This window comes from Bradyrhizobium manausense (assembly GCF_018129685.1).
Classification (GTDB): domain Bacteria; phylum Pseudomonadota; class Alphaproteobacteria; order Rhizobiales; family Xanthobacteraceae; genus Bradyrhizobium; species Bradyrhizobium manausense_D.
In genome coordinates this window covers 1,230,350-1,287,306 of the sequence record NZ_JAFCLG010000001.1, presented here as the reverse complement: position 1 = coordinate 1,287,306, position 56,957 = coordinate 1,230,350, and the positions used below count along the sequence as shown (strand labels likewise).

Genomic DNA, 56,957 nt, shown 5'->3' with positions numbered 1-56,957 from the left:
CCGCCGAGGTGCACGCGGTCGAGATGCTGACGCTCGTCGGGATTCCCGAGCCGAAACGGCGGGTGCGCGAATATCCGCATCAGCTTTCCGGCGGCATGCGCCAGCGCGTGATGATCGCCATTGCACTCGCCTGCAACCCCAAGCTCCTGATCGCCGACGAGCCGACCACCGCGCTCGACGTCACGATCCAGGCGCAGATCCTGAAGCTGATGCTCGACCTGAAGCGGCGCGTCGGCGCCGCGATCATCCTGATCACGCATGATCTCGGCGTCGTCGCCGAGATCGCCGAACGGGTCATGGTGATGTATGCCGGCCGCAAGGTCGAGGAGGCGCCGGTGACCGAGCTGTTCCGCTCGCCGCGCCACCCCTATACGCAAGGCCTGCTCGGCGCGGTGCCGCGGCTCGGCTCCTCGCTGACTGGCGCCGCGCGGCGGCTCGTCGAGATTCCAGGGCAGGTGCCTGATCTGCGCAAGCCGATCGCCGGTTGCGTCTTCGCCGGCCGCTGCGCGATCGCGACCGACCTTTGCCGGCAGTACGCGCCGGGCCTCGAGGAAAAAGGGCCGCGCCACATCGCAGCCTGTCACCACGCCGCCAAGGGGGCGGTCGCGGCATGAGTATCCCGCTGCTCCAGGTCAACGATCTCAAGAAGCACTTTCCGGTCAAGAAAGGCGTGTTCGGACGGCAAACCGAATTCGTCTACGCCGTCGACGGCGTGTCGTTCGAGATTGCGCGCGGCGAGACGCTGTCGCTGGTCGGCGAGTCCGGTTGTGGCAAGTCGACGGTTGGCCGCGCCATCCTGCGGCTGTTCGATGTGACGTCCGGCCAGGTGATCCTCGACGGCCAGCGCATCGACGACGCCGCGCCCGCCACGATGCGCCAGATGCGCCGCCGCGTGCAGGTCGTGTTCCAGGATCCGTTTTCGAGCCTCAATCCACGCATGAGCGTACGCGACATCCTGGCCGAGCCGATCCGCAATTTCGGTCTCGCCAAGTCTGCGATCGATCTGGAAACGCGCGTGACGGCGTTGATGGACACGGTGCGGCTGCCGCGCGAGGCGCTCAATCGCAAGCCCCACGAGTTTTCCGGCGGCCAACGCCAGCGCATCGGCATCGCCCGGGCGCTCGCGGCCGAGCCCGAGTTGATCGTCTGCGACGAGGCGGTGTCGGCGCTCGACGTCTCGGTCAAGGCACAGATCGTCAACCTGTTGCAGGATCTCCAGCACGAGTTCGGTCTTGCGCTGCTGTTCATCAGTCATGATCTCGCGATCGTCGAGCACATGACCCATCGCGTCGCGGTAATGTATCTCGGCAAGATCGTCGAGGTGGCGCCGCGCCGGCAGATCTTTGCGGCGCCCCGACATCCTTACACCAAGGCGTTGCTCTCGGCGGTGCCGCTGCCGGAGCCTGGCGCCAAGCGCAGTCCGATCATCCTCAGCGGCGACGTGCCGAGCCCGATCAATCCCCCGAGCGGCTGTCGCTTCCACACACGCTGTCCGTATGTGTTCGACCGTTGCCGGACGGAAGAGCCGCAGCTTCGCTCAGCCGAAGACGAGCAATGGGTGGCCTGCCACCTCGATGCGCTGCCGGCGGGATAGAGAACTGCGTCAGCCGATGCCGCATCGTGTCGGCCGTGCAAGTGGTGTCATCGCCAGGAACTCCGTCATTGCGGGCTGCGACGTGGAGAGAACGCCACCCGTGCGAATTCGAAATCGCCGCGCGTAAGGCGAAAGAATCTCCGCACAAGGCCCTGCTAGAGGTCTGCTGCGCTCATCGAAGGATCATAGAATGACAAAAGCAGACCTCCAAAGCCCGACCGATCTCGGCACCAATGCGATCAGGGATATTCCCGCCTCGCTGCGTGCGCTGCTGGCCGACGTCTTCGCGCTCTATCTGAAGACCAAGAATTTCCATTGGCACATGTCGGGCCCTCACTTTCGCGACTATCATCTGTTGCTGGACGAGCAGTCCGATCAGATATTTGCCATGACCGATGACATTGCCGAACGTGCGCGCAAGATCGGTGGCACGACGCTGCGCTCAATCGGTCAGATCGCGCGCGAGCAGCGCATTCTCGACAACGATGCCGACTATGTCGATCCCATGGACATGCTGGCGGAGTTGCGCAGCGACAACCAGCAGCTGACGCGGGAGATGCGGCGGGTTCACGAGCTCTGCGATGAGTATGGCGACGTCGCGACAGCAAGCCTGATCGAGAACTGGATCGACGAGACGGAACGCCGGGTCTGGTTCCTGTACGAATCCGGTCGCACCGGTCCGCATGCGTGACACTGAACTCGTGAGCAAAAGAAAGGGCCGTCCCGTGGGGGCGGGACGGCCCAGGAGGCTCGGTGGCCCGGGAGGAGTGGGCGCGAGCCGGCGCAAGCGGGAGCGGGCTTACGCCAAAACCGTTGTCATGCGGCCGTGTCCGCAAAGCGGTCGCCATCCCAGGATGGACGGCGGCGAGGGGGCGCTTCAACATCCGATCGCTCGTTCCTGGCACCTGCGCGCCATCGCGCCGGAGTCTGGCCGCTGATGCGCTTGAACACGGTCGAGAAATGCGCCTGGGTGCTGAACCCGACGGCAAGCGCGATCTCGGCCAGCGGCCGCGAGGTCGTGGTCAGCAACGATTTGGCCTGCTCGATACGATGATTGAGGAGGTACTCACGCGGACGGTATCCGGTCGCTGCGCGAAACTGAGCGGCGAAATGCATCCTTGAAAGGCCCGCGACGCCGGCGAGCTCGGACAGGCTGATGCCGCGTTCGAAATGAGCGGCGATATGTTGCTCGACGCGGCGCAGGCGCCATTTTGGCAAGGCATTAACCTTGGCGCGCGGCAATTCCGGCCGGGCCAGATGCATCGCAAGGATCTGGCCGATGCAATGCGTAAATTGGTGATCCACGGCGTCGCCCTGCTCGGCGAGCGCCTTGACCAGTCCTGCGGCGAGCGGATCGCGTAGCAGAATCAGGTCGTCGAGGCCTTCGGCTGCGGTCCCGGACCATCGCGTCGGGAAATGCTCGGCGGAGATGTGAAGGTGCAGAAAGGCGCAGGGAGCCTGGAATTGCGCGCTCAGCTGTCGCGACGGCGCGCTGACATAAAGCGTGCCCGACGGCATGGTGCCGTCGAAAATGACGCGACGGTCCCTGCTCAGGATAGCACGCGTTGGCTTCAGCGCAATGCCGACGAAATACCGATCGGGCGGCGTCGTCGCTGCGTGCCAGGAGGCCTCCCGCGAGTCTTCCCAGCGCGAGATCGTGATCTCGTCTGCCACTGCGTGTGAGCTGCAAGCGATCTTGCGCCACTCGCTTTCCCGGGCGATCGCCTGGGTCGTGCCGGGCGCCTCGTGATCCCTTGGCGCGGCCGCAAGATTGATCCGGGCGTGGGTCCTCTGCAGTTCGGCTAGCATCGCTTGATCCTTCTGAGCTTCACGGTCGCTCGGTATGACCGGTGGACTCGCATCCTCGATACGCTGACAGGATAGGCGCGAGCAGGCTCGGACGCCCGTTAGGGGTGATGAGGATCTGTTAGATTGTGTGGGGATGGATCGGGTGCGGCGACGGGTCGCGGGAACTTCGACTTTAGTCTGTTTCACGGACTTGTCGGTCACTCGAAGACAGCGTCGAAGATTTCGACGTCGATGAGCACGGGCTTGGCCACGACGGTACCGTCCGGCTGTAGCGCCAAAGTGCGCCGAAGTGTTGGAACGACGATGCCGGCAAATGTTTCGTGGGCCCAGGAATAGTGCGCGACGCGCGCACCCAGGAGATCATGATCGGTCCGCCGCTGCAGGGCGCTCTCGTCGAAATAAAAGATCTGCTCCGACGCGAGGCTGATGACGCTGGGCGGGAATTGCGCGCGAAGGCGTCGCCAGATTTCGTTGTTCTCCTGCCACGGGGGCAGCTCCTCGACCACGACGTCGGGGCGCGCAAGAAGAAACGGGGTCGTAAGATAATTCCAGATCTGGGCGCCGCAGAAGCAGACGAGGTGCAACTCATCCGCCAGCGCGTGCGTGCCGTTGGTGGGGAAAGCAAGGCTCGGGTTGCGCCAGGTTCGCAGCACCTGGCCATCCAGGCTCTCGATCGTGATCGCATCAGGCTGAAACGCGCCGGATTGTTCGCCGCCGGTGATTCCGGTGAAGCGGACCGATTGTGTACGCGTCGATCCCTCGGCGGTGACATCCTTGAATTCGCGGGCATGTCCAGCGTCGGAAAACAGGCTGCCGCCAACGGATAGATGCAAAGTGAACCGGCTCAAGCTGTTCCAGCGGGCGAGGCCCCCGCAGGCGTCGATCGCATCGTCAAGAAGTGCCATGTCTCGCTGCATCCACCAAGAATTGTGATCACCATGGCGGGACGCGGGCGGCTTGGCGTGTTAGAAGTTGTTAGGAGTTGCAAGAGCCTGATCTGGCGGTATCCCATTGAAGATACTTCTAATTCAGAGCGCTCAGGAACTCCTTGGCGTTGACCAGGTCACGGCTCGACAGGCCTTCCTGATATTGCGCCACGAGCGGCGTAAGCAGGGCCTTCGCGTCGCCTCGTCGGCCGGCCCGTTGCCACAGGCGGGCGAGGCTTGTGGCTCCCCGCAGCTCCCAGCCGCGCGCGCCTTGGCGGCGCGATTGGGCTAGCGATTGCTGGAGAAGCATCTCTGCCTCGGCTGCCCTGGCGGATTGCGCCAGGATGTCCGCCTTGACCCGAAGCATTTCCGGCATATCGAAGGATTCGCCGTGGTCGCCGATCTGGGCGATCGCCTCGTCGATCGTGCGCAAAGCTTCATCAGCTTCATTCCGGGCTGCCAGCCCCTCCGCGAGTGCCGTTGCAAACACCGTCGTCATGATCCGGTGCCGCGTGGCGTACAAGGTCGCCTGGCTGCGGCGAAGATGCTCGATGCCGCCGGCGACATCTCCACGGCGGAGCAGCAGTTCGCCCTTCTGGCCGATGCCGACGGCGTGGTAGGGGCCGAGGAAGTGCCGTGCGGAATGGTCGATCAGCCGCTCGATCAGGCTCTCGGCGCTGGCCCAGTCGCCGACCCACAGAAACACGTAGATGGTCCAGATCAGGGAAATCCCAAGCGTCAGCGGTTGCTCGAGTTGTTCGGCCTGACGCACCGTGTATCTGGCCGCCTCGATGGCACGATCGGGCCGGCCGCTGAGCCAGAGCCCGCGCGCCAGAGCGACCAGCGCGACAATGCGGTCGTCATAGCCGAGATGGCCGATATTCAGCCGCTGCGAGCCTGGATTGTCCACCATTGCGCTCTCGCAGAGCTGGACGGCCTTGTCCTGGTTGCCGATCAGATGATGCGCCACCCCAAGCATCCACTCGACGTTCAGCGTGCTGGTCGGGTCGTTCAGTTTCCTGGCGACGGCCTGGCCCTGTTCGCCGGTGCCGAGCGCGCCGTGATAATCTCCGACCCGGGTCAGGTAGATGTGCAGCCCGCGCAACAACCAGAGCTGCCAGTGCAGATCGTCGAGTTGCTCAGCCAGTTGCAGGCTTCGCCTGAATGCGGACCGGACTCCTTCCGTATTCCCCTGGGTGAACATCACGGACACGCCGAGAGCTGCCTGCAACGCCATTTCCTTGCGACCGTCGATGCGATCGGCAGAGGCAAGCGCCTGTTGGGTCCAGCTATGGCACTCCGTCAGCAAAGTCAGCTCGAGGAAAAACTGCGCGGCCGACGCCGCCAGGTCCACGGCGACCGCACGGTCGCCACCTTCCGAGAAGCTCCACGTCAGCGCGGCCCGCACATTCGGCAGATGGTCGGCATAGGGCAGGAAGCCGCCGGCGCTCTGCATGCCCGTCGATTTCATGGAGATGTCGTGCAGGAAATCGCGGAAATATTCGGCATGGGCACGCGCGACACGCGCCACTTCGCCACTCTCAGCGAGCTTGTCTCCGATGAACGCGCGGGTCGTGTCGAGCAGACGGTATCGCAGCCGACGTTCGGCAGGCGACGTCGCGATCAGGGATTTCGACAGCAGATTCGAGATGGCTTCGACCGCCTCGGCCTCGTCGATGCCCTGACTTGCGGCGACCGCGAGGGCTGCTTCCAGCGTAAACGGCCCTACGAAAATCGACAGAGCGCGCAAGGTCGCACTCTCGGCCTGGGGCAAGAGGTCGTAGCTCCAGCTCAGCGCCGCGCTCAGCGTCTGGTGCCTGGGGATGGCCGTGCGGCGTCCTCGCCACAGCAGCGAGAAACGGCTGTCCAGCAGCGATGCGGTGCCGGCGATCCCGTAGGCATTAACCCGTCCGGCAGCAAGCTCGATCGCGAGTGCAATGCCATCCAGGCGCCGGCAGATATCGGCGACGAGAGGTGCATCCTCTTCACTGAGTTCGAATTCGCTCAGGCTTTCGGCTATCCGCTCGACGAAAAGCTGGCTTGCCGGATAGGCGAGGACGTCGGCCATGCTGAGTCCGTCGCGTTGTGGCGGACAGTCCAGGGGAAACAGCCGGTACACCCGCTCACCTTCCGCGCGGAAGGATTCACGGCTGGTGGCAAGAAGTTGCAGCTCGGGAGCTTCCCGCACCATGCGCTCTGCCAGCGGTGCAAGCGCGTCGATGATATGCTCGCAACTGTCGAGGACAAGCAGCGTCCGGCGGCCGCGCAGTGATTGCAGTAGACCGGGGATCGGGTCCCCCGAATTGACCGTCAGGCCAAGAGCTGCTGCAATCGTGCCGGGAACGAGCTGCGGGTCCGTCAACGCGCCAAAATCGACGAAGCAGGCCTGGTCCACGTAGCCGGCAGGCTGGCCATGCGCTACGGCGAGCGCAACCGAGGTCTTGCCGATGCCGCCGGGGCCGACGATTGTCACGAACCGATGAAGAGACAGCTCCGCTGCGATCTTCTCCACGGCATCGTCCCGGCCAATCATCTTCGCGAGCGGGACGGGCAGGGAGCTGGGCGAAGCGACAGTCGTGCCCGGCCGGCTCCGCGCAATCGGAGCTCGGATCAGCGGCGCCGTGAAGCAATAGCCGCGGCCAGGCACATTGACGACGTAGCGCGAGCCTTCGCCGGCATCGCCCAGAGCCTTGCGCAAGGTCGTGATGTGGAAGCGCAGGCTGCCTTCATCGACATTCACGTCGGCCCAGATCCGCTTGACCAACTCCCGCTTGTCAACGACCTCGCCTGCGCGCTCGGCGAGAAAGATCAGGATGTCGAGTGCACGGCCGCCGAGATGAACCGGGACACCATCCTTCTCAAGAAGCCGTGATCGGGGAAATAGCCGGAAGGCCCCGAAGGCAATGGCCGAGTCCTGGTCGTTAGTGTCCGGCACGCGCCATGATTCCAGCGAAAGGAAAGTGCTTCTGTTTGATCTATCAGATCGAGATCGCGAGTAAACCGGCCGAAAGCGGCGAAATCGAGCAACAGGCATGCGATCGGATCGACGGAGCAAGGCCGAAACGCAGCGAATTTTGTTTAAACGCGAATAGCTTATGTGGAAAGCGTGAAAGTTTGGCAACGGGCTTCATCGCGGACGCGGCGGAACACGCCGGTGAAGATTGCCCGCCAATCGATCATAACAGAATCTTGCAACGTCTAACGAGCATCAGCCGCGGGTCTGCATCAGTATAGCCTTCGAGTTAGGCCTGATCCAACGGGGGAGGCACTGATGCCCGATATCGGCTCTCGGCCGACCGACAGCGACACTCGATCGCAGTTGGTCGCCAGTCTTGACGATCTCTCGCGTGACTGGGAGCTCGTGCTGCGTGAGTCTCACCACCGCATGAAGAACACGCTGACGCTGCTGGGTGCGTCAGTCCGCCGCGACTTCATGCGCGCCAGAGGGAGGGACATGTCGGGTGCGGTGGACCGGCTGGAGCGGCGGATCGTCGCTTTCGGCAGGCTGTATCAGCTCCTATCCGACAATGACGACCTCACGGAGATCCCCATGGAGGCCTTCTTCGAAAAGCTGTGTGGTGCGCTTTTCGAAGCGATGCTGGAACCGGCCGGCATCCGTTGCGAGGCTTCGATCGAAAGCGGCACGCTGCCGGCTTGGCAGTGCCACCGGCTCGCGCTGATGCTGACCGAACTGGTCACGAATGCGGCAAAACATGCCTTTCCGAACAAGAACGGCGCGCTGATCCGCATCGAGGTTGTGAATCACGAGGGCAGCTGGCTCTGTACGGTGTCTGACAATGGTGTCGGCGCAGTCGGTCCGCTTCAGGGCGCCGGCAGCAGGATACTGGAAGGCTTGGCGCGCAGCATCGGTGCCCGGATGCACGGCGAAGCCGGGCAGGGCGGCACACGCGTGACCATCGCGATGCCGCTCGGATCAGCTTGATCAGTATCTGCTCATCATTGGCGCTCTCAACGACTAACGCAGCCTAACAATCCATACCGAGCCAATCGCAGCTGCCTGAGCCATTCTCCTTGCGCGACGAACCGACCTGTCGATGTCGAATCCAGTCAAACGTCACCAATCAAAGGAGAGGAGATCGAAATGACGACGCAAGCACGAGCCGACATGTTGAATCCCGACCGCCGCCAATTGCTGAACCACGCTGCGATGGGCGCCGTCGCCGCCGGTGTGGTAAGTCTGTTGCCTCCGCAACAGGCAAACGCTGCCGCCAGCGATGTGATCCGTCCGTTCCACATCAGTGTGCCCGAGGAAGATTTGCTCGACTTGCGCCGTCGGTTAACGGCAACACGGTGGCCGGATCGCGAGATCGTCGCCGATCAGTCGCAGGGCGTGCAGCTCACGACGATCCAGCAGCTCGTTCGCTACTGGCAGGCTGACTACGATTGGCGCAAGTTGGAGGCGCGACTGAATGCGCTGCCGCAATTCGTCACCAAGATCGACGGCGTCGACATTCATTTCATGCACGTGCGTTCCAGGCATGACAATGCGCTACCGATGATCGTCACGCATGGCTGGCCCGGTTCGATCATCGAGCAGATGAAGATCGTCGGTCCGCTGACCGATCCCACCGCGCACGGCGCAACAGCAGCTGAGGCGTTTGACCTCGTGATCCCGTCGCTCCCGGGCTACGGCTTCTCCGGCAAACCCACGGCGCTTGGCTGGGATCCGCAGCGTGTTGCACGGGCGTGGGTCGTGCTCATGAAGCGGCTAGGTTACAACCGTTACGTCGCCCAGGGCGGCGATTGGGGCAACGCGATCACCGAGCAGATGGCGCTGCTGGCACCGCCGGAACTGCTTGGCATTCATACCAACATGCCCGCGACTGTCCCCGACGACATCGCCAAGGCGCTCCAGCCCGGCGGCTCTAAGCCATCCGGCCTGTCTGCAGACGAAGATCATGCCTACGATCAGCTCGACGATTTCTACAAGCATGGCCTCGGCTATGCGATCGAAATGTCGAACCGGCCGCAGACGCTCTATGGTCTCGTGGACTCGCCGGCAGGTCTGGCGTCCTGGATGCTCGACCACGACGCGCGCAGCGCCGCGATGATTGCGCGCGTCTTCGACGGTAAGACCGAGGGTCTGTCGCGGGATGACGTCATCGATAACATCACCCTCTACTGGCTCACCAACACGGCCGTCTCTTCGGCTCGTCTGTACTGGGAGAACAAGCTGGCGTTCTTCGAGCCCAAGCACGTGAAAATCCCGGTCGCCGTCAGCGTCTTCCCGGACGAGATCTATGCCGCGCCGCGCAGCTGGGCCGAAAAGGCCTATCCAAAGCTGATTCACTACAACCGCCTCGACGAGGGCGGGCACTTCGCGGCCTGGGAGCAGCCCGCGCTGTTCTGCGCGGAAATGCGCACAGCGTTCCGCCCATTGCGCCAGTCGATTTGAGGCAAGTGGGATACGTGCGTTCCGCCCTTCAAAAGACACTTCAGCAGCGAAATCTTTAATCGTAAAGGCTACGCCAGCGGGGTCGCATTTATTGCGGAACTCCGCTGGCCGATCCTCAGCCAGCAAGGAGACGTGAGATGATCCGCAAGGCAAAAGCAGTATGGCAGGGAACCGGGCGCGATGGCACGGGCCATCTGTCGAGCGAATCCGGTGTGCTCGCCGAGACGCCTTATTCGTTCAAGACCCGTTTCGAGAACGAGAAGGGCACTAATCCCGAGGAATTGATCGCGGCCGCACATGCCGGCTGTTTCACCATGGCGCTGGCATTCGGCCTCCAGCTTGCCGGATTCACCCCGACCGAGCTGTCGACCGAGGCCGCGGTCTCGCTCGAACCGGAAGGCAAGGGATTCAAGATCAGCAAGTCCGCGCTGACCTTGCGTGCCAGGGTGCCCAATCTCGACGACGCCGGCTTCGCCCGTATCGCCGGCGAGGCCGAGAAGAACTGCCCGGTGTCCAAGGTTCTCAACGCCGAAATCAGCCTCGACGCCAAGCTGGTCTAGTCGGCCCCGTTCGAATAAGTTGGTCATCCGGTCCTTCGCCAAAGGTTGGGACCTGATGAAGATCGTTGGCACGACAGGAGTTGACAGATGACGACAGAGCGCGCGGTTTTGGCTGGTGGCTGCTTCTGGGGCATGCAGGATCTCATCCGCAAGCAGCCAGGTGTGATCTCGACGCGCGTCGGCTACACCGGCGGTCGGGTGAAGAATGCCACATATCGCAATCACGAGGGTCATGCCGAAGCGATCGAGATCATCTTTGACCCGGCGAAGACCAGCTTTCGCACCATGCTGGAGTTCTTCTTCCAGATTCACGATCCGACGACCCTCAATCGTCAGGGCAATGATCTGGGAACGAGTTATCGCTCTGCGATTTTTTACACGTCAGACGAGCAGAAGCGTACAGCTGAAGACACTATTGCGGATGTCGAAGCCTCAGGTCTGTGGCCTGGCAGAGTGGTGACGGAGCTTGCTCCCGCCGGCGAATTCTGGGAGGCCGAGCCGGAGCATCAGGACTACCTCGAACGTTACCCTGACGGCTACACGTGTCATTTCATTCGGCCAAACTGGAAGCTGCCGCGGCGGGCGTCCGCTGTGGGAGGCTAAAGCTCGCCGAAAGCTCCCGGAGTTACGACCGTAGTTGCGCGATCAGATCGCGCGCGATCCGCATGTCGGCGATATCGGATCCTTCGGTCAGCGCGCTGTACGCATTCTCCAGGATAGTGAGTGCCTCGGCGCCCTGACCTTGCCTGACCTTGAGCCGCGCGACGCTGATCGCGCAGCGCAACTGCCAGAAGTCCGCGCCCTGTTGCGTTGCCAGCTCCATGGCTTCGCGAAAGCAGGTATCGGCGGCTTCCGATTGCGGTGATTCCCTCAGCATCAGCTCGCCCTTGATGCGGAGCAGCTCCGGCAGATACCAGCGTTCCTGCCTGTCGTTACAACGCGCCAACGCGCTCTCGACGGTGTCGAAGCCGTGATGGACCTGGTTGGCCTGTCCGAAACAGGCCGCGAGCTCGCCAAGGAGGGGAAGAAAGCGCGGCAGAAAGCGCGCATCGCCAGCGCGATTAAGCTCGTCGCGCAGCAGCGGCAAACCCGTCTCGATCCCCGCGCGTCTGGTGATAACCAGCGCGTTGAAAGCGCGCGCCCACAGGCCCCAGAGCCGTATCGCGTGGCGATCGGTGTGCTCGAGCAACTCGGTCCCGTGGCGCTCGGCTGCCCCGTAGTCGCCGGCCAGGAAGGTAATGGGGCAGGCGGCTTGCCCTAGAACGCTGCAGAAGGTCAGCGCATGGCCGTTGGCTCGGCCCTCATGAATGTTCTGTTCGGCAAGTGCCAGGGCCTGATCCGCATGACCCTGCAGCCACAGGATGCGGGCGCGGAAGTACTGCGTCGATATCCGCAGATCGAGCGGGAAGATCTTCGGCTTCTCGGCCAGCACATGCAGCGAGGCATGGACCCGGTCGATACGGACCCGTGCCTCGCGTTGGTCTCCGAGGTAATGTAGAACGACGGCCGTGAGCCGGTCCGCCAGCATGAGGTCGGTCTTGTCGGATGACTTCGCCGCGGCTTCGGCGAAACGGTCCGCAAGTGTGCGCGCCTTGCCAAACGCTCCGTTGTTGAACTGATCGATGGACAAGCCCCAGAGAGCCCGCAACCGGAAATCCTTGTCGTCCAGCTTCTCGGCCAGTTCAAGCGTCGCCTCGAGGATCGGGCGGGCCTCGCGAGCTCGTCCTTCGCCATACATCAGCGACCAGCCGAGTGCTGCCAGGAGCTGCATGCGCACGCGCTCGTTGCCATCGTCTCCCAGTGCGGCAAGCGCCGTCCTGGCGCGTTCGCGGCATTCGGCGAACAACGATAGCCGGATCCAGAGCGTGACCGCCACCGCCGTCAGGGTGATTCCGAGCTGTTCGTCGCCATCCTGCGAGAACGCCCAGTCCAATGCGGCGCGCAGATTGTCCAGCTCCGCGCCGTAGGTGCCGAGCCAATCCGCCAGTGGAGCGGAGGTCTCGGCCTCGGCGCGCTCAAACAGGTTGCGAAAATAGTCTGCGTGGCGCTGTGCGATTCGCGTCGTTTCGCCTGCCTCGGTCAGTTTGCCGAGCGCGTAGGTGCGGGTGGTGTCCAGCAGGCGATAACGCAGCGGTCGTGCGCCTGACGGTGCGATCAGCGACTTCGTGACGAGATTGTCGATCGCTTCCATGGTCGCAGCGGCACTGAGGCCATCACCCGAGGCGACGGCGGCAGCAGCCTCCGGCGTGAAAGGGCCGACGAAGACGGACAATCTCCGCAAGATGGCGCTCTCCGAGGCGGAGAGGAGATCGTAGCTCCAGTCGAGCGCGGCGCCGAGCGTCTGGTGCCTGGGGATGGCAGTGCGTCGTCCGCGCCATTGCAGCGAGAAACGGCTGTCGAGGAGGGAGGCCGTGCCGGCGATGCCGTAGGCGTTGACGCGTCCTGCGGCGAGCTCGATCGCAAGCGCGATGCCGTCGAGGCGGCGACATATGTCCGCCACGAGCGGTGCTTCTTCCGCGCTGAGCTGAAACGACCCGGAGCTCTGCGCAATACGCTCGACGAAGAGCTGGGCGGCGGGGTAGGCGAGAACATCGGCCGCGGTGAGGTCATCGCGACGGGGCGGACAATCCAGCGGAAACAGTCGAAAGATGCGCTCGCCTTCGCTTCGAAAGGATTCGCGGCTGGTTGCCAGCACATGCAGTCGCGGTACCTCCCGGACCAGGCGTTCGACGAGCGGCGCAAGGGTCTCGAGCACGTGCTCGCAACTGTCGAAAATCAGCAGCGTCGGTTTCGCCTGGAGATGGGTCAGCAAGGCAGGGACCGGATCTTCCGCGTTGATGGACAGCCCGAGCGTCGATGCGATGGTCATCGCGGCGAGATCAGGCTTCCTCACCGGCCCAAAGTCGACGAAGAAGACGTGCCCGTCGAAATGAGCGAGCCGGCGATGGCCCACGGTTACGGCCACTGCCGTCTTCCCGATGCCGCCGGGGCCGACCACCGTGACGAAACGATGCATCGCGAGCCCGGTCGAAATCTTCTCGATGACGTCGTCCCGCCCGATCACCCGCGCCAGCGGAGCGGGAAGGGAGAGGGGCACAGGGATGTCAGCCGGAGGAGCGGGAAGTCCAGGAGCAACCTGGGCGAGAGATGCAACGAAGCAATAGCCGCGCCCGGGAACGTTGACGACATAGCGCGCTGACTTGCCGGTGTCACCGAGTGCCTTCCGCAGGGCCGCGATGTGGAAGCGGAGGCTGCCATCATCCACATTCACGTCGGCCCAGACGCGCTTGACCAGCTCGCGCTTGTCGACGACTTCGCCGGGCCGCTCAGCCAAGAAGATTAGGATATCGAGAGCGCGGCCTCCGACATGAAGATGCGCGCCGTCCTTCTCCAGGAGGCGGGACTTCGGAAACAGGCGAAATGGCCCAAAGGAAATGGCCGAGTCTTGTTTGTTGCTGTCTGGCACGCGCCATTGCCCCCTCGGGGGGAGTCAAAATTGGTTGCTTTTGTCTACCAGAACGAACCGTACAGTAAACTGGACGAAAGGACCAAAGGAGGCTGCGACCATCAAGCGCAGCCGCTGGGCTGGCCGCGTGCAGCGAAAATATATCTTTCAACTGAATAGGTTATGGTCAAGTCGATCAGGCCGTGCGGGCCACTTTCAGTCCCGCGCAATGGGCATGCCACTCATCGGCGGCCCCGCCATTGACGATCGCCTCATACTGCTGCGTATGGAGTCTTGGGAGCCGGTCCCGCCTTTGACCCAAGCTTACGACGTTCGGAACAGGACATGCCTTCCCTCTCGCGGCGAGAATTCGTCAATGTGGCCACGTTTGCCGCTGCGCTCGCCGGAATTCCACGCAGTGGCAGCTCTGCCGACTATCCCTCCCGGGCGATCCGACTGGTGATCCCCTATGCGGCCGGCGGCCCAGGCGACCAGATCGGACGTCCCTGGGTCGAGCGAATGTCATCGCAACTCGGTCCGAGCTTTGTCGAAAATATCAGCGGAGCAGGCGGCGCGATCGGTACGGCAGTGGTCGCACGCGAAAAGCCCGACGGCTATTCGCTGCTGCTCGGAAATGGCAGCACGCAGGTCATTGTCCCACTGACGACGCCAAATCCGGCTTATGCGGTTGGCGATTTCCGGGCGATCTATCGCCTGATCAACAGTGCGCTGGTCTTCGCCGTCAGCCCCTCGTTGCCGGTCGCCAATCTGCAAGACCTGATTGCGTACGCAAGGTCAAACCCCGGCAAGCTGTCCTATGGGACGCCAGGTATCGGTACCGGCAATCATCTCGTTGGCGAACTGTTCAAGCAGCAGGCGGGCGGACTCGACATGGTCCACGTTCCCTATCGAGGGAGCTCTCAGGCAACCAACGATGTCGTCGGCGGCCAAATCTCTCTCGTCGTCGCCGTCATGTCGGTTCAATTGCAGCAACTGAGCCAGGCCGGCAAGATCAGGCTGCTTGCGGTCACGACCAAGCGGCGTTTGAGCGGTGCACCGGAGATCCCGACCGCCATCGAATCGGGCATGCCGGATCTCAATTACGAAGGATGGTTCGGCCTATTTGCACCCAAGATGACAGATGATGCGATCATCGACCGGATTGCGCAGGCGACACGGACGGCGATGTCCGACCCTGCGCTCCAGGCGGCCTATCGCTCTCAAGGCATGGAGCCGGACGGCGATTCGAGCCCGGACCAGTTTCAACGAATTGTCGATGCCACAACGGCAAGCCTTGGTCCTGTGATCAAATCGATCGGGCTCAAATCGCTGTAAGCGGCAGAGCGCAGCTCAAAACCTCGCAGCCATCTGCTGGAGTCGTCGATATGCGCTCTCACGGGCGGCGCGTATCGGCTCTGCAGGGCCTGCCGTTGGACCGATCGGCACGAAGCTGATGTCACTGATTCCGATGAAGCGGAGCGCCTCGCGCAAATAGGGCGTTGCCATGTCGATGCGGCCGCGGTTCATGCCGGTGGCAAAATCGCTGCCGGAGGCGAGGATCACGATGGTGGGCCGGTCCTTCAGCAGCGGGAGATATCCCTGCGCAGGCTCGAATCGGAACGTCAATCCGGGCTGGATGATGATGTCGAACCACTGCTTCAGCTTGTAGGGGATGCCGAAATTCCACATCGGCGTCGAGATCAACACGCGGTCGGCCAGCGAGAAACGCAGCGCCATACGTTCCGCCTCGGCAAAACTCTCCCGCTGCGCGTCGTTGAAGGCCTGGGCCTTCATGCGCGCATATTTGGCCTCGACGATGGGGCCGGTAAATTCCGGCATCCGATCGCGCCAGACATCGACGACGTCGATGTCCCAATCCGGTCGCGCCTTTCGAAAGCCGTCGAGGAAGATGCGCGCACCCGCGCTCGATTCCGAATCGGCGCGCGGAGAGCAGGAGAGGTGCAGGAGCTTAGCCACCGCTCATCCCAGCGCTCTGATCACGGCGTCCGCGCGCGTGACCACAGCGACGTTCTGCATGGCGAAGTTGATGGAGGCGGAGTGCCAGTCGGCGTTCATCGTCGAGCAGCAGTCCTCCGGTACGATCATGTAATAGCCCTTGTCGGCGCCGGTCCGGGCGGTGTGCTCGACCGACATGTTGGTCCAGGCGCCTGTGTTGATGATCATGTCGCGGCCGGTCGCCTTGAGAATGGTCTCCAGCCGCGTGCCTTCCCAGGCGCTCATCCGCATCTTCTCGACGATGAAATCGCCGGGGCGTGGTTCGAGGCCGGAGACCGGCGCCGCGCCCCAGCTGCCGCGCACCATCGCCTTGCTGTCAACGAGACCCTCGAACAGCGGTGCGTTCAAAGTCACGCCGGGCGCGCCGGGCTCGACCACGAACCAGACATGGATGATGGTCACGCCACGCGCTCGTGCGGCCTCCGCGAGGCGGCGAACGTTTTCGACGACGTGCTGCTGCTTCGCGTGCCCGGGCGCGCCTGACTCGGCAAACGCGCCGCCGTCCATGATGACGTCATTCTGGAGATCCTGAATGACCATCGCGCAGCGGTTTGGGTCGAGCCGCATCTCACCGTCGGCGAGGATCGGGGCTGCAGCAGCAGTGGGACTTGTGCTCGTGGACCCGCCGCCGCTGCGCCTGCCGCTCATATAGGGCTCGTGGCGCGGTCCGGTCCTGGTCGGGATGGCATAGACCGAATGCGTGGAGGTCAGATAGAGCGTGCGGAAATCCGGTCCGCCCCAGGCGAGGTTGGCGACCAGCTCGGGCACGCGAACCTTTCCGAGCAACTCGCCGCGAGGGGAATACACCCAGACGCCGCCGGGCGCTGTGACCCAGACATTGCCATGCTGGTCGCACTTCATGCCGTCGGGCACGCCCGGCTCGAGCTCGGAGCGGATGCCGCTCGCGAACACGCGTGCATTCGACAGCGTGCCATCGGCATTGACGTCGAAGACGCGGATCAGTGCCTGCACTGTGTCGTTGACATAGAGCAGTTTTTCGTCCGGCGAGAAGCAAAGTCCGTTCGGCTGGTCGAACAGAGTCCTGTCGACCACCAGCTTCGGCTCGCTGCCGGGCACGACACGGTAGACGCCCTGGAAGCCGAGCTGCCGCGGCCGCTCGACGCCATAGACCGGCATGCGGCCGTACCAGGGATCGGAGAAGTAGATCGCACCCGACGAGTGCACGCAGACGTCGTTGGGGCTGTTGAGCTCCTGTCCCCCGAAATGCGAGGCCAGCACCTCGCGCCGGCCGTCCGGTCGCTCGCGGATCAGCGACGAGGTCGCGTGCTCGCAGACGATCAGATTGAGCTCGGCATCGTAAGTCATGCCGTTGCATTTGTTCGACGGGCGCTTGACTTCAGTGACGCCGCGCCGCGCATCCCAGCGCCGGCGCACGTCGCCCGGCATGTCCGAGAACAGCAGATAGTGATCGGCCGGATGCCAGATCGGTCCTTCGGTGAAGTCAAAGCCCGTGCCGACCTGCGCGACTGGCGCGTAGGGGTCGATCAAGGTCTCGAATTCGGAGCGCAAGGTGACATGGGTCATCGGTCGGCCCTCACATCATTGTCAGGCAGGGAACCAGTTCCGCGCGGGCAGAGATTGTACGATGGGACCTGGGACTTGATCGTGCAGCCGGCCCACGACATGGCCGCCTTCGATCTTGGCGGGGCGGTCGTGCACCGGCAGCAGGTAGCGCGAATTGCTGAGCAGCTTCTTGATCGCGGCCTTCTCCGCGCGCTTGCTGGTGCCGTGATTACCGGTGGTGCGTGGCTCCCAATCATGGATCTCGTTGAAGGGCGTTACGATCTGGTCGTTGAAATCGTAGATGACGTCGCCGCAGATGGTGGCGATGCCATCGGCGGTCTCGACGATGATATTCATCGAGCCTTCGGTGTGGGCATTGGCCGCATCGCAATAGACCCCGGGCATCAGCTCGATCGGGCCGGTGATTTCGAGGTCGAGGAACCGCAGCGCGCTCTTGGTGTGCAGGCGGTCGATCAAGTGCTTGATGTCCGGCGCCGGATATTGCGGATGCATCAGGCCGGAGACGGAGTATTCCAGCTCCTTGCGGTTCAGAACGACGGTCGTGTTCATCGGGAACAGGTCGTCCTTGCCGGCGTGATCGATGTGCAGATGGGTGTGGCAGACGAAGCGGACGTCGCCCATGCGCACGCCGTGGCGGGCAAGCTGGTTCTCGATCATGTTCTCATGGTACTGCAGGCCGCGCATGCCCAGCGTCTCCATGATCTGGTTGGAGCGATAGCCGGTGTCGACCACGACAGGATATTTGCCGCCGAGGATCAGGAAGCCGAGCGTGAGGACGCGGCGGGTGCGGCCGCAATCGCGGCCGAGCACCAGAAAGCTCGATTCCAGCTCGATATCGCCGTAGTCCAGGATCTTGATCTCCAGCGCCATTCGGTTTCCTCCCTTTTCTCTTTTGTCCGTCAAAGCCGATAGACGCGCGTCGCGGTGCCTCGGAAGATCGCATCCGTTTGCTCGGCGCTCAGCGGAGCAGCGGCAGTACGAAATGCGCCAACGAGCTCGCGATAACTGGTCCATATTTTCTCGATCGGGAAATTGGAGCCGAACAGGCAGCGCTCGGCGCCGAAGATCGCGACCGTATCCGTGACCACGGCGGCAATATGCGCGGGGTCATTGCGGTGGATGAAGGTGCCGAGCCCGGAGAGCTTCGAGACGACGTTCGGGCACGCTGCAAGGCGGGCCATTCCGGCGCGCCAGGCGGCGCGTCCCGCAGGGGAGAGATCTTCGAGCATGCCGGCATGCTGGAGCACGAAGGTCACCTCCGGGCAGGACTCAGCTAGCTGGGCCGCATCCGGCATCTGCGGCGTGAAGACCTGCAAATCGAACGTCCAGCCGTAATCGGCGAGGCGCGCGACATTGCGGCGGACCATGGGATCGATGCAGAGATCAGGCTTGGCCGCGAAACGATAGAGCGGGTTCTCGTGCCAATGCAGCTGCATGCGCAAGCCGCGGACAAGTGGATAGCGCTTCAGGCGGTCGAGTTGCGGGCGCACATCGTCCACGGCAAAATTGGCGTAGGCGACGATCGCGTGTGGCCAGCCGTGTTCATCGGCGGTCTGCTGCACCCAGGCGGCCTCCTCCTCGAAACGGTCATTGGCCCAGTTGGTCTGGACGTAGACCGAGCGGGTAACGTCGTTGCCTTTGAGGTCGTCGAGATATTCGGGAAGCGGATAATCCCGCCGGATGGCCTCGTAGGGGCCGAAGATGCGCGGCTGCATCGGGCCGACCAGCCAGGGCAGGTCGGCCTGCCGCCAGATATGATGATGGCCGTCGACAATCCCGGTCACGCAACTCTCCTTCGTCCCAACGCCAGCAGATGAGCGACGATCGACGCACTCGAACCGCCGTCAACGAGATCATCGACGAAGTGCTCGATGGCGACGAGCGCCTCGGTCTGTGGACGGAAACCCGGGGCGGTCGCAAGCGGTGTCAGCCAACTGACGCGCCAGGCCCGCCGCGACAGTTGGGCCACGGCGTCACGCAATGCATCGGGCGCGCCGCGCTCCAGCCCATCCGAGACGATGACGACGGCTGCTCCCCGCGCATAACCGCCAAAGCGCGGCACCGCCAGGAAGGCCTGCAGCGCATCGCCAATGCGGGTGCCGCCGTCCCAGTCGCTGACGAGATGTGCAGCCGCGCTCAGAGCCTGCTCGCGGCGCTTCAGCCGGAGCGCGCGCGTGACGCGGGTGAGCCGCGTGCCGAAGGTGAAGACCTCGACACTGGGCGCGGCCTGCACCAGCGCATGCGCCAGCTTCATGTTCTCCTCGGTGCGGCTCTTCATCGAGCCGGAGACGTCGATCAGCAGCAGGAATTTTCGCGGGCGCTGGCGCCGCTTCATATGCCCAAGCCGAAGGATCTCGCCGTCGCTTCGAACGGAGTCGCGCAAGGTGCGGCGAAGGTCGGCAAATGGTCCGCGCCGGGCGCGCATGCGGCGGTGGCCGCGTCGGCGCGGCAGGCGTCGTGGCGCTTCGCGTGCCAGCCGGCGGAACGCATCGGTGGTGGAGAGCTGGGTAAAGCGACGCTCGACCAGCGCCTCGGTGCGGGTCGCGGTCAGTCCGGATTCGTTGGCGTCGTCGGACAGCAGCGGCTCATTGTCGCCGCGGCCTTCCTCCTGCAGCCGGACAGTCTCGTCGTCCTCGCCGTCATCGGTGTGCTCGATCGCCTCATTGCCGCGGAAGTGGAGATCGAACAACCGGTCGAAGGTCGCGCGGCGCTCGGGCGGCGGAGCGAGGGTGGCCAGTGCCGCCTGCCTGATATCTCCGAGGTCCCGCGGCCCGAGCAACTCGATCGCGCTGAGGAATGCGGTCGTCTGCTCCGGCGCGACCGCAAAGTTGTTGGCGCGCAGCAAGGCAGCAAAGGAGATGAAGACCCGGACGGCGCGCGGCAACTGTGATTCGGTGCTCATGCGGTCACCTCCGCGAGCATCGCGTCGAGCCGGGGCGAGATGAAATGCAGATCCTCCTCGTCCTTCAGCGCGACGCCGATCGAGCGCTTGAAGGCGTCAGGCCAGCGCGCGCCGCCTTTGTTCAGGAGCGTCGCGGCTTCTGCCCAGTCGACGGCTTCGGCGATGCCGGGCGCCTTGCTGAGCGGCTCGCGCCGGAGCCTGCCGACAGCAGCGACAACAGCGCGGGCGGTGGCTTCGGCCACGCTGGAGGCCCGCAGCATGATAATGCGCGCCTCGCGCTCTTCGGTCGGATAGTCGATCCAGTGATAGACGCAGCGACGACGGAGCGCTTCGTGCAGGTCGCGCGTCCGGTTCGACGTCAGCACGACGACGGGTCGCTCGGTGGCGCGCACGGTGCCACGCTCGGGGATCGAGATCTGGAAGTCCGACAGGAATTCGAGCAGGAACGCCTCGAACTCCTGGTCGGCGCGGTCGATTTCGTCGATCAGCAGCACGGTGGAGTCAGGCGCGCGCAGCACCGCCAACATGGGACGCTCGATCAGGAACGTCTCGCCGTAGATATCGATGCTCTCGTCGCCGGCCTGGCGGATCGCGAGCATCTGGCGTGGATAATTCCACTCATAGAGCGCCGCGGAGGCGTCGATGCCCTCGTAGCATTGCAGGCGGATCAGGCGGCGGCCGAGCACGGCGGCGATGGCCTTGGCGGCTTCGGTCTTGCCGACACCCGGTGCGCCCTCGAGCAGGAGCGGTTTGCCGAGCGCGAGGCCGAGATAGGCTGATGTCGCAAGGCCCTCGTCGGCGAGGTAATAGGCCGCGCGCAGCGCCTTCTCCAGCGCCTCCGGGCTATCGATGCCGACAATGTTGCTGCGCACCGCCATGAACGCAAACCTCTAGCGCCGCGGCTGCGGCCGCGCGCCGCCCTGGGCCTTGATCGCGCGCAACACTTTTTCAGGCGTGATCGGCAGGTCGTCGATGCGGACGCCGACCGCGTTGAAGATTGCGTTGGCCACGGCTGGCAGCACCGGGTTCGCGCACATCTCACCGGGACCCTTGGCGCCAAAAGGGCCGTCAGGGGCAGGGCGCTCCAGCACGGCGATGTCATGCGGGCAGATGTCGCCGGGGCCGGGCATCAGATATTCGACGAAATCGCGCGGGCCATGGACCGGCTCGGGATAATAGGGCTCCGGCGTCTCATACAGCGCATGGCTGACGCCCATCCAGGCGCCGCCGACGAGTTGTTGCTCGACGAGCCGCGGGTTCAGTGCGCGGCCGAGTTCATAGGCCGAGTCCATCCGCACCATCGCGACCTCGCCGGTCTCATCGTCGACATCGACCTCGGCGACGAGGCAGGCATGGGCATAGCAGGTCGCGGGCGACATCTCGCCGGTCTCCGGATTCACCTCGGAGAGCGGCACCAGGAAGATGCCACGGCCGGAGATGGTCTTGCCCTGCTTGAACTGCGCGGCAATCGCGACATCCTTGGTCGAAATCGAGCGGTGCGGCGCGCCCTTGACGTGGATGTTGCCGCGCCCGTCGGTCTCGAGATCGGCGGCGTTGACCTCCAGTTCCTCGGCGGCCGCCTCCATCATCACGCCGCGCGCTTCCCGGGCGGCTGCCATCACCGCATTGCCGACGCGGTGGGTGCCACGAGAAGCGAACGAGCCCATGCAATGCGGGCCGGTGTCGGAATCCGCCGTATCGACATAGACGTCCTCGACGGGCACGCCCAGCGTCTCTGCACAGATTTGACGCGTCACCGATTTCATGCCCTGGCCGAGATCGATCGACGACAGCGCCACCGTGAACTTGCCGCTCGGATTGGAATGCACCAGCGCCTGGCTGGGGTCGCCGCCGAGATTCATGCCGATGGGATAGTTGATTGACGCGATGCCGCGTCCGCGGTGCCGGGTCATCTAGCGCCTCCTGGTGCCGAAAACGGAGGAGAAGCGGGTTGCGCCATGCGACGGAGCGGCCGGTCTTGGCGACGGCGGTGGCGGCACCGTTGGTGGCGGTTCGCGCGGCGGTTCGCGGGTGACCGTTGGCGGAAGCCGGTCATAGCTGGTGCGCTGCTGGACCGGATTGGTGGACCTCGCGCGCGACGAATCCGTCGGGGTCGGCGGAATCACGGCGCGGCTGCCGCCACCGTCCTTGCGCGAGGATGCGCGTTTGAATTCCTCGCGGAGCGGCCACTTTGCCTTTTCGGCCGCGACCTGAACGCATTCGATCAGCGCGGTGTTCTTGGCCTCGCGCCGGTGCGCTTTCATGTCGCCGTCGCGATAGGCGTTGAGGATGCGAAATTCCATCGGGTCCATGCCCACGAGGTGCGCCAGCTTGTCCATCTGGCACTCGATAGCGAAATCCATTGCGGTGACGCCGAAGCCGCGCATCGCTGTTGCAGGCGTCCGGTTGGTGAAGACGCAATAGACGTCGCCGTACACGTTCGGAATGGTGTAGGGGCCCGGCAGATGCGCGGCGCATTTCACGGCGGCGTAGCTGGACAGGCGCGTATAGGCGCCGCTGTCGAAATAGGCGCGGATCTTGCGCGCGACGACGCGGCCGTCGCGCATCACGCCATCCTTGATGTAGATGCGCTCAGCGCCACGCGGCGGCCCGTATTGCATTTCCTCCTCGCGGCCGAACATGTAGCGCACGGGCCGCCCGGTCAGCATCGCCCCGAGGATCGCGAGCGGCTCGGTCAGCGTATCGACCTTGCCCCCGAAGCCGCCGCCGACCGTGCCGCCGATGAAGTGGAAGGTGTTGGACGGCACATCCAGGATTTTTGCGCAGGTGTCGACCGAAAAGAACAGCGCCTGCGTCGAAGTATAGACCACATAACGGCCGTTGGTGTCAGGCGCCGCGATCGCGCCGTTGGTCTCGGTCGGCGCATGCTCGATCGGCGACATCTGATAGCGCTGTTCGAGTACGTGATCTGCTGTTGCGAGCGCCGCATCGGCGTCACCGAAGCGAAGCCTCTGGTGGTCGTAGGTCTCGTGATAGGTGAATGTGTTCTTCGGGTAGGTCTCGTTGACCACGGGCGCGCCTGGTTTCAGCGCATCCTCGACGTCGAACACCGCCGGCAGCGGTTCATAGTCGATCTTGACCTTGGCGATTGCCTCGAAAGCTTCGCGCTCGCTGTCGGCGACGATCGCGATGATCGGTTCGCCCTTGTAACGGACCTTGTCGACCGCCAGCGACGGCTCGTCGTCCTTGCCGAAATTGATCAGGCTCAGCAGCGTATTGAGGTTCACCGGCACATCGGCGCCGCGAATGATCCGGCGCACGCCAGCCGAGCGCTCTGCCTCTGTGGTGTCGATGCGGCGAATCCTGGCATGCGCCTGCGTCGAGCGCACGACCTTCAAATGCAGCATACCCTGCAATTTGTGGTCGTTGAAAAAGCTCGACGTGCCCGTGACATGCCCGAGCATGTCCTGGCGCTGGGTGCCTTTGCCGATTTCGTTCAGATTATCGTCGCGCTCGTCGGCGAAAATGTCCTTGCGCAATTCCAGCATGGTCGCTTTCCCTCAGGCGCTGATCCGGCCGCCGGCGGCGGCGAGGATGGCATTGATGATCGGCTCGTAGCCGGTACAGCGGCAGATGTTGCCGGAGATGGCCTCGATGACCTCGTCGCGGCTTGGCGAGGGATTGCGGTCGAGCAACGCCTTTGCGGCCATCAGCATGCCCGGCGTGCAATAGCCGCACTGGGCGGCAAAATTGTCGGCGAAGGCGCGCTGGAGCGGATGCAGGTTCGGACCTTGCTTCATGCCGTCGAGCGTCTCGATGGAACGACCGGCCACTGTCTCCGCCAGTGTCAGGCAGGAGAGGACAAGCTCGCCGTCGACAAGCACGCTGCATGTGCCGCAGCCGCCCTGGCCACAGCCGAATTTTGGCGTCATGTCGCCGATCAGCTCGCGCAGCGCGACCAGGAGATTGGTGCCACCATCGACAAAGATCGCAACCTCGCGGCCGTTGTGACGAAATTGCAGGGGTATCTTGGACATGATAGTCTATTCCTGACCGGACAGCAGGCGGCGCAGATGGACGCCGACGATCTCGCGGCGATACCAGGCGCTGCCGAGCGCATTGTCGGAGGGCGACGTTCCTTCGCTGGCGGCAGATGCAGCTGCCGCCACGGTGGCAGCATCCAGCGAACGGCCTTCAAGCGCTCGTTCGGCCGCACGTGCGCGGATCTGGGTTGGCGCCATCGAGCCCAGCGCGATACGTGCGCTGGCAATACGGCCTCCACTGATCGGCAGATGCGCGGCCAGCGTGATCACAGAGCCGCCCTTGGGCTTGATGCGGGCGATCTTGCGATAGCGGAACGCCTCGCTGCTCGCCGGCCGGGTGCAGGAGACCGACAGCACCAGCGTTCCGGCCTGCCGGTCGCGCGCCTGCAGAAACTCCTCGATCGGGATGTCGCGCGCACCAAAGCCGCCTTGCACGGCTACTGTGGCATCGAGTGCCAGCAGCGCGACGGTGAAATCGCCGTAAGGCGTTGGCGCGAAGAGATTGCCGCCGATGGTCCCCATGTTGCGCACGGCCGGGCCGCCGATCGAGCGGGCAGGGGCGTGCAGGAAGGCGAGGTCGCGTTCGGCGAGGACGCGGGCGAAGGTGACGCCAGCGCCGAGCGTGATGCGCGGACCGGACGCGTCGATCCGGGTCAGTGCCTGGTCCAGGGCGCGGACCACGGTCGAGATCGAGATGTCGCCCTCGTTCAGCGCGCGCATGACCAGCGTGCCGCCGCCGAGATAGCGTGCGCTTCGGTCCGAGGACAGCGCGCCCGCGGCTTCGCTGGCGCTTGGGAAGGTCTTTACCGTGACGGCCATGGCTTAGGCGGCCTCCTTGAGGTGACGGCGGATTGCTTCGAACCCGGCTTGATAGATGTCTTCCGCGACCATGTGGGTGATGCGATCGCGATCCTCGGGCTTGGTGGTGAAGCGGGATTCCCAGTGCCAGAAGGTGCGATCGCCGTCGGTGACCGGCAGCAGGCGGACATGGGCCACATAGTTGAACATCGGGATCGGGGTATCGAGCAGGCAGTAGCTGAAGCTCTGCTCGAGGTCGGACAGCGCCAGCAGCTGCTCGCGCAGCTCCGCGCCGTCCTTCAACTTGAACCGCCTGATGCAGCCGATCCTGTCGGAGGAATGCGCGCGCTCGATCAAGGAGGTCGCAACCGCCGGGTGCCAGCGATCGTGCCCGTTGAAATCGCGCAACATGGCCCAGGCCGCATCGGTCGGCGCATCCAGGATGGTGCTTTTGACGATATGCGGCACGGCGGTCAACCTCCAAACACGCGCTTCAAGGCATCGAACCCACCCTGGAACACGCCGCCCCCGATATTGCCGACGAGCTCGGTCTCGCGCTCCGGCGCGCAGTCGAACTCGGCGGTCCATTCCACGAAGGTCTGGTCGCCATCGGTGACGGGGGTAAGGCGAAGGGTCGCGACGTAGTTCTCGACACCCATCGGGGATTCCAGGATCGAATAGGTGCAGAACATGTCGTAGTCGGAGAGGCCCAAAAGCTTCTCGCGGATGCGGTCGCCGTTGCGCAGACGAAAGTCGCGCACACATCCGATCTTGTCCGAGGGTTCGCCGCCCTCGATGCGGCTCTCGGCGATCGCGGGGTGCCAGTTCGGCAGGCCGTTGAAGTCGCGCACGCGTGCCCAGACGCGATCGTTGCGCGCATTGACGACAGTGGAGACGTAGACGCGGGGCATGGGTCGGACCTCAGCTCTTCTTCCGCGGATTGCGGTCGGCCGGCGGTTCGCCGCCGCCCTCAGCCGCTGGCGATGAGGCGGCCGGCTTGTCGCCGCCACCGCCACTCTTGCGCGCGGATTCCTTGATGCCCTGCATGTCGCGGGCTTCGCGGATCAGGCCCGGCATCTTGGCGAGGCTGCCGCCCTCGACGCCGATGTCGGCCAGAAGTGAATCGATCAGCGGCGCTTGCACGCGGTAGCGCAGCGCCGAGTCGATCACCTCGTCGGTGGCGCTGCGGCCGCCATTTCCGCCATGGCCGTTGCCGTTGAGGCCGTCGACCTGGAGGATGCGGATGCCCTCGATCTTCTCCATCGGCTTGACGCTCTCGCGCACGATGCCTTCGATCTTGTCGAGCAGCTTTCGGCGGAATAGCGAGTAGCGAGCCTGGTCGGTGAGCACGTTCTCGGCTTCGTTCAGCATCCGCTGCGCCTCGGCCTCGACGGCGGCGCGGACGCGCTCGGCTTCCGCGGCGATCCGGGTCTCCTCGGCCTGCTTCTCCGCAATCATGACTTCGACGGTCTTGCGGCGCTTTGCGATCTCGCTCTCGCGCGCGGTGATGACGCGTTCGGTCGCTTCGGTGGCCCGCATCCGCGCTTCCTCGGCCATCGCCTTGGCCGCCGACTCTTCCAGCGATTTCTGATGAATGGCGATTGCCTTCTCCATCAAGACCGTCTCGACCTCCTTTTCGCGGTTGACCTCGAGCTTGCGCAGCTCGCGTTCACGGCCGATCCGGGCCTCGTCGAGGCCGCGGTCGGAGGCGATGCGTGCGCGCTCGACCTCCTCGCGCGAGGCGATCTCCGCCTCCTGCAGCGACTGGACGCGGGCGACTTCCAGCTGCTCGATTGCCCGTCGGCGCTCGAGGCGCGCGGCCTCCAGCGCCTGCTCCCGCGAAACGTCGGTGGTCTCAACCTCCTTGCGGGCGATGATCTCGGCCTGCCGGACCTGGCGATCCGCATCGATCCGCTCGGACTTCTTCGCGGAGAGGGCGATGACGCGGTCCTCGTCGGCGATCTCGATCGCCTTCTTCTGCTCGATGTTGAGTACCTCGCGCTTCTTGGACGAGTTGATCCGCTCGGCTTCGAGTGCGAGATCGACGGTGATGCGCTGGCGCTCGATGGCATCGCGCCGCTTCAACTCGGCTGCCTCCAGAATGCCGGTCCGCTCGATCTCGAGCGAACGCGTGTCGCGCTCGGCCTGGATCCGCTCGGCTGCGACTGCCTTCTCCTGGGCAATCCGGGCCGCCTCGATCGCCTCGCGGGAGGCGATATCGGCTTCCTCGACCGCGCGGTTGCGCGCGATCTCGAGCGAGCGGACGCGCTCTTCCTGGGCGATGCGCGAGGCCTCGGTAGTCTCGCGCGCAGCGATGCCGGCGACTTCGAGGGTCTGGTTGCGCTCGATTTCGAGCTGTCTCGTGCTCTGCTCGGCGGCGATGCGTTCGGCGGCGAGCGTCCGCTCGCGGGCGATGCGGGCGGCCTCGACCGCGCGCTGCGCCTCGATCTCGGCCTCCTGGATGGTGCGAACCTGCTGAATCTCCAGCGCGCGGGTGCGCTCGTCGGAGGAGATTCGCTCGACATTGACCATCAAGGTCTGGGCGATGCGCGCCTTCTCGGTGGTTTCGCGGGCGGCGATCTCGGCTTCGTCGACAGCGCGGGTGCGCTCGATCTCGCGGCGGCGTGTCTCTTCTTCATTGGCAATTCGGGCGTCGGTAACGACGCGGTCTTGCTGGATGCGGGCCTTCTCGATCGCCTCACGGGCCGCGATCTCGGCCTCCTCGATCGTGCGCATCCGCTCGATCTCGCGCTGGCGGACCTCGCGTTCGGAAGCAATTCGGGTCGTGTCGATCGAACGCTGGTTGGCGATCCTGGTCTTCTCGATATCCTCGCGAGCGAGCAGTTCCTTCTCTTCGATGACGCGGGTTCGCTCGATTTCCTTCTGGCGGGTCTCGCGCTCGGAGGCGATGCGAGCTTCCGCAATCGCCTGCTCGTTGGCGATCCGCGAGCGCTCGATTGCCTCGCGCGCGGAGATCTGGGCCTGTTCGGCCTCGGTCTCGCGCAGCGCGCGTTCGCGGGCGACTTCCGTGCGCTGCAGCGCGCGGCGCATCTCGATGTCACGTTCCTGCTCGAGGCGCGCGGTCTCGCTCTCGCGCTCGATCTCCAGCGCCTGACGCTCGGCCTCCAGATTGCGAGTGCGGATCTTGATCATCGAGTCCTGCTCGATGTCGTTGCGCAGCTTGCGCCTCGCCTCGATGTCCTCCATCAGCCGCGTCAAGCCTTCGGCGTCGAAGCGGTTCGAGGGGTTGAAGAATTCGAGATCGGTCTGGTCGAGATCGGTGATGGCCACGGATTCAAGCTCAAGGCCGTTCTGGGCGAGGGCCTCAGCGGCATTGGTCTTGACGCGTGTGACATAGTCGCCGCGCCGTTCGTGCATTTCTTCGAGGGTCATTTCGGATGCGACCGAGCGGATCGCGGAAATGAACTTGCCGGCGAGTAGCGCGTGCAGTTGCTCCGGCTCCATGGTGCGGCGGCCGAGCGTTGCCGCGGCGATGGAGACGGCTTCGCGGGTGGCCCGGACGCGGACATAGAAATCGGCCTCGATGTCGACGCGCATGCGGTCGCGGGTGATGACCGCGTCCTGCCGCGAGCGCACGATTCCCATCGGCAACACGTTCATGTTCACAGGCGTGAAATCGTGGATGAAGGGAAGCACGAAGGCGCCGCCATCGATCACGACGCGTTCGCCGAGGAAGCCGGTCCTGACGAACGACACCTCCTTGGAGGAGCGATGATAGAGCCAGTTCACGATGTAGACGCCAACCACGATCACGATGATCGCGACGATCAGCCAGAGGATGAGCTCGCCGACCAGGATCCCTGACATGTTTCCCTCCTTCAATCTTGCAGGCGCTAGCGTGCGCTGATCGCCTTGAATTGGCGGACCTGTTCCGTCAAAGCCCGCTCGACCGGCAGCCGCTCCATCGAGGAGGCGCCGTAGAAGCCGTGGCAGTAGCGGGTGTTCTTCATGATGAAATCGGCATCCGCGGGATCCGCGATCGGGCCCCCATGGGCGAGCACCAGAATGTCCGGATTGACGCTGAGCGCGGCCGATGCCCAGGTGTCGATGCGCGCGGGGCAGTCCTTCAGCTTGGGCGCGGTCTGCGCGCCGATCGTGCCGCCGGTGGTGAGCCCGAGATGGCAGACGATGATGTCGGCGCCGGCGATGGCCATTGCGGCGGCTTCCTTCTCGCTGAAGACATAGGGTGTCGTCAGCAGATCCTTCTCACGAGCCTTGGCGATCATGTCGATCTCCAGCGCATAGGACATGCCGGTTTCCTCGAGGTTCGCGCGGAAGATGCCGTCGATCAGCCCGACGGTCGGAAAGTTCTGCACGCCGGCGAAGCCGAGGGTCTTGAGCTGGTCGAGGAACACGTCCATGTCGCGGAAGGGATCGGTGCCGTTGACGCCCGCGAGCACCGGCGTCTTGCTGACGACCGGCAGCACTTCGCCGGCCATTTCGACCACGATGGCGTTGGCGTCGCCATAAGGCATCAACCCGGCGAGCGAGCCGCGGCCGGCCATGCGGTAGCGGCCGGAATTGTAGATGACGATGAGATCGACACCGCCGGCTTCCTCGCACTTGGCCGACAAGCCGGTGCCGGCGCCGCCGCCGACGATCGCCTCGCCGCGTTTCGCCATCTCGTGAAACCGCTTCAGAAGTGCTGCGCGTTCAAACCGGGCCATCGGTCACCTCGCTGCTCTCCGGCGCGCCCCGGCGCGTCCGAACAGGGTTCGGAAAGCGCTCGCGATGATCGAGGCGAACTCAGGATCGTTGATGTTCTGCTTGACGCGGATCAGTTGCCTGTTGCCGGACGCACGCACCGTATGCTCCAGCGCGCGGAACAGGGCCGCATCGGCGTCGGGGTCCCAGAACGGTTGACCGCGCGCGTCCAGAGCAGAGACGCCGCCCTCGGGCAGGAAGAAGCGCACCGGACCGTCCATCCGGTTGAGCCGCTCGCCGATCCAGCGGCCCATCCGTTCGTTCTCTTCCACGGTCGTCCGCATCAGCGTCACCTGCGGATTGTGGACGTGAAATTTTCGGCCGCGGTAGCGCTCGGGGATGGTGTCGGGCGCGCCGAAATTGACCATGTCGAGCGCGCCGACCGAGCCGACATAGGGCGAGCGGGTGCGGATAACAGCGCCGAAGCGGTCCTCCGTCGCCGGAAACACGCCGCCCATCAGCAGGTCGCAGATCTCGGTGGTGGTGAGGTCGATCACACCGGCGATCTGGCCGGAGTCGACGAGCTTCTCCATCGAGCGGCCGCCGACGCCTGTGGCGTGGAACACGAGGCACTCGAAGTCGTCGCGCAGATCGGCTGCGATCTTCTGCACCGCCGGCGTGGTGACGCCGAACATCGTGATGCCGACCGACGGCAGTGCGACGCTCGCGGCGCGGTCTTTCGTCTCGCGCTGGTCAAGCCGGGCCTTGACCATGCCGGCGATGGCGTTGGCGCCGTTCGACAGCACCGCGCGCGAGATCGAGTTGAGGCCCTGCACGTCCGTCACCGAATACATCATGGTGATGTCGGCGGGGCCGACATAGGGGCCGACGTCACCCGAGGCGACCGAAGAGATGATCAGCTTCGGCACGCCGACGGGCAGGGTGCGCATGCCGGGCGCGACCAGCGATGCGGCGCCCGAGCCGCCGGCCGAGATGACGCCGGCGACATTGCCTTGGCGCTTGATCCAATTGGCGAATGCATCCGCCATCGCGGTGACGGCAACACCGCGATCTCCGCCAAACACGGCTGAGCCGCCGCGGCCGTGGTTCAGCGCGATCTCCTGTGCGGAGACATCACAGCTCGCCTGCTTGCCGCTGGTGGAGACATCGACGAGCCGCGTGCGCAATCCAGTTTCCGCGACGATGTCGCGGATGAAGCGCAGCTCGGTGGCCTTGGTGTCGAGCGTGCCGACGACCAGCACCACCGGTGGTCCGGAGGATTGCGCCGTCACCGGCTCACGCTTGCGTCGCGCGGTGTCGTCCAGGCGCGAAACCTGCGTCGATAGCGTCCGCGCCGCTGCTTCGATACGGCCGATCGGGACCGGCTGGGACCAGCGCGTCGGCGGGGTTGGGTTGGAGACGTAGATCCGGATCGGGCCGCCGGTGCGTGCAGGCTGGGGGGCCGGCTTTGCTTCACCTCCTGTAGCTGGCACGTCGATGTCGGCCTGCAGCTCGGCATGAAGTCCGACGCCGAGCAACCGCTGCTGCAGCTCGCGGTCGGCAGACAAGCGCGCGGAGTCGATGATGCGGTTGATGCGGCCGTTGACCATGATGGCGACATTGCGCGAGATGGCGGTGGCGACGCCGATATTTTGCTCGATCACGAGCACGGACATGTCGCCATCCTCGCCGAGCTGCAGCAGCATTTCCTCGACCTGGGTGACGATGACGGGCGCAAGCCCCTCGGTGGGTTCGTCCATGATCAGCAATTGCGGATTGGTCAGCAGCGCGCGGGAGATCGCGAGCATCTGCTGCTCGCCGCCGGAGAGCTGGCCGCCGCCATGGTCCCTGCGTTCGGCGAGCCGTGGGAAGGTGTCGTAGATGCGCTCGACTGTCCAGTCGCCGGATCGCATCCCTCCGGCAAGCCGCAGATGCTCATCGACGCTGAGGGAGCGCCAGAGCCGGCGGCCCTGCGGTACATAGCCGACGCCGAGGCGGGCGATATTCGCCGGCGGTCGCCGCGTGATGTCCTCGCCGCGGACGCGGATCGACCCGCCACTCACCGGCACGAGGCCCATGATCGCCTTGCACAGCGTGGTCTTGCCCATGCCGTTGCGGCCGACCACCGAGAACACGCCGGCATCGAGCGAGAGGTCGACGCCTTGCAGCGCATGCGAATGACCGTAATAGACGTCCAGGCCCCGGACCTCGAGTGCGGCGGGGGTGCGGCGGGCTTCACTCATGGCCGCCTCCGAGATAAAGCTCCTGCACCTCGGGGTCGGACTGTATTTCTTCCGGTACGCCTTCCTTGAAGATGCGGCCGTTGTGCATCATCGTGACGCTCTCGACGACGCGCAAGGCCACGTCCATGTCGTGCTCGATGATGATGTAGCCGATATGGGCCGGCAGCGAGGTCAGGATCTCGACCAGCTCGGCCCGCTCGGTCGGCGACAGACCTGCGGCTGGCTCGTCGAACAGCACGAAGCGGGGGGCCCCTGCGAGGGCCAGCGCGATCTCGAGCTGGCGCTGCTGGCCGTGGGCGAGCTCGGCGACGCGCTGGTCCTTCACGGCGGTCAGATGCACAGCCTGCACCAGACCGTCGGCCGCATGCATCAGCGCATCGTTCTGCCCTGGACGCAGGAACGAGAAGCGGCCGCGCGAGACGCCGCAACAGGCGAGATAGACATTGTCCTGCACGGTGAGGCCGGGGAACAGCGCCGAGATCTGGTAGGTCCGCCGCAGACCGCGGCGGATGCGCTCATAGGGCGGGAAGTGCGTGACGTCCTCGCCGAAGAAGCGGATCGTACCCGATGTCGGCGGGAAATCGCCTGTGATGCAGTTGAACAGCGTGGTCTTGCCGGCGCCGTTGGAGCCGAGCACGGCGCGGCGTTCGCCGGGGCGCACGGTGATGGTGACGTCGGTCAGCGCGGCCAGCGCGCCGAACAGCCGCGTCACGCCGCGCAGCTCGAGGGCTGCACCGGCACCCACGGCGGAAAGGCGCTGGGCGACGCTATCCATGGCCGCGCCCTCCGCCCGGGCGATCCGTCTGCGGACGCTGGCTCTGTCGCCAGCGCTGCCACAGGCCGATCACGCCGTCCGACGACCAGAACACGATGGCGAGGAAGCCAAGGCCGATCAGCAGCCGGAAGCGATTGCCGTCGAGCCCGATCTTGACGAGAAAATCGAGCGCGAAGGTGCGGAGCAGCACGAACACCAGCGCCCCGATATACGGGCCTACCGGCCGGGTGATGCCGCCAACGACGGCGATGATGAGGATGTCGATGCAGGCGCCGACGCTCACCGAACCCGGCGAGATCTGCCGATAGTTCCAGACCTGGAGCACACCGGCGAGGCCGGCGATGAAGGACGCGACCGCATAGGCCGCGACGCGGTGCGCATTGACGTTGAAGCCGAGGGCCGCCATGCGGCGCGGATTGTCGCGTACGCCCTGGAGCGCCAGGCCGAACGGCGCGCGCGAAATGTAGTCCACCGCGAAATAGCAGAGCGCAGCGATCGCGAGCACGACGTAGTAGAAGGGAATGTCCGCGCGCCAGTCGACACCCCAGAAATGCGGCGTCGAGACGTTGTTGATGCCGGTGTGGCCGTTGAAGATCGCCCAGTTCTGGTTGGTGAAGTAGTAGAACGCAGCGCCGATCGCGAGCGTGATCATGATGGTGTAGATGCCTTCGGTCCGCACCGCGAGGGCGCCGCCAAGCGTGCCGAAGACGGTCGCAAGCGTCAGCGCCATGGGCACCGCCAGCCACCATGGCCAGCCCAGGCTGATATTGGCGTTTCCGCTGACGCCGAACACGGCGACCATGTAGGCCGCGAACCCGGCGATGGTGAGCTGCATCAGGCTGACCATGCCGCCATAGCCGGCCAGGAACATCAGGCTGAGCGCGATGGTGCCGAGCATCAGCGTCGTGGCAAAGATCTCGATCAGGAAGAAGCCGTTGGCGATCAGCGGCATGATCAGCAGAATCACTGCGACAATCCACGCTGCGGGATTGTTGAGATCGGGCCGCCCGCGCACGGCCGGGCGCTGCGCCGTCGGGGCGGGGCTGCGGACCTGAATGCGCGCATCGTGGGTGACGGACATGTCAGCGCCTCGCCAGCAGGCCCTGCGGCCGAAGCGCCAGCACCAAGACCATGATCAGGAAGGTCACGACGATGGCGTAGGTCGGGATGTAGACCGACCCAAGCTGCTCGGCGAGGCCGATGATCAGCGCGCCGAGTGCGGCCCCGGGGATCGAGCCCATGCCGCCGACGATCACGACGACGAGGGAGGCCAGCAGGAAGCGGATATCCTCACCGGGCGACAGCGACTGGAAGGTGCCGCCGACGACGCCGGCGATGCCGGCAAGGCCCGCGCCAAGCGCGAAGACGAGCACGAAGACGATCTGGATGCGAACGCCGGTCGCAGCGAGAATGTCGCGATCGTCGACCCCGGCGCGGATGATCATGCCAATCCGGGTGCGGTTGAGCGCGAGCCACATCGCGACGCCGATGATCACGGAGGCCAGGAAGATCACGAGCCGCACCAGCGGATAGCGCAAGTAAACCGGCTCTCCCGATGATTTCACCGCGGTGATCAGCGGCAGCTCGATCGGGCCGATCAGCCAGTTCGGGGTCTGGATCTGGTAGAAATCGCCGCCGCAGGCCCACAGCATGAGATCGGCGAACACGATCGACAGTCCGATGGTCACCATGGTCTGGCGCAGATCCTGGCCCTCCATGCGGCGGAAGACGAGAACCTGGAGCAGGACGCCGACCAGCGCGGTCAGGATGAAGGCGACGATGAAGGCGAGAATCCAGGAGCCGGTCGAGGCGCTGATGGCGTAACCGACATAGCCGCCGAACAGATAGAGCGATCCGTGCGCGAGATTGACGTTGCGCATTAGTCCGAAGATCAGCGTGAAGCCGCTGGCGACGAGGAAATAGAGGCCGCCGAGCGTGATGCCGTTGAAGACCGCGTTGAGGAACACCCGCTTGCGGCCGATCGCGTCTTCGAGGCCGGGTGGCCACACCGCGAAGATCAGCCACAACGCCACTGCGATCGCGATTATGACGATGAGTGCCCATGCCGGGTGACGTTCGACAAAGCGGGTCACGGCGTCACCTCGCTCCGTTTGCGGCGGTCGCCATCACGCTTCGGATGCAGGTCAGACAGCCCTGTGCAGGCTGCGCACCTCGTCATGGATTTGCGTCCTCCCCGGACATGCGATCCTCTTGCCGGGATCGCGTTCTGCCCATCCTAGTGGGACGGCGAGGGGAGCATTTGATCGTGAGTATCTTTTCGCGCGCCTGTCAGCCGCGCAAAACCTTGGCCGCGCGGCGATAATCGGTCGGCGCCATCCCGACATTGGCGGCAAAAAAGCGGGTGAAACCGCTCTGCGAGGAGAATCCGAGATCGAAGCCGATATCGGCGATCGGCACCTCGCTCGCCACCAATGCCTCCAGAGCCTGCTCCATCATCAGGGTATTGAGATAGAGATGAGGTGTGACACCGGTCTGGGTGCGGAACAGCCGGTAGAAATGCGGCCGCGACAGGCCGGATTCGCGCGCGATGGCATCGAGCTCGATCTCTGCGCCGGGGCTCTCCGACATCATCTTGATGCACTTGCGAACGCGAAAATCGGTGACTGAGCCATTCGAACGTGGATCGCGCGCAGTCTGCGCCTGCTGCCAGCTTTCGTCGTAGCAGATATCAATGAGCCTCCGCAGCTCGCCATCGAGACCATTCAGCGACGGTGCGCCGCACACAAGAGCGGCCGCGTGCCTGATGTGCCTGTCCAGCGCGGTCGACCGTACGAATTGGGTGCGGCCGAAGCGCAGGCGGTCGGCACCGGGTGCATCGGGCGCAAACCATTCCGCATTGACATAGAGCACGAAGAAAACGGCGCCGACATCGAGATCTGAGGGAAGGAAATTATGGGGCTCCCACGGATTGACCGCGACCACGGAACCTTCGGTGAGCTCGTAACGTCCGTCGTTGACATCGATGCACGCGGGACGTCCGCCGACATGGAAGATCAGATGACCTTCACGATGCGCGTGAATATTGAAGGGGCGGTTCAACTGATAGACCGTCGCCCGGCCGAAGCGGCCGTGGAAGACGGCGAGCGCCCGGCTCATGCCTTCCCTCCTAGGAGCTTTTGTCTTTTTTATAGGGTTCAACAACCGGGGAGAGAATGCAAGGGCGCTTGTGTCGCGCCTTTGCAATTCTCTCCCCGTCAGTCATGACCTCGCCGTTGCGACTACGTCAGTACTTCTTACATTCCGGTACTGTACGGCTTGGCAGTCCGATCTTGGCGAACACCGCCGGGTCGTAGCCCAGCGTCTGGTTCACGTTCGGGATCACCTTCACGACCTTCGAGAACAGCGCACCCTTGCCGTCGTCGACGACCTCGGTGACGAAGTTCGTGCCGATCGCCTGGCGATTGGCGTCGAGCTTGATCTTGCCGTTGGGAGCATCGAGCTCGATCTTGGCCAGCGCAGCTTTGTACTTGGACTGGTTGTCGCTGAGGTCGCCATTGACCTGACGCAGCGCCAGGATCAACGCCATCGTCGAGCCATAATAATTGGTGGCGAGCAGCGACGGGCTCGGAAAGCGTTTGTTCGGCGGGAAGGCATCCTGATAATCCTTCACGAACTTCTGCCAGCCTGGATCTTCCCAGGTATCGGCCTGACCGCTTGCGGCCAGCGTGCCGATCAGTGCGTTCTTGGCGTTGCCCTTGGACGACAGGATGGTCTGGTCGATCATGATCGAGCCACCCATCAGATGCGCCTTGCCGCCGGCCTGCTGGTACTGGTTCAGGAAGTTGACGGCATCCGCACCGCCGAGCCCGAGATAGATGGCATCGACGTCGTCGGGCAGCGCTGCGATCACCGAGGCAAAGTCCTTGGTGCCGAGCGGCACCCATTGCCGGTTGGTGACCTGTCCGCCGGCGCCGCAGAACTCGAGCACGAGGCCGAACACCTGGGTGTAGATGAACGAATAGTCCTCACCGACGGTCGCGATCTTGCGATACTTCTTCTCGTCATAGGCGTATTTGCCGAGGCCAACCTGCCACTGCGCACCGTCCATGTTGTAGCGGAAGAAGTTCGGGGCCGGGTCGACATAAGTCGTTTCCTGCGCGCCGGAGGCGGCGTTGATGAAGGTCAACTCCGGATGGGTCTTGGCAAAGTTCTTGACCGCGATGCCCTCGTCGCCGGATAGCGGCGACAGCAGGATCTGTACCTTGTCCTGCTCGATCAGTTTTCGCACGGCGCGGACGGCCGAGTCCGGAGTCGCATCGGTCGAGGCAATGACGAACTCGAGCTCCTTGTCGCCGACCTTTTTGCCAAGCACATTGAGCGCGGTCTGGAAACCGCGGATGCCGTCCTCACCGAGCACGGTGTAGGTGCCCTCGAGCGTCGCGGTGACGCCGACCTTGATCTTCTCCTGTGCGAAGGCGGTGCCCGACAATAGCAGGCTGCTCAACGCGATCAGTCCTAGACTGCCTTTCAACATTGCTCTCCTCCCTGGGTCGTCCTTGTCGATGTTTTTCACCGAAGCCTTGCGCGTCGCCGCACGATGCAGCGCTTTTGCAAGAACGACGGTTCTTGGGATGAAAGCTAACCGAACTCGGATGCGGTGCACGCGTCGCGGCCGTGTGCCGCTTAACGGGCAGTCTCATTTTGAATGGTGCGTCGCAAATCGTCCCGCGATGCAATAGGCGCAAATGTCCGGGAGGGCTGAATCGCGTGGAATGGGGGGGGGGCTTAACCTGATCGCAACATCGCCTCAATCTGCTGCGCGGCACGCAGCAATGTTCGATCTTGTCCACGTCGGGCGATCAATTGCAGACCAAAAGGCAGTCCGACCGTGTTGCGCCCACACGGAATTGAGATCGCGGGCAGGCGGGCATGATTGACAAAGGGCGTGAACACGGCGTGCCCGCGAGGGCTGGCTGGTTGGCCGCCGATCATATCGGGCCCAAGCTGACTGAACGGCCATGCGACGCAGGGCACCGTCGGGGTCAGCAGCAAATCGACCTCGGTGAAGAAGGCCGCAAACGCGAGAGCAATTGCAGCGCTTGCAACCAGCGCCCGGCCAACATCGGTGCCGGACCCGGCGAGGCCACGTTCGATCTGCCCGGCGATGTCGGGGTCGAAGACGGCCGGATCCCTGCGGAGAGCATCGCCATAGAGCGCAGCAAGGCCCGCGTGCTGAAGCGGCATGATGGCGTCTTCCGTCGCGCCCGCGGGCCAGACGGGGTCGCGTTGTGCGATACGCAAGCCTCCAGCTGCGAGACGCGCAACGACGGACGCGAGCCCATTGGCGACGACGTCGTCCACTTCGGCGTTGAGGCCGAGACGTGGCGAGAACGCGATGCGCAGGTCGCCGAGATCGGCGGCTGCGCCCGCGACGTCGGCGGAATCCGGATCGCGCGGATCGATGCCGGCCATGGTCTCAAATGCCAACGTGATATCGGTGACATCAGCGGCAATCGGCGCGATGACAGATAGACCGAAGAAGGGTTCGGCAAAACCGGGACCATAGGGGATCGCACCGTAAGACGGCTTGAAGCCGGCGACCCCGACATGAGCGGGCGGCCGGCGGCTCGAGCCACCGGCGTCGGTGCCGATCGCGAGCGGGACGAGGCCGGCCGCAATGGCAACCGCTGGTCCGCCGGACGAGCCGCCGGGCGTCAGGGCGGGGTTTTGCGGATGTCGTGTCGGCCCGTAAAGCTGCGAGGTGGTGACGCCCTTGCTGGCGAACTCGGACGTGGCGCCGATGCCGACAACGACCGCACCGGCCTGCCGCAGCCGCGCGACCGCTATCGCGTCTTGCGGGGCGATGAAATCGGCAAACAAGCGCGAACCCTGCGTCACGCGCCAGCCACTGACCCAGATATTGTCCTTGACGATGACCGGAACGCCGGCGAGCGGCATGGTCTCGCCGCCGCGCACGCGGTCGTCGACTGCTGCGGCATCGGCAAGCGTGCGTGCAGGATCGATCGTGACGACCGCATTGAGCGCCTTGGCCGCCGCAATGCGTTCGAGTGCGGCCTTGGCAGTCGCAACCGCGCGCGTTCGTCCCGCGGAGACATCGGTCGCGATCTCGCGTGCGCTATGTGCTGGCTTTGTCATGGCCTCCCCAGGCGCTGGCCGAACGGCTGTATTTTCGTCTATCATGGCCCCGTGATCACGGGAGAAAAATGGTGGCAGGCGGTATTTCCATTCACGCGGTCGATGTGGCGAGCGGACGTCCCGCGCAAGGGCTGCGCGTCGAGATCTGGCGGATCGATCCGGAGCAGGTGCGTGTCGCCGATGGACGGCTCGGCGCCACCGGCGTGCTCGATCATGCGGTCGTGCAAGGCGCGGGCGTTACCGTAGGCGAGTACGAGGTCCTGTTTCATCTCGGCGAGTTCTTCGGCGACAGCGAGGGCTTCCTGACCGTGACCCCGTTCCGCTTTCGCATCAAGAAAGTTGACGAGCACTTTCATCTACCGCTGAAATTCACGCGCTGGGGCTATTCGCTCTTCCGCGGTGCCTGATCAGTTGGTCAGCCGCCGCGACAGGCCGGTGGCGCGCTCCATGATGGCGACCAGTGCGACGGTGGCGATGATCAGCACACTCGACAGTGCCGCGATGGTGACATCGAGCTTGCCCTCGAGATCCTGCCACATCCGGATCGGCAGCATGTCGGTCGCCGCATCGCGCAGGAACAGCGAGACCGGTACGTTGTCGAACGACGACATGAAGGCGATGAAGGCGCCCGCGATGATGCCGGGCCGGATCAGCGGCAGCACGATGCGCTGAAACGTGTAGAGGCGGCTTGCGCCCAGCACCGCCGAGCTTTCGAGTAGCGTCGGTTCGAGCTGGGCCAGCGCGGCAACGGTGTTGCGGACCACATAGGGCACGCAAACCACGGTGTGGCCGATCACCAGCGTCAGCGGCGACACCGGCATGCCGACCAGCGAGAACAGCATCAGGGCCGCCAGACCGAACGCCAGCGCCGGCAGCACCAGCGGCGACATGAAGAGGGAGTCGAGCAGGCGGGCCGACAGCTTCTGCGAGCGCGAGATCGCAAGCGCGGCCGCGACGCCGAACAGGACCGACAGGCCCGTCGCCCACAGCGCGACGATCAGGCTGTTCTTGGCCGCGAAGTGCAGCTGCCAGGCATCCCAGAGCTCGGCGTACCAGCGCAGCGAATACCCGGGCGGAGGGAATCTCAGCGAGAAGCCGCTGGTGAACGACACGATCAGTACGACCAGCGACGGCGCGATGATGATGATCAGCGCGATGATTGCGGTGACAGTCATGACGAACTCGAAGCTGAATGCTTCCAGGGTACGCTTGCGCCCGCTCATCATTCGCCTCCAAAGCCGCGCGACAGGCGGCCGAGCGTGGTGAAGACGGAGACGACGGCGAGCACGGCGAGCAGGAAGATGATCGAGATCGCCGACGCGAACGGCCAATTCTGGAGCGTAGAGGCTTGCTGATAGAGATACATCGGCATGAAGAGCATCTGCCCTCCGCCGACCAGCGACTGGGTGATGAAGGCCGTGATGGCAGCGGCATATGTGAGCGTGCACCCCGCGATCACGCCAGGCAGCGACAGCGGCAGCACGATCCTGAAGAAGGTGCGCCAGCTTCCGGCGCCGAGCGAGCAGGACGCATCGTCGAGATTGGGATCGATACGGCCGAGCGCGGTGATCAGCGGCAGTGTCATCAAGGGCATCTGCACCTGCGCCAGTGCAATGACGACGCCGAACTGCGTGTAGAGCAGCTTGAGCGGCGTATCGATGATGCCGAGCGACTGTAGTGTCGCGTTGATGATGCCCTGGCGCCCCAGGATGACGATCCAGGCGAAGGTGCGCACCACGACGCTGGTCAGGAGCGGCAGCAGCACGATTAGAATGATGATGGTCTGCAGCCGCGGCCCGACCCGCTGGTAGAGCCAGGCGATGGGAAAGCCGAGCACGAGGCAGACGGCGGTTACCTCGGCCCCCAGCAACAGCGTCGAGCCGAGCACGCCGAGGCTGAAGGGATCGGTCAGGAAGTGAATATACTGGCCGAGCCCCCAATGGAGCGCGGCGGTGTCGTTGTGCAGCGAGAGCCAGAGTAATTGCAGCAGCGGCGCCACGAAGAAGACCAGGAAGAACAGCGCCAGCGGCGCCGCCAATCCCATCCCGTAGGACGTCACGTCCCGTGATGCCGGTGCCGTGCCCATGGAGAGATCCTAGATCTTGATCTCGCGGTTGAAACGCTCGATCCAGGCCGAGCGCTGCTCGTTGATCTTCTTCCAGTCCTGGAACACGAACTTCTGCTTCAGCTCGGCGGTGTCCTTGGCGAGCACGCGCGCGATCTCGCCGCCCATCGCCACCTTGGAATTGGTTGGCACGATCAGATAGGGCGGATTCATCAGCGTGGTCTGCACCTCCGGGCTCAGCGACGCCTCGATCAGCTTGAAGGCGAGCTCGCGGTTCGGCGAGTTCTTGACGATGTGGATCGTGGTCTTGAAGGCGATCGCACCTTCCTTCGGCGCGACGAATTCGACCGGCACGCCACGCGCTTTCAGGATCTGGATGGCGTTGAAATTGCCGGGCGAGATGTCGATCTGGCCCTGCTGGAACAGGGTCGCGAGTGCGCCGGGATTGGCGGCGACCGCGGCAAGATTGGGCTTCAGCTCCTCCAGGGCCTTGAAGGCGGGATCGACATTGGCTTCCGATCCGCCACGCATCTTGGCAATCTCGACCAGCCAGCCGGTGCCGAGCGTCGAGTTGAGATTGGTGATGCCGACGCGGCCCTTGAATTCGGGCTTCCAGAGGTCAGCCCAGGAGGTCGGCGGCGTCTTGATGGCTTCGGGGTTGTAGGTGAGGCCGACAACCTGGAAGAACGGCGCAGGGCCCATCGGCTCCTGCGCCTCCGTGATCAGGTCCTTGTAGTAAGCGCTCTTGTCGACCGGATAGGGTTCGGCGAGATCCTGGCCGATCGCGATGAGCGCGGGGCCGGGATCGTGCAGCATGACGTCGATCGGCGGGTTGGCCTTCGCGGCATTGATCTTCGCGATCTGGTCGACCGACAGCATCGGGTCGAGCACGATCGCAGCATCTGCGTTGGCCTTGCGGAAGGCCGGCACCAGCACGGCCTTGTGCGCTTCCTCCCAGCTTCCGGTGAAGGTCGCGAACACCAGGGGGCGGGCCTGGGCGTAACTCAAGCCCGGAAATGCCTTCATGGCACCAAGGGTGAGCGCGGTCGTCATCAGGCTTCGGCGATTGAGGATCATGTCGAACTCCCTGTGGACAAGACTAAAATCTAAAGCGTTGCGGGAAAGGCATTGGCGAGCGAGGGTGCGAGCGGGGCGAGGCGCACGGCCGCGCCGTTCTCCAGCGCGCGCGTCTCGCCGATGCGTGCCTGTGAGATCTTGACGCCGGAGCCATCGGCGGTCGTCACCTCGTGCACGACGGTCGCGCCCAACGGCAGCGACATGCCGACGACGCCGGCAAAGCCGGTCTCGTCGGCGACGAACTGCAGATGCTCGGGGCGGATGCACACGGTGACGCGACCGCCCTCGCTGAGCGCGCCGCCAGCGGGCCGCGCGATGATCTCGGCGCCGGCATCGAGGCGAACCTTCGCTTCGGCGCGGTCGGCAGCAACGACAACGCCTGGCATGCGGTTGGTCGAGCCGACAAAGGTGTTCACGAACAAGGTCTGCGGCCGGTCATAGACGTCGGAGGGCGAGCCGAACTGCTCGAGCTTGCCGTGGCTGAGCACCGCGACGCGATCGGCCATCGACAGCGCTTCCTCCTGGTCGTGAGTCACGATCAGCGTCGTGATGCCGGAGACGCGCTGCAACCGCTTGACCTCGATCTGCATGTCGAGACGAAGATTCTTGTCGAGCGCGGCAAAGGGCTCGTCGAGCAGCAGGATCGAGGGCTTGATCGCCAGCGCGCGGGCAAGCGCGACGCGCTGCTGTTGACCGCCGGATAGCTGCCGCGGCAGCCGCTCCGCCATCGCAGGCAATTGAACCAGCTCCAGCAGGCGCTGTGCCTCACGCTGGCGCGTTACCTTGTCGATGCCACGGGCAGCAAGGCCGTAAGAGACGTTCTCGCTGATCGACAGATGCGGAAACAGCGCGTAGTTCTGAAACACGATGCCGACGGCGCGCTTGTTCGGCGGTAGCGCATCGACGATGTCATCGCCGATAATGATCCGTCCCTGGCTTTGGGCGATGAAGCCGGCGATGATGCGCAGCAGCGTCGTCTTGCCGCAACCGGAAGGGCCGAGCAGGGCGATGATCTCGCCGCCCTTGATGTCGAGATTGATGTTCTCGACCGCAAGCGCGCCGCTGGGATAACGATGGGTGATCGCGTCGACGACGAGCGAACGTCCGCCTTGCGCTTCAACCATGATGTTGCCTCCTGATCTGACGACAGCGAGAGCAAGTCCCGTGCCCTGAATTGCCGTCGGTGCGATCGGAACTGGATTGGACATCTTGCATCGCCGGCCGAAGCTCCCTAGCTGTCGCGATGTTCGAGCCGGGCGGCGAGCGCCCCGGCAAGGCCGATCGTCGGCTTGGCTGCGGGTCGGCGGAATGTACCTGCGGTTGCCTTGCGCAGGCGCAGCGCCACCAGCGCTTCGGCCTGCTTCACGGCAGCAACGACCTGATCGACCACAGGGACGGGGATCCGCTCGGCGACGCGTTCGGCAAGACCGGAGAGTGGCGCACCGGCAAAAATCAGAACGTCGGCCTCATCCTCGACAACCGCACGCCGGGCAAGCTCGACGAGCACGTCCTCCTTCTCGGTGCCAACCTCGGAGATCGCCTGGAACGGCGTTTCGAGCGTGCGGATGCCGGCGCAGCGCTCCCGCAGGCCGTGATCGCGGACGCACTCCTCGTACCAGGGACCAAGCGCTTGCGCGAAGGTGACGATGGCAAACCGGCGGCCGGCCATGCAGGCGGTCAGCATCGCAGCTTCGGCGAGGCCGATGACGGGAATGTCAAAGGTCTCACGCGCGGCGAACAGGCCAGGATCGCCGAAGGCGGCGATGATCGCGGCATCGACCTTGCCTTGCTGTTCGGCCAGCAATTCCAGCGCAATGGCGCCGCCGATCTGTGCCTCGGTCCGCGTGGAAATATAGGGCACGCCGCGCCTCGCGGTGCAGGGGACGATCTCGGTGCCGGGCGCGGCCGCGCGCAGCCCGACGCCGGTCATCAGGTCGGTGACCGCCGCGCTGGTGTTGGGGTTGAGCAGCAGCAGCTTCATGGTCACGCCGCCGTCTGCTTGGGTTTTGGGAGCGCGAGAACTTCGAGCAGCGCGGTGCCTGTCTGGCGGACATGGGCGCCGAGCAGGCGTCCTGCCGCTGCGCTGTCGCGCGCCTCGAGGGCGGCGAGGATATTGGCGTGCTCGTCGACAGAATTGCTCCAGCGCTTGTCGGCGCCAAGCGCCAGGTACCGGGCGCGCTCGGCGCGGGAGATCAGGGTCTCGTGCGCCTCGCGAAGCGGCGTGTTGCGCGCCATGCGGACGATGATGTTGTGGATCTCGCCGTTGATGGCGAAGTATTCGTCGAGCCTGCCGTTCCGATGGTGACCTTCCATCCGGGTCTGAAGCGTGCGCAGGCGAGCAAGATCGCGCTCGGTGGCGCGCTCCGCGGCGAGCTCGGCCGCGAGCCGCTCGATGCCGGCGAGCGCCTCGAACAGCTCCGAGATGTCCTCGATCGCGATGTCGGCGATTCGCGGGCTGCGGTTCGGCCGCAGCTCGATCAAGCCCTCGGCGGCCAACAGCTTCATCGCCTCGCGCAGCGGCGTGCGCGATACGCCGAACGCCTTCGACAGTTTTGTCTCCTGGGTTTGCGATCCCGGCGGCAGCTCGCCGCGGATGATCATCGTCCGCATCCGCGCCGCGGCGCGCTCGTGCAGGCCCATCCGCTTGAGTTTGGGCGACTTTCGTACCGGGCCGGGTTCGGACTTCTGCTGCACGGTGGGGCTTCCTGCTGTGCACGATCCTAGCCATTCCCCGCCGAACCAGCTGCTCAAATAGGCGACGTATATGGCTCAAAGCACAGGCAGATCGAACAAATTGCATGCAGCATGCAAATTGCCGGTTGCGCGATCGTGAGGGATGCGGATGATCTTTTGAAGGGAGCGCGATTGCGCTTCGCCGCACTGGAGCCATCGTGATCAATGTCGATCCTGCGCAAACGCCTCGGCATGATCACGCCTTCCTCCAACTCTGTGCTGGAGCCCGTCACCAGCGCGATGCTGCATGGCGTTGACGGTGTCACCGCCCATTTCTCGCGCTTCCGCGTCACCGAGATAGCACTCGATGCCGCGGCGCTGAGCCAGTTCGATGCCTCGGTCATGCTGCCGGCGGCTGATCTGCTGGCCGACGCCAAAGTCGACGCGATAGCCTGGAACGGGACGTCCGCAAGCTGGCTCGGCATCGACAGAGACAGGAGCCTTTGCCAGGCGATCACAGCGCGTACCGGTGTGCCCGCTACCACTTCGACGCTCGCCTGCATCGAGGCTGCCCGCACGCTTGGTACGAAACGTGTCGGTCTGGTCTCGCCCTATACGGATGACGTGCAACGGCGGATCGGCGATGTCTGGGCTGAAGAGGGAATCGCCCCGCATGCGGAGCGGCATCTCGGGCTACGCGACAATTTCTCCTTTGGCGAGGTCACACCCGCAGCCATCGCGGACATGGTCAGGGCGGTCGCAGCCGAGGGCGCCGACGCGGCCGTTATCCTCTGCACCAATCTCGATGGCGCTGCCGTTGCGGCCTCTCTCGAGCAGGAATTGGATATCGCCGTGCTGGATTCCGTCGCCGTCACGCTGTGGCGGGCAGTCGGCCTTGCGGGCAGCGACACCAGGGCTCTTGCGCGTTGGGGGCGTATCTTTCACGCAGCCGCGGTCATCAGGTGACGAAGGCTCGATTGAGTTCGCCGCACGTCTCAGACCCAGCCGCCATCGACGATGTAGTGTTGGGCGGTGCACGCGGAGGCTTCGTCCGAGGCGAGGAAGACGGTGAATTTCGCGACCTCGTCCGGCACGAGCCGGCGTTTCAGGCATTGTCGCTGCTGCAGTTCGGCCTCGCCGGCGGGCGTCATCCATTTCTCGAGCTGGCGCTCGGTCATGATCCACCCCGGTGCGATTGCGTTCACGCGGATGTTGTAGGGGCCATAGTCACGCGCGAGCGAGCGTGTCAGCCCGATGACGCCTGATTTGCTGGCCGTGTAGGCGGCCATGCCGCCTTGTCCTGCGATCCACGACACTGAGCCAAAATTGATGATGGCACCGGCATTGGCCGCCTTCATGTCCGGCAACACGGCCTGCGACGCAAAGAACTGGTGCTTCAAATTCACCGCGATGCGGTCGTCCCAATATTCGGGCGTCATCTCCTCGGTGTTGTGCCGTTCGTCATGCGCTGCGTTGTTGACCAGGATGTTGATCGCGCCGTGCGCTTTACGCGCCTCCGCGACGCCAGCGCGAAGGGCAGGAATGTCGGTCAGGTCGACGCGCTGGAAATGTGCTGCCAGACCTTGGTCGGAAAGCTCGCGCGCCAGGCGTTCGCCCGCGTCGACCTTGATGTCAAAGAACACGACCTTGGATTTTTGCTCCGCGAAGTGACGCACGATTGCAGCACCGATTCCCGCTGCGCCTCCAGTGACCAGGACGACCTTGCCGGCGAGGTCGGAATAGATGGCGGCCATGGGAACCTCTCAGTATTACTTTGGGAGCCGCGAAAGCCGCCCCGACTCTTTTGCTAACCTTAGCCATTCTCGTCGTGAGGTGCATAGGTCAGAATTTTAGTTGCGTACCTCAAAAATTGAAGGCAGGATCGCGGCCAAAGAAAATTAAGACTCGATCGGGAGGATGTGATGAGGCTGCTCGCCAGGCTGGGACTCACCGCTGCTGCATGCCTGCTTTGGGCGAACTCCGCGTCGGCCGACACGACCGTCAAATGGCTCCACATCGAGGTCAATCCGGCCCAGGTGAAGGTCTGGGAGGAGGTCGCGCGTAGCTACGAGGCGTCGCATCCCGGTGTGAAGGTCGAGATGCAGTTCCTCGAGAACGAGGCCTACAAGGCCAAGCTGCCGACCATCCTGCAATCAAAGGACCGGCCGAACATCATCTACAGCTGGGCAGGCGGCGTTCTGAAGACACAGATCGAAGCCGGCGTGCTGGAAGACATCACCGATTCTGTGAAGAGCGGCGGCTACAGCGACGCGATCGCACCGGCGGCGCTCGCCGCCTTCACCCAGAATGGCCGCGTCTTTGGACTTCCGATCGCACTGTCGCAGGTCGGTTTCCTCTACAACAAGGATTTGATGGCCAAGGGTAATGCCGATGCAAGCAAGATCAAGACATGGGACGATCTGCTCGGAGCGGTGAAAACGCTGAAGGCTGCGGGTGTGACCCCGATTGTGGTTGGCGGTGCCGATAAATGGCCGCTGCATTTCTACTGGACGCATCTTGCAGTGCGCATCGGCGGCAAGCCGGCCTTCGATGCAGCGCTGAAGGGCGAAAACGGCGGCTTCGCCGGCGAAACTTTCCAGAAATCCGGCGAGTTGTTCAAGCAGCTCGTTGATCTGCAGCCGTTCCAGAACGGCTTCCTCGGCTTCAAGAACCCACAGGCGGTCGGCTATTTCGGTGACGGAAAAGCCGCGATGATCCTGGCCATCTCGTCCTTCTATCACACCCAGCGCGCACTCGCCGCCGACAAGGTCGGGCTCAGTGACGACAAGCTCGGCTGGTTCGATTTTCCGGTCGTACCCGGCGGCAAGGGTGATCCGTCCGATACGCTCGGCGGCATTACCGGCTGGTTGGTCACCAAGGACTCGCCGAAGGAGGCGGTCGACTTCCTGAAATTCTTTATCTCCAAGGACGTGCAGGCTCGGCTCGCTGCCGGCAACTTCATCGTTCCCGTCGTCAAGGGCGGCGAGGACGGCCTCAAGAGCGCCTTCATGAAGCAGATCGCGGCCAATCTGGCGAAGTCCAATTATCATCAGAACTTCTATGACCAGAGCCTTGGTCCCTCGGTCGGTCGCGTCGTCAACGACGTTACTGCTGAAATCGCCGGCGGCAGCATGAGCCCGCAGGACGCCGCGAAAGCGATCGAAGCGGCGTACAAGCAGGGTAACTGACGGTGGCGCGTCGGATCGCGATCGCCTCGCCGATCAACGTTGCTGGCGAGGCAGCTTCGCATGTCGCGAGCCGCGGCCCCAGCTGGGACGGCCGTTTCACCGTCCTGATCCTGTTCCTGCCGCCGGCATTGCTGCTGTTCACGCTGTTCGTGGTGCTGCCGATCGGTGAGGCGGCCTGGTATTCAGGCTTCAACTGGAACGGATTCGGCAGGCCGACCCGCTGGATCGGTTTCGACAATTACCGCTTCGTGCTGGAAACGCGCGCCTTCTGGCTGGCGCTGCGCAACAACGGGCTGATCGTTGCAGTCTCGCTTGCGGTCCAGCTGCCGCTCGCGCTGACATTGGCCTTGATGCTGGCCGAGAAGTTTCGCGGCGCGGTGGCGCTGCGCATGCTGTTCTTCATGCCCTATATCCTCGCCGAGATCGCGACCGGATTGATTTTCAGCTTCGTTTACGACGGCGACTACGGCCTCGTTGCCTCGATCTGGCGTGTCTTCGGCGCGGAGCCGCCGCATCTCTTGGCCTCCACCGACACCGCGATGCTCGCGGTGCTGATTGTGATCGTCTGGAAGTACTTTGGCTTCCACATGATGCTGTTCATCGCGGCGCTCCAGAGCCTCGACAAGAGCCTGATCGAAGCGGCGCGGATCGACGGCGCAACGCGCTCGCAATCCCTGCGCCATGTCGTCATTCCCTTGCTCTATCCGACGATCCGCCTCTCCGTGTTCTTCGCCATCGTCGGTTCGCTGCAGCTGTTCGATCTCGTCATGCCGCTGACGCGCGGGGGACCGGCGGATTCCTCCAACACGATGGTGAGCTTCCTTTACAACAACGGCATTTCGCGGATGCGGGTTGGCTATGGTAGCGCCATCGGCGTCATCCTGTTCGTGATCTGCGTGACCTTTGCGTTCACCTACAAGCGATGGTTCATGCGCGATGAATGATGCCGAGGTGACCCGCGCGCCGTTCGATCCCGCCGTACTGTTCAAGGCGGCGTTCCTCGTTGTTGTCGCCATCTTCGTGCTGGTGCCGCTGCTCGCCACCTTGCTCGGTGGCTTCAAATCGCTGGGCGAGCTGCGTGTCAATCCGTTCGGCCTGCCCCGTCATTGGGAATGGCAGAATTATGCCGACATACTGTTCTCCGGGCGCTACTGGCAACTCCTGCGCAACTCGCTTGTTATCTCGACCCTCACGGTGACCTTGACCCTGATCGTCGCGTCGATGGCGGCGTTCACCTTCGCCCATGTCAGGTTCTTCGGCAGCTCAATGTTGCTGAGCTATCTGACGCTTGGCCTGCTGTTTCCGGCGGCGACTGCCGTGCTGCCGCTGTTCATCAAGGTGCGCGATCTCGGGCTGCTCGATACTTATTTCGGCGTCGCGTTGCCGCAGGTGGCCTTCAGCCTTGCCATGAGCGTGCTGCTGCTGCGGCGCTTCTTCAAGGACATTCCTCACGAGCTGCTCGAAGCGGCGCTGGTCGACGGCTGTAGCTACATCAAGTTCTTCCGCTACGTGACGCTGCCGTTGTCGCGGCCAATCCTGGCGACCGTCGGCACCATCACCTTCGTTAACAGCTGGAATGCCTATCTGCTGCCGCTGGTGATGCTCAACACCGATGCGCTCTATCCCTGGCCACTCGGCATCATGATCTATCAGGGCGAATACTCGTCCGAATGGCACCTGATCCTGGCCTTCATCACGCTCACCATCCTGCCGACGATCATTTTGTTCCTGTTGGCGCAAAAGCACATCGTCGCCGGCCTCACGGCAGGCGCGGTCAAGGGATGAAGGCTACTTTACGGAGACAACAATGAGAAAAGTCGGCGTCGGAATCATCGGCTGTGGTGTGATCAGCACCGCTTACATCAAGGCAGCGCAGCGCTTTCCGGTCATGGAGGTGAGGGCATTGGCCGACATGCGCAGCGATGTCGCCGAGCGCCAGGGCGCCGCCTTTGGACTACCAGCCATGCGGGTCGACCAGCTGCTCAAGCGCGACGACGTCGAGATCGTCATCAATCTCACCGTGCCGCTTGCCCACACCGACGTCAGCCTCGCGGTACTGAACGCCGGCAAGCACGTTCATTCAGAGAAGCCGCTCGGCATCAACGTCGCGGAGGCCCGCAAGGTGATGGATCTCGCCGCTCACAAGGGCCTTCGCGTCGGCTGCGCGCCCGACACGTTCCTCGGCGGTGGGCACCAGACCGCGCGCAAGCTGATTGACGACGGTGCGATCGGCACGCCCGTTGCGGGCAGCGCGTTCTTTGGCTGTCCTGGCCACGAGCGTTGGCATCCGGCGCCAGGGTTCTACTACCTGCGCGGCGGTGGGCCGATGCTCGACATGGGCCCGTACTACATCACCGATCTCGTGCAGCTCTTGGGGCCGGTCGCCAGTGTGATGGGCTCGACCGCGCGGCCGAAATCCGAGCGTCTGGTCACCAGCCAGCCGATGAATGGCACCTTGATCCCCGTCGAGGTTTCGACCCATGTCGCAGGGACGCTCGAATTCGAGAGCGGGGCAGTGGTCTCGATCGCGATGAGCTTCGATGTGCCTAAGCACCGTCACTTGCCGATCGAGATCTACGGCGACAAGGGCAGCATGCTGGTGCCGGATCCGAACCGCTTCGGCGGCGAGGTGCAGGTCGCGAAGACCGGCGGTGAATGGGAAACGATGCCGTTGACACACGGTCATGTCGAAGGCGAGTTCCGTTCCATTGGCGTCGCCGACATGGCGTCCGCGATTCTGAACGACCGGCCGCATCGTGCCAGCGGTGCGCTCGCCTTTCACGTGCTGGAGGTGATGGAGGCGTTCCAGACCTCCGCCGACGAAGGGCGGCGCGTCAAGATCGAGAGCCACGTCGAGCGGCCGGCGATGCTGCCGGCCGGACGTGAAACCGGACAGATCGACTGAGGAAATGACCATGCGCAAGGCAATGATTGTATGGGGCGGCTGGCCCGGGCACGATCCCGATCTCTGTGCCTCGATGATCCGCGGCTGGCTCAAGGCGGAAGGCTTCGAGGTCCGGATTGAGACGACGACGGAGGCATTCGGCGATCCCCGGATTCATGACCTCTCCTTGATCATCCCGATCTACACCATGTCGAAGATCGAGAAGGCAGACGCGCTCAACCTCTGCGCGGCGGTGCGTAGTGGCGTTGGGCTCGCCGGCCATCATGGCGGCATGTGCGATGCGTTCCGCGATTCTGTGGACTACCAGTTCCTGTGCGGCGGACAGTGGGTTGCGCATCCCGGCAACATCATCGACTACAAGGTCGACGTGACCAAGCCCGACGATCCCATCATGACGGGACTGAAGAGCTTCGACCATCGTTCCGAGCAGTATTACATGCATATCGACCCCGCTATCGATGTGTTGGCGACGACGACTTTTAGCGGCGAGCACGCATCCTGGATCGATGGCGTGGTGATGCCGGTGGTCTGGAAGAAGCGTTATGGCGCGGGCAGGGTGTTCTATTCCTCGCTCGGCCACCGCGCCTACGAGCTCGACGTGCCGGAGATCCGGACGTTGATGACCCGCGGCATGCTGTGGGCGGCGCGCGAATGACAGCCGGCGCGACGCAGCCGGCGGTTCGCGCCACGCTGGAGGACGTCGCGCGTGCGGCGGGCGTTTCGCTCGCCACCGTCGATCGCGTCGTCAATCGGCGCGAGGGCGTGCGCGCCAAGACTGTCGCGCGGGTCGAGGCTGCTGTGGCCAAGCTCGGCTACCGCGCGGATGTTGCGGCCGCGCGGCTTGCTCGCGGGCACAGTTTTCGCTTCGCATTCGTGCTGCCCTCCGGCAGCAACAGCTTCATGACCAGCCTGACCGAGCAGGTCCAGCGCACCGCAGACTGGCTCGCCGGCCAGCGCGGCTTCATCGATATCCACCATGTCGACGTGTTCGATCCGGATGTGCTGGCAAGCGCGCTGGAGAATCTGTCGCCGGCCTACCAGGGTGTCGCGGTCATCGCGCTCGACCATCCCAGAGTGCGCGCTGCCATCGATGAGCTCACCGCGCGCGGCGTCGCCGTGGTGACGCTGGTGTCGGACGCGCCGAGCTCGCGCCGCCTGCACTATGTCGGTATCGACAATCCGGCGGCCGGGCGCACCGCTGCAACGCTGATGGGCCGTTTCCTTGCCGGGCAAGGGGGAACGGTCGCCGTGATCGCGGGATCGTTGTCATTGCGCGATCACACCGAGCGCCAATTCGGCTTCCATCAGATCCTGTCGAGCGAGTATCCGAACCTGCGCGCGCTCCCGGTCATCGAGGGACGCGACGACAGCGAGCGCACGCGGGAGCTCACCGCCACGCTGCTCGCGCGGCATGCCGATCTGCGCGGCATATATTGCTGCGGCGCCGGAAACCGCGGCATCGCCGATGCGCTCGAGGCGTCCGGCCGCGCGCGAGACGTGGTCTGGATCACCCACGAACTGACGCAGTATACGCGGCGTTTTCTGGTCCGCGGCACGCTCGATGCCATCATCAACCAGGATCCAGGCCACGAGGCACGGTCGGCGGCGCGGGTGCTGCTGGCGCATTGCATGGAAGAGCCGATCAGCCACGATCAGGAGCGTATCCGGATCGACATTTTCCTGCGCGACAATCTGCCGTAACTGCCGCGGGTCCGAGGCCGCCGCGCAAAACAAAATCAGAAGGAATCATTCGATGAAGATGATCAAGGGACCCGCAATCTTCCTCGCTCAGTTCGCAACCGACACGGCGCCGTTCAATTCCTTCGAGTCGATCTGCAAATGGGCCGCCTCGCTCGGCTACATCGGCGTCCAGATCCCGAGCTGGGATGGGCGGCTGTTCGATCTGAAGAAGGCCGCGGAGTCGCAAGGCTACGCTGACGAGGTGAAAGGCGTTGCCGCCAGTCATGGCCTGGCGATCTCCGAGCTTTCAACCCATCTGCAGGGCCAGCTCGTCGCGGTGCATCCGGCCTATGACGCCGTGTTCGACGGCTTCGCCGCGCCTGAGGTGCGAGGCAATCCGAAAGCGCGCACCGAATGGGCCGTCGACCAGGTCAAGTCCGCGATCCGCGCCTCAAGGCGCCTCGGGCTCACGGCGCACGCGACCTTCTCGGGTGCGCTCGCCTGGCCCTATATTTATCCGTGGCCGCAGCGCCCACCCGGCCTCGTCGAGGAGGCCTTCGACGAGCTCGCGAGGCGATGGCGGCCGATCCTCGACGAAGCGGATGCGCACGGCGTCGATCTCGCCTACGAGATTCATCCCGGCGAAGATCTCCACGACGGCGTCTCCTACGAGATGTTCCTCGAAAGGGTGGACAACCATCCGCGGGCGAACCTGCTCTACGACCCCTCGCACTTCGTGCTGCAGCAGCTCGACTATCTCGACTACATCGACATCTACCACGACCGCATCAAGGCCTTTCACGTCAAGGACGCCGAGTTCAACCCGACCGGCAGGCAAGGCGTCTATGGCGGATTCCAGGGCTGGGTGAACAGGGCCGGCCGCTTCCGCTCGCCTGGTGACGGGCAGATCGATTTCGGCGCGGTGTTCTCCAAGCTGACGCAGTATGATTACGACAGCTGGGCCGTGCTCGAATGGGAATGCGCGCTAAAGCATCCCGAGGACGGTGCGCGCGAAGGCGCCGAGTTCATCAGGAACCATATCATCCGGGTCACCGAAAAGGCCTTCGATGACTTCGCCGGCGCCGGCACTGACGTCCAGATGAACCGCAAGATGCTCGGCATCTCCTGAGCGAGGCAACAGATGGCAATCGAAGCAGGCAACGAGACTGGCGGTCATCGTCGTATCCGGCTCGGCATGGTCGGAGGCGGCCAGGGGGCCTTCATCGGCGCGGTCCACCGCATTGCTGCTCGCATCGACGACCAGTTCGAGCTGGTCGCCGGTGCGCTCGCATCCGATCCGGCTCGCGCCAGGGCTTCCGCAAAGGAGCTCGGCATCGCCGACAACCGTGCCTACGGATCGTTCGAGGAGATGGCGAAGGCGGAAGCTGCGCGAGCGGACGGCATCGAGGCGGTGTCGATCGTGACGCCCAATCACATGCACGGCCCGGTCGCGAAAGCTTTCCTGGAAGCCGGCATCCACGTGATCTGCGACAAGCCACTGACGACAACCGTCGCGGAGGCCGAGGAGCTGGTAGCACTGGCCAAAAGGACCGGCAGGGTATTCGTGGTGACGCACAATTACACGGGATACCCCATGGTCCGGCAGGCTCGGGCCATGATCGCAAATGGCGACCTTGGCGAAATCCGGCTGGTGCAGGCCGAATATCTGCAGGATTGGTTGACGGAGCGATTGGAGGTCAGCGGCCAGAAGCAGGCGGCGTGGCGGACGGATCCCGCCCGGTCCGGCGCCGGCGGATGTATCGGCGATATCGGCACTCACGCTTACAATCTGGCCTGCTTCGTCACCGGGCTCGAGCTCGACGAGCTGCTCGCCCAGCTGTCGACCTTTGTCGAGGGGCGGCGTCTCGATGATGATGTCCAGATCCTTCTCAAGTGGAAGGGCGGCGCCAGGGGCATGCTGTGGGCGAGTCAGGTTGCCGTCGGCAATGAGAACGGCCTCACCCTGCGCGTCTACGGCAGCAAAGGCGGTCTCGAATGGGCGCAGGAGAATCCGAACCGGCTCTGGTTCACGCCCTACGGCCGGCCCAGGCAGCTCCTGACCCGCGGCGGCGCCGGAGCCTTGGGCGAGGCGAGCCGCGTTACGCGCATCCCCTCGGGCCACCCCGAGGGCTATCTGGAAGGTTTCGCAACAATCTATGCCGAGGCAGCGCGCGCTATCCGCGCGGCAGGGGCCGGTGAACGGCCCGATCCCGCGGTCATCTTCCCGACCGTTGAAGATGGGCTTGCAGGCGTGAAGTTCATCGATGCTGCGGTGAGATCCTCGGCATCCAAGGGCGCCTGGGTTCGGATGACGTGACCGAGCCGCCTGCTGCTCGTCTCGAGTTTCTGTTGCATGCAGGCCTTGTGGCGTGATCGTTCACTCATGACAAATGTCGTACGCTATCTGACGCATCCTGAAGTGAATGTCGATCCGTCGATCCCCGTTCCGCGCTGGGGCCTGAGTGAGGTTGGGAAAGCGCGTACAGAGAGCGTGACGCGCACCGGACTGCTGTCGGGCACCACGCGGGTCATCTCCAGCGGAGAGCGAAAGGCGATCGAGACCGCTCAGATCATTGCCGCAAAGCTGGGCGTCGACGTCGAGGTGCGCGAGACGATGCATGAGAACGACCGATCGGCGACGGGATTTCTCGTCGTCGACGAGTTCGAGGCGGTGGCCAATCAGTTCTTCGGGCAGCCCCACGTCAGCGTGCGTGGCTGGGAACGAGCGGTTGACGCGCAGCTGCGCATTGTCCGGGAAGTCGAGCAGGTGCTGGCGCGCGATACGCCTGGCGATGTGCTTTTCGTCGGCCATGGTGGCGTTGGTACTCTCATGTACTGTCATTATTCCGGATTGGAGATTGCTCGCGTCCATGATCAGCCCGCCGGCGGCGGTTGCTTCTTCGCGTTCAGGTCACATGACCGCCGCGTGCTCCATGGCTGGCGTCGCCTCGAAGAGCTGTGATTTTTCCTTCCAATTCATGCCTATATGGCCCTAGAAGAGCCGGGCCGCGAAAGGCCTCGTCAAACCGGAGTTTCAATCGGTCCAATTTCACATGGGACCGATCGGATGCAAAATATCTCAGTACAATGAACGACTTGGATCGAAAATTCTCCGTCGCCCCGATGATGGATTGGACCGACCGGCACTGCCGTGTCTTCCACCGTCACCTGACGACACGGGCACTGCTCTATACGGAGATGCTCACCACCGGTGCCATCATTCATGGCGATCGGGAGCGGTTGCTCGGCTTCGACGCGGTCGAGCATCCGGTGGCGCTCCAGCTCGGCGGCTCTGATCCGCACGACCTCGCCGAGGCGGCGCGGATCGGCGAAGGTTTCGGCTATGACGAGATCGACCTGAACGTGGGGTGCCCGTCTGATCGCGTGAAGGACGGTCGCTTCGGTGCCTGCCTGATGGCGGAGCCGGACCTCGTGGCGCGGTGCGTCGAGGCGATGAAGCGCGCGGTCGCCGTGCCCGTTACGGTGAAGTGTCGTATCGGCATCGATGATCAGGATCCGGAGGCGTCGCTCGATACGCTCGCGCGCGCCGTGGTCGCCGCTGGTTGCGATGCGCTGATCGTGCATGCCCGCAAGGCCTGGCTCAACGGCCTGTCGCCGAAGGAGAACCGCGACATCCCGCCGCTGGACTACGATCGCGTCTATCGTCTCAAGCGCGCGATGCCTGATGTGCCTGTCATCATCAACGGCGGCATCTTGAGCATCGAGGAGGCGAGAATGCATCTTGCGCATGTCGACGGTGTGATGCTCGGCCGTGCCGCTTATCAGGAGCCGTGGCGGTTGCTGTCGGTCGATTCCGATATTTTTGGCGTGGTGGCGCCGTATGCGACCATGCAGGACGCGTTCGAGGCGATGACGCCCTATATCGAGGCGCAGCTTGCGCGTAGCACGCGGCTGCATGCGATCACGCGGCATTTCGTCGGCGCTTTCCACGCGGTGCCCGGTGCGCGCGCGTTCCGCCGTCATCTCGCCGAGCAGGGTGTGAAGCCCGGGGCCGGCGTCGATGTGTTGCGCGATGCGATCGCGCGTGTCGGTGCGCGTGAACCGGCAGAAGCGGCCGCGTAACAGCCGATTGGTCTCAGCGAAACCGGTCCAGATGATAGTTCACGCCGACGCGGAGGCGGTGGAATTTCGCAGCATTCCAGTCCGGCGGAAAGCGGCGCCCGTGCCTAATCGACCGCCATGCGAGCGCGCCGGTGGCTGATCTGGAGCTCGGGATAGCCGGTGAGCATCAACGTGTCGGAACGCACGCCCCAGCTCTCGAGGCGGTCGAGGAAGCTCATGCCGAGAAGGTTGGTCTTCATCAGCCCGCGCGGCACGACGAGGGCCGGCACCGATTTCTCGACGAGATGGCCGACGGCGAGACGGTCGATCGTCAGTCGGGCGGCCTTGGTGTGGCCGCCGGCGGTTTCGAGATCGACGTCGTATTCGAGCATCTCGAGCGGCAGGCCGATCGCTTTTGCGGTTTCCCAGGTCAGCACCACGGTCGTGGCGCCGGTATCAATCACCATCGGCGCGGCGACGCCGTTGATCTTG

53 protein-coding genes (2 of these 53 running past the window's edge) are annotated in these 56,957 nt (G+C 64.2%); 20 read left to right on the top strand and 33 right to left on the bottom strand.

All coding sequences use genetic code 11. The features are described from left to right. The 3 genes from JQ621_RS06365 to JQ621_RS06355 form a co-directional block, all read left to right on the top strand. A protein-coding gene (locus JQ621_RS06365; protein WP_212233523.1) for an ABC transporter ATP-binding protein crosses the window boundary here: on the top strand, positions 1-614 show its 3' portion. 376 nt of this gene lie to the left of the window's left edge; the window shows 614 of its 990 coding nt (coding positions 377-990); the start codon falls outside the window, past its left edge; its stop codon occupies positions 612-614. Then, on the top strand, positions 611-1,594 hold the full coding sequence (locus tag JQ621_RS06360; protein WP_212233522.1) for an ABC transporter ATP-binding protein: 984 nt from the start codon (positions 611-613) through the stop codon (positions 1,592-1,594). Before JQ621_RS06365 ends, JQ621_RS06360 begins: the two co-directional genes overlap by 4 nt. Before the next feature lie 190 nt (positions 1,595-1,784). Beyond that, positions 1,785-2,285 carry a Dps family protein gene (locus JQ621_RS06355; protein ID WP_212233521.1) on the top strand — a complete coding sequence of 167 codons (501 nt, stop codon included), beginning with the start codon at positions 1,785-1,787 and terminating at the stop codon, positions 2,283-2,285. 125 nt (positions 2,286-2,410) lie between these two features. Here the strand turns inward: JQ621_RS06355 and JQ621_RS06350 are convergent, their stop codons facing one another. The 3 genes from JQ621_RS06350 to JQ621_RS06340 form a co-directional block, all read right to left on the bottom strand. Then, a complete protein-coding gene (locus tag JQ621_RS06350; RefSeq protein WP_212233520.1) occupies positions 2,411-3,403 on the bottom strand; it encodes an AraC family transcriptional regulator in 993 nt (330 codons plus the stop codon). Positions 3,404-3,600: 197 nt separating this feature from the next. Then, positions 3,601-4,308, bottom strand: coding sequence for a hypothetical protein (locus JQ621_RS06345; RefSeq protein ID WP_212233519.1), 708 nt, complete (start codon positions 4,306-4,308; stop codon positions 3,601-3,603). Between the two features lie 118 nt (positions 4,309-4,426). Next, positions 4,427-7,264, bottom strand: coding sequence for an ATP-binding protein (locus JQ621_RS06340; protein ID WP_212233518.1), 2,838 nt, complete (start codon positions 7,262-7,264; stop codon positions 4,427-4,429). A 336-nt stretch (positions 7,265-7,600) separates the two neighbouring features. Between JQ621_RS06340 and JQ621_RS06335 the strand changes: the two genes are divergently transcribed. From JQ621_RS06335 to msrA, 4 genes are all read left to right on the top strand, one after another. Beyond that, positions 7,601-8,272: a sensor histidine kinase gene (locus JQ621_RS06335; RefSeq protein ID WP_212233517.1), complete on the top strand. Its 672-nt coding sequence runs from the start codon at positions 7,601-7,603 to the stop codon at positions 8,270-8,272. Positions 8,273-8,431: 159 nt separating this feature from the next. Continuing rightward, positions 8,432-9,745, top strand: a complete 1,314-nt coding sequence (locus JQ621_RS06330) for an epoxide hydrolase family protein (protein WP_212233516.1) — start codon at positions 8,432-8,434, stop codon at positions 9,743-9,745. 137 nt (positions 9,746-9,882) lie between these two features. Then, complete coding sequence (locus tag JQ621_RS06325; RefSeq protein ID WP_212233515.1) at positions 9,883-10,305, top strand: OsmC family protein; 423 nt, start codon at positions 9,883-9,885, stop codon at positions 10,303-10,305. An 87-nt stretch (positions 10,306-10,392) separates the two neighbouring features. Then, entirely contained in the window at positions 10,393-10,908 is a 516-nt protein-coding gene (gene msrA, locus JQ621_RS06320; RefSeq protein WP_212233514.1) for a peptide-methionine (S)-S-oxide reductase MsrA, read from the top strand. A gap of 22 nt (positions 10,909-10,930) precedes the next feature. Here the strand turns inward: msrA and JQ621_RS06315 are convergent, their stop codons facing one another. After that, on the bottom strand, positions 10,931-13,771 hold the full coding sequence (locus JQ621_RS06315; protein WP_212233513.1) for an ATP-binding protein: 2,841 nt from the start codon (positions 13,769-13,771) through the stop codon (positions 10,931-10,933). Positions 13,772-14,095: 324 nt separating this feature from the next. On the opposite strand from JQ621_RS06315, the gene JQ621_RS06310 reads away from it, so the two are divergent. Next, positions 14,096-15,085, top strand: coding sequence for a Bug family tripartite tricarboxylate transporter substrate binding protein (locus JQ621_RS06310; RefSeq protein ID WP_212233512.1), 990 nt, complete (start codon positions 14,096-14,098; stop codon positions 15,083-15,085). 15 nt (positions 15,086-15,100) lie between these two features. On the opposite strand, the gene JQ621_RS06305 is transcribed toward JQ621_RS06310, so the two are convergent. The 21 genes from JQ621_RS06305 to JQ621_RS06205 form a co-directional block, all read right to left on the bottom strand. Beyond that, positions 15,101-15,727, bottom strand: coding sequence for an FMN-dependent NADH-azoreductase (locus tag JQ621_RS06305; RefSeq protein WP_212233511.1), 627 nt, complete (start codon positions 15,725-15,727; stop codon positions 15,101-15,103). Between the two features lie 3 nt (positions 15,728-15,730). Next, complete coding sequence (locus JQ621_RS06300) at positions 15,731-17,311, bottom strand: isochorismatase family protein (protein ID WP_212233510.1); 1,581 nt, start codon at positions 17,309-17,311, stop codon at positions 15,731-15,733. A 21-nt stretch (positions 17,312-17,332) separates the two neighbouring features. Then, complete coding sequence (locus tag JQ621_RS06295; protein WP_212233509.1) at positions 17,333-18,181, bottom strand: MBL fold metallo-hydrolase; 849 nt, start codon at positions 18,179-18,181, stop codon at positions 17,333-17,335. 29 nt (positions 18,182-18,210) lie between these two features. Next, a complete protein-coding gene (locus JQ621_RS06290) occupies positions 18,211-19,095 on the bottom strand; it encodes an amidohydrolase family protein (protein ID WP_212233508.1) in 885 nt (294 codons plus the stop codon). After that, positions 19,092-20,213 carry a vWA domain-containing protein gene (locus tag JQ621_RS06285; protein WP_212233507.1) on the bottom strand — a complete coding sequence of 374 codons (1,122 nt, stop codon included), beginning with the start codon at positions 20,211-20,213 and terminating at the stop codon, positions 19,092-19,094. Before JQ621_RS06285 ends, JQ621_RS06290 begins: the two co-directional genes overlap by 4 nt. Next, positions 20,210-21,091 (bottom strand): AAA family ATPase, encoded by an 882-nt coding sequence (locus JQ621_RS06280; protein ID WP_212233506.1) that lies wholly within the window; start codon positions 21,089-21,091, stop codon positions 20,210-20,212. The genes JQ621_RS06285 and JQ621_RS06280 overlap by 4 nt, the downstream gene beginning before the upstream one ends. 12 nt (positions 21,092-21,103) lie before the next feature. Next, on the bottom strand, positions 21,104-22,126 hold the full coding sequence (locus JQ621_RS06275) for a xanthine dehydrogenase family protein molybdopterin-binding subunit (protein ID WP_212233505.1): 1,023 nt from the start codon (positions 22,124-22,126) through the stop codon (positions 21,104-21,106). Further along, positions 22,127-23,722, bottom strand: coding sequence for a xanthine dehydrogenase family protein molybdopterin-binding subunit (locus JQ621_RS06270; protein ID WP_212233504.1), 1,596 nt, complete (start codon positions 23,720-23,722; stop codon positions 22,127-22,129). Positions 23,723-23,734: 12 nt separating this feature from the next. Next, complete coding sequence (locus tag JQ621_RS06265) at positions 23,735-24,211, bottom strand: (2Fe-2S)-binding protein (protein ID WP_212233503.1); 477 nt, start codon at positions 24,209-24,211, stop codon at positions 23,735-23,737. Positions 24,212-24,217: 6 nt separating this feature from the next. Further along, on the bottom strand, positions 24,218-25,036 hold the full coding sequence (locus JQ621_RS06260) for an FAD binding domain-containing protein (protein ID WP_212233502.1): 819 nt from the start codon (positions 25,034-25,036) through the stop codon (positions 24,218-24,220). Between the two features lie 3 nt (positions 25,037-25,039). Continuing rightward, positions 25,040-25,483: an SRPBCC family protein gene (locus tag JQ621_RS06255; RefSeq protein WP_212233501.1), complete on the bottom strand. Its 444-nt coding sequence runs from the start codon at positions 25,481-25,483 to the stop codon at positions 25,040-25,042. Positions 25,484-25,488: 5 nt separating this feature from the next. After that, complete coding sequence (locus JQ621_RS06250; RefSeq protein ID WP_015686997.1) at positions 25,489-25,926, bottom strand: SRPBCC family protein; 438 nt, start codon at positions 25,924-25,926, stop codon at positions 25,489-25,491. 10 nt (positions 25,927-25,936) lie between these two features. Beyond that, positions 25,937-28,843 (bottom strand): flotillin family protein, encoded by a 2,907-nt coding sequence (locus tag JQ621_RS06245; RefSeq protein ID WP_212233500.1) that lies wholly within the window; start codon positions 28,841-28,843, stop codon positions 25,937-25,939. A 26-nt stretch (positions 28,844-28,869) separates the two neighbouring features. Next, positions 28,870-29,703 carry a phosphoenolpyruvate hydrolase family protein gene (locus JQ621_RS06240; RefSeq protein ID WP_212233499.1) on the bottom strand — a complete coding sequence of 278 codons (834 nt, stop codon included), beginning with the start codon at positions 29,701-29,703 and terminating at the stop codon, positions 28,870-28,872. A 3-nt stretch (positions 29,704-29,706) separates the two neighbouring features. After that, positions 29,707-31,923 (bottom strand): ABC transporter permease, encoded by a 2,217-nt coding sequence (locus JQ621_RS06235; protein WP_212233498.1) that lies wholly within the window; start codon positions 31,921-31,923, stop codon positions 29,707-29,709. After that, a complete protein-coding gene (locus tag JQ621_RS06230) occupies positions 31,916-32,698 on the bottom strand; it encodes an ABC transporter ATP-binding protein (RefSeq protein ID WP_212233497.1) in 783 nt (260 codons plus the stop codon). Before JQ621_RS06230 ends, JQ621_RS06235 begins: the two co-directional genes overlap by 8 nt. Continuing rightward, positions 32,691-33,779 carry a branched-chain amino acid ABC transporter permease gene (locus tag JQ621_RS06225; RefSeq protein ID WP_212233496.1) on the bottom strand — a complete coding sequence of 363 codons (1,089 nt, stop codon included), beginning with the start codon at positions 33,777-33,779 and terminating at the stop codon, positions 32,691-32,693. Before JQ621_RS06225 ends, JQ621_RS06230 begins: the two co-directional genes overlap by 8 nt. 1 nt (position 33,780) lies before the next feature. Further along, on the bottom strand, positions 33,781-34,791 hold the full coding sequence (locus JQ621_RS06220) for a branched-chain amino acid ABC transporter permease (RefSeq protein ID WP_212233495.1): 1,011 nt from the start codon (positions 34,789-34,791) through the stop codon (positions 33,781-33,783). 196 nt (positions 34,792-34,987) lie between these two features. Further along, entirely contained in the window at positions 34,988-35,815 is an 828-nt protein-coding gene (locus JQ621_RS06215; RefSeq protein WP_212233494.1) for a helix-turn-helix transcriptional regulator, read from the bottom strand. A gap of 127 nt (positions 35,816-35,942) precedes the next feature. Then, entirely contained in the window at positions 35,943-37,193 is a 1,251-nt protein-coding gene (locus JQ621_RS06210; protein ID WP_212233493.1) for an ABC transporter substrate-binding protein, read from the bottom strand. A 251-nt stretch (positions 37,194-37,444) separates the two neighbouring features. Beyond that, positions 37,445-38,815: an amidase gene (locus JQ621_RS06205; RefSeq protein ID WP_212233492.1), complete on the bottom strand. Its 1,371-nt coding sequence runs from the start codon at positions 38,813-38,815 to the stop codon at positions 37,445-37,447. 71 nt (positions 38,816-38,886) lie between these two features. On the opposite strand from JQ621_RS06205, the gene JQ621_RS06200 reads away from it, so the two are divergent. Beyond that, entirely contained in the window at positions 38,887-39,222 is a 336-nt protein-coding gene (locus JQ621_RS06200; protein WP_212233819.1) for a hydroxyisourate hydrolase, read from the top strand. Here the strand turns inward: JQ621_RS06200 and JQ621_RS06195 are convergent, their stop codons facing one another. The 6 genes from JQ621_RS06195 to JQ621_RS06170 form a co-directional block, all read right to left on the bottom strand. After that, positions 39,223-40,038: an ABC transporter permease gene (locus JQ621_RS06195; RefSeq protein WP_212233491.1), complete on the bottom strand. Its 816-nt coding sequence runs from the start codon at positions 40,036-40,038 to the stop codon at positions 39,223-39,225. It lies immediately after the preceding gene. Next, a complete protein-coding gene (locus JQ621_RS06190; RefSeq protein ID WP_212233490.1) occupies positions 40,038-40,901 on the bottom strand; it encodes an ABC transporter permease in 864 nt (287 codons plus the stop codon). Before JQ621_RS06190 ends, JQ621_RS06195 begins: the two co-directional genes overlap by 1 nt. A gap of 9 nt (positions 40,902-40,910) precedes the next feature. Continuing rightward, on the bottom strand, positions 40,911-41,957 hold the full coding sequence (locus JQ621_RS06185; protein WP_212233489.1) for an ABC transporter substrate-binding protein: 1,047 nt from the start codon (positions 41,955-41,957) through the stop codon (positions 40,911-40,913). Positions 41,958-41,986: 29 nt separating this feature from the next. Then, positions 41,987-43,081, bottom strand: coding sequence for an ABC transporter ATP-binding protein (locus JQ621_RS06180; RefSeq protein WP_212233488.1), 1,095 nt, complete (start codon positions 43,079-43,081; stop codon positions 41,987-41,989). Between the two features lie 107 nt (positions 43,082-43,188). Beyond that, entirely contained in the window at positions 43,189-43,938 is a 750-nt protein-coding gene (locus JQ621_RS06175) for an aspartate/glutamate racemase family protein (protein WP_212233818.1), read from the bottom strand. A gap of 2 nt (positions 43,939-43,940) precedes the next feature. Continuing rightward, the gene (locus JQ621_RS06170) at positions 43,941-44,651 is read right to left on the bottom strand and encodes a GntR family transcriptional regulator (protein ID WP_212233487.1); all 711 of its coding nucleotides are present in this window, start codon (positions 44,649-44,651) and stop codon (positions 43,941-43,943) included. Between the two features lie 204 nt (positions 44,652-44,855). Between JQ621_RS06170 and JQ621_RS06165 the strand changes: the two genes are divergently transcribed. Further along, entirely contained in the window at positions 44,856-45,596 is a 741-nt protein-coding gene (locus JQ621_RS06165) for a maleate cis-trans isomerase family protein (protein ID WP_212233486.1), read from the top strand. A gap of 29 nt (positions 45,597-45,625) precedes the next feature. On the opposite strand, the gene JQ621_RS06160 is transcribed toward JQ621_RS06165, so the two are convergent. Next, complete coding sequence (locus JQ621_RS06160; RefSeq protein WP_212233485.1) at positions 45,626-46,384, bottom strand: SDR family NAD(P)-dependent oxidoreductase; 759 nt, start codon at positions 46,382-46,384, stop codon at positions 45,626-45,628. 168 nt (positions 46,385-46,552) lie between these two features. On the opposite strand from JQ621_RS06160, the gene JQ621_RS06155 reads away from it, so the two are divergent. The 10 genes from JQ621_RS06155 to dusA all read left to right on the top strand — a co-directional run bounded on the left by JQ621_RS06155 (position 46,553) and on the right by dusA (position 56,486). Further along, complete coding sequence (locus JQ621_RS06155; protein ID WP_212233484.1) at positions 46,553-47,818, top strand: extracellular solute-binding protein; 1,266 nt, start codon at positions 46,553-46,555, stop codon at positions 47,816-47,818. Between the two features lie 2 nt (positions 47,819-47,820). Further along, positions 47,821-48,762, top strand: a complete 942-nt coding sequence (locus tag JQ621_RS06150) for a carbohydrate ABC transporter permease (protein WP_212233483.1) — start codon at positions 47,821-47,823, stop codon at positions 48,760-48,762. After that, positions 48,755-49,603, top strand: coding sequence for a carbohydrate ABC transporter permease (locus tag JQ621_RS06145; protein WP_212233482.1), 849 nt, complete (start codon positions 48,755-48,757; stop codon positions 49,601-49,603). Before JQ621_RS06150 ends, JQ621_RS06145 begins: the two co-directional genes overlap by 8 nt. 22 nt (positions 49,604-49,625) lie before the next feature. Further along, complete coding sequence (locus JQ621_RS06140) at positions 49,626-50,723, top strand: Gfo/Idh/MocA family protein (protein WP_212233481.1); 1,098 nt, start codon at positions 49,626-49,628, stop codon at positions 50,721-50,723. Between the two features lie 10 nt (positions 50,724-50,733). Further along, complete coding sequence (locus JQ621_RS06135; protein WP_212233480.1) at positions 50,734-51,378, top strand: ThuA domain-containing protein; 645 nt, start codon at positions 50,734-50,736, stop codon at positions 51,376-51,378. Continuing rightward, complete coding sequence (locus JQ621_RS06130; protein WP_212233479.1) at positions 51,375-52,424, top strand: LacI family DNA-binding transcriptional regulator; 1,050 nt, start codon at positions 51,375-51,377, stop codon at positions 52,422-52,424. Before JQ621_RS06135 ends, JQ621_RS06130 begins: the two co-directional genes overlap by 4 nt. 52 nt (positions 52,425-52,476) lie before the next feature. Beyond that, the gene (locus tag JQ621_RS06125) at positions 52,477-53,532 is read left to right on the top strand and encodes a sugar phosphate isomerase/epimerase family protein (protein ID WP_212233478.1); all 1,056 of its coding nucleotides are present in this window, start codon (positions 52,477-52,479) and stop codon (positions 53,530-53,532) included. Positions 53,533-53,544: 12 nt separating this feature from the next. Continuing rightward, positions 53,545-54,720: a Gfo/Idh/MocA family protein gene (locus JQ621_RS06120; RefSeq protein ID WP_212233477.1), complete on the top strand. Its 1,176-nt coding sequence runs from the start codon at positions 53,545-53,547 to the stop codon at positions 54,718-54,720. A gap of 36 nt (positions 54,721-54,756) precedes the next feature. Further along, positions 54,757-55,365, top strand: a complete 609-nt coding sequence (locus JQ621_RS06115) for a histidine phosphatase family protein (RefSeq protein WP_409334182.1) — start codon at positions 54,757-54,759, stop codon at positions 55,363-55,365. Positions 55,366-55,490: 125 nt separating this feature from the next. Further along, complete coding sequence (dusA, locus tag JQ621_RS06110) at positions 55,491-56,486, top strand: tRNA dihydrouridine(20/20a) synthase DusA (protein WP_212233476.1); 996 nt, start codon at positions 55,491-55,493, stop codon at positions 56,484-56,486. Between the two features lie 104 nt (positions 56,487-56,590). Here the strand turns inward: dusA and JQ621_RS06105 are convergent, their stop codons facing one another. Further along, positions 56,591-56,957, bottom strand: the 3' portion of a protein-coding gene (locus JQ621_RS06105) for a TIGR02281 family clan AA aspartic protease (RefSeq protein WP_212233475.1). The gene runs 194 nt beyond the window's last position; the window shows 367 of its 561 coding nt (coding positions 195-561); its start codon lies off the right edge, out of view; the stop codon is at positions 56,591-56,593.

Bases quoted from the DNA above. Each gene is read 5' to 3' on its own strand.
- JQ621_RS06360 (WP_212233522.1), top strand. From the start codon at position 611: ATGAGTATCCCGCTGCTCCAGGTCAACGATCTCAAGAAGCACTTTCCG.
- JQ621_RS06355 (WP_212233521.1), top strand. From the start codon at position 1,785: ATGACAAAAGCAGACCTCCAAAGCCCGACCGATCTCGGCACCAATGCG.
- JQ621_RS06350 (WP_212233520.1), bottom strand. From the start codon at position 3,403: ATGCTAGCCGAACTGCAGAGGACCCACGCCCGGATCAATCTTGCGGCC.
- JQ621_RS06345 (WP_212233519.1), bottom strand. From the start codon at position 4,308: ATGGCACTTCTTGACGATGCGATCGACGCCTGCGGGGGCCTCGCCCGC.
- JQ621_RS06335 (WP_212233517.1), top strand. From the start codon at position 7,601: ATGCCCGATATCGGCTCTCGGCCGACCGACAGCGACACTCGATCGCAG.
- JQ621_RS06330 (WP_212233516.1), top strand. From the start codon at position 8,432: ATGACGACGCAAGCACGAGCCGACATGTTGAATCCCGACCGCCGCCAA.
- JQ621_RS06325 (WP_212233515.1), top strand. From the start codon at position 9,883: ATGATCCGCAAGGCAAAAGCAGTATGGCAGGGAACCGGGCGCGATGGC.
- msrA (WP_212233514.1), top strand. From the start codon at position 10,393: ATGACGACAGAGCGCGCGGTTTTGGCTGGTGGCTGCTTCTGGGGCATG.
- JQ621_RS06310 (WP_212233512.1), top strand. From the start codon at position 14,096: ATGCCTTCCCTCTCGCGGCGAGAATTCGTCAATGTGGCCACGTTTGCC.
- JQ621_RS06300 (WP_212233510.1), bottom strand. From the start codon at position 17,311: ATGACCCATGTCACCTTGCGCTCCGAATTCGAGACCTTGATCGACCCC.
- JQ621_RS06295 (WP_212233509.1), bottom strand. From the start codon at position 18,181: ATGGCGCTGGAGATCAAGATCCTGGACTACGGCGATATCGAGCTGGAA.
- JQ621_RS06285 (WP_212233507.1), bottom strand. From the start codon at position 20,213: ATGAGCACCGAATCACAGTTGCCGCGCGCCGTCCGGGTCTTCATCTCC.
- JQ621_RS06280 (WP_212233506.1), bottom strand. From the start codon at position 21,091: ATGGCGGTGCGCAGCAACATTGTCGGCATCGATAGCCCGGAGGCGCTG.
- JQ621_RS06275 (WP_212233505.1), bottom strand. From the start codon at position 22,126: ATGACCCGGCACCGCGGACGCGGCATCGCGTCAATCAACTATCCCATC.
- JQ621_RS06270 (WP_212233504.1), bottom strand. From the start codon at position 23,722: ATGCTGGAATTGCGCAAGGACATTTTCGCCGACGAGCGCGACGATAAT.
- JQ621_RS06265 (WP_212233503.1), bottom strand. From the start codon at position 24,211: ATGTCCAAGATACCCCTGCAATTTCGTCACAACGGCCGCGAGGTTGCG.
- JQ621_RS06260 (WP_212233502.1), bottom strand. From the start codon at position 25,036: ATGGCCGTCACGGTAAAGACCTTCCCAAGCGCCAGCGAAGCCGCGGGC.
- JQ621_RS06250 (WP_015686997.1), bottom strand. From the start codon at position 25,926: ATGCCCCGCGTCTACGTCTCCACTGTCGTCAATGCGCGCAACGATCGC.
- JQ621_RS06245 (WP_212233500.1), bottom strand. From the start codon at position 28,843: ATGTCAGGGATCCTGGTCGGCGAGCTCATCCTCTGGCTGATCGTCGCG.
- JQ621_RS06240 (WP_212233499.1), bottom strand. From the start codon at position 29,703: ATGGCCCGGTTTGAACGCGCAGCACTTCTGAAGCGGTTTCACGAGATG.
- JQ621_RS06235 (WP_212233498.1), bottom strand. From the start codon at position 31,923: ATGAGTGAAGCCCGCCGCACCCCCGCCGCACTCGAGGTCCGGGGCCTG.
- JQ621_RS06230 (WP_212233497.1), bottom strand. From the start codon at position 32,698: ATGGATAGCGTCGCCCAGCGCCTTTCCGCCGTGGGTGCCGGTGCAGCC.
- JQ621_RS06225 (WP_212233496.1), bottom strand. From the start codon at position 33,779: ATGTCCGTCACCCACGATGCGCGCATTCAGGTCCGCAGCCCCGCCCCG.
- JQ621_RS06215 (WP_212233494.1), bottom strand. From the start codon at position 35,815: ATGAGCCGGGCGCTCGCCGTCTTCCACGGCCGCTTCGGCCGGGCGACG.
- JQ621_RS06210 (WP_212233493.1), bottom strand. From the start codon at position 37,193: ATGTTGAAAGGCAGTCTAGGACTGATCGCGTTGAGCAGCCTGCTATTG.
- JQ621_RS06205 (WP_212233492.1), bottom strand. From the start codon at position 38,815: ATGACAAAGCCAGCACATAGCGCACGCGAGATCGCGACCGATGTCTCC.
- JQ621_RS06195 (WP_212233491.1), bottom strand. From the start codon at position 40,038: ATGAGCGGGCGCAAGCGTACCCTGGAAGCATTCAGCTTCGAGTTCGTC.
- JQ621_RS06190 (WP_212233490.1), bottom strand. From the start codon at position 40,901: ATGGGCACGGCACCGGCATCACGGGACGTGACGTCCTACGGGATGGGA.
- JQ621_RS06185 (WP_212233489.1), bottom strand. From the start codon at position 41,957: ATGATCCTCAATCGCCGAAGCCTGATGACGACCGCGCTCACCCTTGGT.
- JQ621_RS06180 (WP_212233488.1), bottom strand. From the start codon at position 43,081: ATGGTTGAAGCGCAAGGCGGACGTTCGCTCGTCGTCGACGCGATCACC.
- JQ621_RS06175 (WP_212233818.1), bottom strand. From the start codon at position 43,938: ATGAAGCTGCTGCTGCTCAACCCCAACACCAGCGCGGCGGTCACCGAC.
- JQ621_RS06165 (WP_212233486.1), top strand. From the start codon at position 44,856: ATGTCGATCCTGCGCAAACGCCTCGGCATGATCACGCCTTCCTCCAAC.
- JQ621_RS06160 (WP_212233485.1), bottom strand. From the start codon at position 46,384: ATGGCCGCCATCTATTCCGACCTCGCCGGCAAGGTCGTCCTGGTCACT.
- JQ621_RS06155 (WP_212233484.1), top strand. From the start codon at position 46,553: ATGAGGCTGCTCGCCAGGCTGGGACTCACCGCTGCTGCATGCCTGCTT.
- JQ621_RS06145 (WP_212233482.1), top strand. From the start codon at position 48,755: ATGAATGATGCCGAGGTGACCCGCGCGCCGTTCGATCCCGCCGTACTG.
- JQ621_RS06140 (WP_212233481.1), top strand. From the start codon at position 49,626: ATGAGAAAAGTCGGCGTCGGAATCATCGGCTGTGGTGTGATCAGCACC.
- JQ621_RS06135 (WP_212233480.1), top strand. From the start codon at position 50,734: ATGCGCAAGGCAATGATTGTATGGGGCGGCTGGCCCGGGCACGATCCC.
- JQ621_RS06130 (WP_212233479.1), top strand. From the start codon at position 51,375: ATGACAGCCGGCGCGACGCAGCCGGCGGTTCGCGCCACGCTGGAGGAC.
- JQ621_RS06125 (WP_212233478.1), top strand. From the start codon at position 52,477: ATGAAGATGATCAAGGGACCCGCAATCTTCCTCGCTCAGTTCGCAACC.
- JQ621_RS06120 (WP_212233477.1), top strand. From the start codon at position 53,545: ATGGCAATCGAAGCAGGCAACGAGACTGGCGGTCATCGTCGTATCCGG.
- JQ621_RS06115 (WP_409334182.1), top strand. From the start codon at position 54,757: ATGCAGGCCTTGTGGCGTGATCGTTCACTCATGACAAATGTCGTACGC.
- dusA (WP_212233476.1), top strand. From the start codon at position 55,491: ATGAACGACTTGGATCGAAAATTCTCCGTCGCCCCGATGATGGATTGG.